We start from the raw sequence: 56,674 nt of genomic DNA, 5'->3' as shown, positions 1-56,674 counted from the left end.
ATCACCACCCGGCACCTCCTGCGCAACTCGCTCATCCCCGTCGTCACCTACCTGGGCACCGACGTGGGGAACCTCATGGCGGGCGCCCTGGTCACCGAGCGGATCTTCAACATCCAGGGCGTCGGCTTCCAGCTCTACCAGGGGGTGCTGCGGCAGAACTCGCCGACCGTCGTCGGCTTCGTGACGGTGCTCGTCCTGATCTTCCTCCTCGCCAACCTCATCGTGGACCTGCTGTACGCCGTGCTCGACCCGAGGATCCGCTATGCCTGAGCCGGACCACCGCGAGACGCCCGGCGCCCCCGACCCGCACACCGCCATCGGCGGCGCGGGCGCCGAGATCGACCTGGCCACCGCCGAGGGCGAGACGCTCGGACACCGCCCCGCCGGGGCCGGTGCCGCCGAGGCGGGCCCGACGAGCGCCCTGGCCCGCAGCCTGTGGTCGGACGCCTGGCACGACCTGCGGCGGCGCCCGGTGTTCGTCGTCGCGGCCCTGCTGATCCTCTTCCTCGTCGTCATCTCGCTGTGGCCCTCCCTCATCGCCACCCGCGACCCGCTGGACTGCCGGCTGAGCCGTTCGCTCGGCGGCCCGGCACCCGGGTACTGGTTCGGCTTCGACACCCAGGGCTGCGACGTCTACACGCGCACCGTGTACGGGGCCCGCGCCTCGGTGACCGTCGGCGTCTGCGCCACCCTCGGCGTCGCCGTGCTCGGCGCCCTCTTCGGCGGGCTCGCCGGGTTCTTCGGCGGCGCGGCCGACACCCTGCTCTCCCGTGTCACGGACGTCTTCTTCGGCATCCCGCTCATCCTGGGCGCCCTGGTGTTCCTGGCCATGATCGACCTGGAGGGCATCTGGCCGGTCGTCGCCGTCATCACCGTGCTGGCCTGGCCGCAGATCGCGCGCATCGCCCGCGGGGCCGTCATCACCGCCAAGCAGAACGACTACGTGCACGCCGCGCAGGCGCTCGGCGCGGGACACCTGCGGGTGCTCCTGCGGCACATCACGCCCAACGCCGTCGCGCCCGTCATCGTCGTCGCCACCATCGCGCTGGGCACCTACATCGCGCTGGAGGCGACGCTGAGCTTCCTCGGCGTGGGCCTGCGGCCCCCGACCGTCTCCTGGGGCGTGGACATCTCCAACGCCTCCGAGGGGATGCAGTTCCGCAACGCCCCGCACATCCTGCTCTACCCCGCCGCCGCGCTCAGCGTGACCGTCCTGGCGTTCATCATGCTCGGCGACGCGGTGCGCGACGCCCTCGATCCCAAGCTGCGCTGAGGAGTTGACGCCAGGTGCCCGCTCTGCTGGACGTGCAGGACCTGTACGTGGAGTTCCACACCCGCGACGGTGTGGTGCGCGCGGTGAACGGCGTGTCCTACTCGGTGGAGGCCGGGCGGACGCTCGCGGTGCTCGGGGAGTCCGGCTCGGGCAAGTCGGTGACGGCGCAGGCCGTCATGGGCATCCTCGACTCCCCGCCGGGCCGCGTCGCCGGCGGGCGCATCCTCTTCCACGGCCAGGACCTGCTGGGCATGGACGCCGAAGCCCGGCGCCGCGTCCGCGGCGCACGGATGGCGATGATCTTCCAGGACGCGCTGTCCTCGCTCAACCCCGTGCTCAGCGTCGGCTTCCAGCTCGCCGAGATGTTCCGCGTGCACCGCGGCGCGTCCCGCGCGCAGGCGCGGGAGCGGGCCGTGGAGCTGATGGAGCGGGTGCGCATCCCGGCGGCGAAGGCGCGGGTGAACGACTACCCGCACCAGTTCTCCGGTGGTATGCGGCAGCGGATCATGATCGCCATGGCGCTGGCCCTGGAACCGGAGCTGATCATCGCGGACGAGCCGACGACGGCGCTGGACGTCACGGTGCAGGCGCAGGTCATGGACCTCCTCGCGGAGCTCCAGCGCGAGTACCGGATGGGGCTGGTCCTCATCACCCACGACCTGGGCGTGGTCGCCGACGTGGCCGACGAGATCGCGGTGATGTACGCGGGGCGGATCGTGGAGACGGCGCCGGTGCACGAGCTGTACAAGCGCCCGGCGCACCCCTACACCCGCGGCCTGCTCGACTCGATCCCGCGCCTGGACCGCAAGGGCGAGGAGCTGTACGCGATCAGGGGCCTGCCGCCCAACCTGCTGCACGTCCCGCCCGGCTGCCCCTTCCACCCGCGCTGCCCGCGGATGCGAAAGGTGTGCGCGCACGAGGACCCGCCGCTGTACGACGTCACCGAGGACGACGGCACCCCGCTGCCGGGGCGGGGGAGCGCCTGCCACTTCTGGAAGGAGACCCTGCATGGCTGACGCCGCACGCGGCGCCACCGCCGCTGCCGGGCCGCGGGACACGCCGGGGGAGACCGTCCTTGCGGTGCGTGACCTGGTCAAGCACTACCCGCTCACGCAGGGCGTCGTCCTGCGGAAGCAGATCGGGGCCGTGCGGGCCGTGGACGGCGTCTCCTTCGACCTCGCCGGGGGCGAGACGCTGGGCATCGTCGGTGAGTCCGGCTGCGGGAAGTCGACGGTGGCCAAGCTGCTGGTGAGCCTGGAGCGGCCGACGTCGGGGCAGATCCTGTACCGGGGCGAGGACATCAGCAAGCTGTCGGGGCGGGCACTGAAGGCGGTGCGGCGGAACATCCAGATGGTGTTCCAGGACCCCTACACCTCGCTCAACCCGCGGATGACGGTGGGCGACATCATCGGGGAGCCCTTCGAGATCCACCCGGAGGTCGCGCCCAAGGGCGACCGGCGCCGGAAGGTGCAGGAGCTGCTGGACGTCGTCGGGCTGAACCCGGAGTACATCAACCGGTACCCGCACCAGTTCTCCGGCGGGCAGCGCCAGCGCATCGGCATCGCCCGCGGCCTGGCCCTCAACCCCGAGGTGATCGTGGCCGACGAGCCGGTCTCGGCGCTGGACGTGTCCGTGCAGGCCCAGGTCATCAACCTGATGGAGCGGCTCCAGCGCGACTTCGGCCTGTCCTACATCTTCATCGCGCACGACCTGTCGGTGGTCCGGCACATCTCGGACCGGGTCGGCGTCATGTACCTCGGCAAAATCGTGGAGCTGGGGACGGACACCGAGATCTACGAGCACCCCACGCACCCCTACACGCAGGCCCTGCTGTCGGCGGTGCCCGTCCCCGACCCGGAGCTGAGCAACCGGCGCGAGCGGATCATCCTCACCGGTGACGTGCCGTCCCCGGCCGACCCGCCCTCGGGCTGCCGCTTCCGCACCCGCTGCTTCAAGGCGGAGGAGCGCTGCGCGCTGGAGGTGCCGCCGCTGGCGGTCCCGGCCGTGTACCGGTACGCGGAGGGCCCGGCGCACCACGACTCGGCGTGCTTCTTCGCGGAGGACCGTCCGGCCGTGACCAGCCACCCCGGCGAGCCCCCGCAGCACTGACCGGCCGGGGGGGCTTCCGCGAGGCGTCCGGGCCCGCGGTGGGCGGGGTCGTGGTTTGGCCGCGGGCCGGGGTGGGGTAGTGCGCGGGGTGACAGCGGCAGGCGGCCCCCTCCAGGGGGCGTGGGCAGGGGGGAGGCGCGGCGGTGGGCGGAGCACACGGCGTCGGCGCGAGGGTTCCGCGTGGCGTTCCCCACCGTGCGGCCGTGGCCGCGCGTGGTCCCGTCCGGTGCTCCCCGGGGCGTGCGCCCCCGTCTGCTCCCGTGCACCGAGCCGTGCCGACTCACCGGTCGTTATGATCAGTTGCGCAACGCAGGCACGTGGGTATGCAGTACGTGCTATCCCCTTGTCATAAACCGCAGTTGGCCCTGCGCAGGTCGACTGACGCATCATCAGGTCATCCGATTCGTTTCCCGACGCAGTCCTTGGAGGTGAACCGCCGTGGCACTCTCGATTTCGGCGGTGGTGCTGCTGGCGATCATCGTCTTCTTGTTGATCAAGAAGGCCGGACTGAAGGGCATGCACGCGTTCATCTGCGTGCTCCTGGGGTTCTACCTCGCCAGCTCGTCCGTCGCGCCCACCATCAGCGACTTCACCACCAGCGTGGCCGACATGCTGGGCGGCGTCAGCTTCTGACCCGGGGCGCGTAGGCTCGGCCGCATGACTGCGCCTGCTCCGCCCTCCGAGCGCCGCCTGCTGCTCGTCCACGCCCACCCGGACGACGAGTCGATCAACAACGGCGCCACCATGGCCCGGTACGCCGCCGAAGGTGCCCAGGTCACGCTGGTCACCTGCACCCTGGGCGAGGAGGGCGAGGTCATCCCGCCCGCCCTCGCCCACCTGGCGCCCGACCGGGAGGACGCGCTCGGCCCGCACCGCATCGGCGAGCTGCGCGCCGCCCTGCGCGAACTCGGGGTCACCGACCACCACTTCCTCGGCGGTCCCGGCTGGTACCGGGACAGCGGCATGACGGGCACACCGGCCAACGAGCGCCCCGAGTGCTTCTGGCAGGCCCCCGTGGACGAGGCGGCGGGCCTGCTCGCGGAGATCCTGCGGCAGGCCCGGCCGCAGGTCATGGTGACCTACGGACCCGACGGCGGCTACGGCCACCCCGACCACGTCCAGGCACACCGCGTGGCCATGCGCGCGGCCGGACTGGCCGCCGACCCGGCGTTCGACGACGGGCGCCCACCGCACCGCGTCGCCCGCATCTACTGGAACTGCGTACCCCGCTCGGCCGTCACCCCGCAGGCGTTCGCGGGCAACCCCTTCCCGCAGACGGCCACGGCCGCCGACGTCCCCGGCGTGGTGGACGACGCCGAGGTCGCCGTGCGCGTCGACGGCGGAGCCGCGGCCGCGGCCGCCAAGGCGGCGGCCATGCGGGCGCACGCCACCCAGATCACCGTGCGCGAGGGCTGGTTCGCGCTGTCCAACCACCTCGGGCAGCCGCTGCACACCGTCGAGTGCTACCGGCTGCCGGACGGCGAGCGGCCGCCGCCCGTCCCGGGGGACGACCTCTTCGCGGGGGTGACCGCGTGAACACCGCCCGGCTGGCGGCCCACACGGGCCTCGCCGTGCTCGGCGCCGCGGCCGGAGCGGCCGGCACCCTGGTGCACGCCGCCTGGGCGCCCGGCGGCGTGCTGCTGGCGCTCGCCGGGACCGCCGCCGTCTGCGTCGGCGGCGCCCTGGCGACGGGCACCCGGGCGGGCGCCGCCGTCCCGGCCGTCGCCTGGACGCTCAGCGTCCTCGTACTGCTCCTGTGGGCCCGCCCCGAGGGTGACTTCCTGTTCGGAACGGGCGTCAGCTCCTACGCGTACCTCTACGGCGGCATGATCCTGGCTGTGATCTGCGCCACCGTCGCACCGCCCGGACGGGCAGGTTTCGGCCGTCCCGGAGACCTCGCCGGACGCCCCCAGTAAAGTAGGCGGCGCCGGCGAGCCGTACTCGCAACACCATCGCGACGAGATGAGTGCGGCGTACCCAACCGGGAGATCCTGTTTTGAGCCGTGAAACTGACAGCTCGTATCCGAGGGGCAACGCACCGGACGAGCCGAAGACCGAAGCCACGCTGACCACCCGCATCCGGATCAACATCCCCGGCTCCCGGCCGATCCCGCCGGTGGTCATGCGCAAGCCGGTGGACGAGAGCGCCGAGGAGCCCGGGAACGCCCAGGGCACCGGTGACGCGTCCGGTGCCGTCCGGGACGGCACCGCGACCGCCCCGGACGGCACCGACGGCGGGTCCGGAGCCCGGGAGACCAGCTCCTGGTTCGCCCCGCGCAAGCCGCCGGCCCAGCCCGGCGACGAACCGCCGGAGCCCCACCCGGCGCAGGAGCCGGGCGGCCGCGACCTGCCGCCCGGCGAGCCCGGCGGTGCGCCGCGGGGCGCCGCCCCGAGCCTCCCCGGCCTCGACGGCCCCCCGGCGCAGCCGAGCGGGCCGACGACGGGTCCGGCGACCGGCGGAATGCCGCTGCTGCCCCCGCAGTTCCGCGACAACGGAGCCGCGCAGCAGCAGCCCGGACCGCCCGCCGGGCAGGGGCCGCCTGCGGCGGCGGCTCCGCCGCCCGGTGACGCGTACGACGGCACTCCGCACGGCGGTGGCGACGCGTACGAGCGCGGCCCGGCGGAGCCGTTCCCGCAGCGGGTCGGCGACACCGCGCCCGGCGGCATCCCCGTCGTGCCGCCCCGGGTGCCCGGAGGGCCGTCCCTGACGACGCCGCCCGGCACCGGCCCGTACGGGGACGAGGCCGCACCGCACGGCGGGCCCGGCCCCCACGGCGGCCCCGCGGAACCGCCCGTGCGGGACGACGGCGCCGGACCCGACGACTCCCCCGAACCGCCCGCGCCCGCACCCGCCGCTGCGCAGCGGAAGCCGAAGAAGGGCCGCTCCAAGCTGGTGCTGCTCGGCGTGGCCGTCTTCGGCGTGCTCGGCACCGCCTACGGCGCCGGGCTGCTGCTCAACCACGCCGACGTGCCCAACGGCACGACGGTGCTGGGTGTCGACATCGGCGGCACCTCCCAGGCGGAGGCGGTCAGCACGCTGGAGCGGCGGCTCGCCGACCGGACGAGCGCTCCGCTGACCCTCGACGTCGCCGGGACCGAGCACGAGCTCAAGCCCAGCGTCGCCGGGCTGTCCCTGGACGTGGAGAGCACGGTCGCGGGCGTCTCGGGCCGCGAGTACAACCCGGTCGCCGTGATCAGCTCGCTGGTCGGCGGCGAGCGGGCGGCCGAGCCGGTGTTCACCGTGGACGACGAGAAGCTGCGGGCCGCGCTGGACGACCTGACCGGCGGGGCCGGGGCCGAGCGGGACGGCATGGTGAAGTTCGAGAACGGGCAGGCCATCGCCGTACCGGGGCAGAGCCGGGAGGCCGTTGACCCGGCCGAGTCGGCCGCCGCCGTGGAGCGCGCCTACCGGCAGCGTGCCGAGACGGGCAACGACGCCGTCGTCCCGCTGCCCGTCTCGGAGCAGTCGCCGAAGGTGACCGAGCAGGAACTCCAGCGGGCGATCGAGGAGTTCGGGGAGCCCGCGATGTCCGGGCTGGTCACCGTGCGGGCGGGTGCCGCGGAGATCAGCTTCAGCCCGGAGCGTTCCCTGCCCAAGTTCCTCTCCATGCGGCCCGACGCGGACGGCACGCTCGTCGACCACTACGACCTGAAGGAGCTGGAGGCCCTCTACGGGGGGACGTTCGACGGCGTCACGGTCGCCCGTGCCGACGGCACCCGGACGCCCGTCACCCCGCAGGACGTGGTCGGTGCCCTGCGCCCCGCGCTGCTGGAGACGGACCCGGCGCAGCGCGTCGGCGTCATCGAGCTGGACCCGCAGTAACCCGCACCGCCGCGCGGACCCGGCTCAGTTCAGCCGGGCCCGCGCGGCGCGGGCCTCCCGGCGGGCGTCGTCCGCCACCCGGGGCTCCACGCCGGCCACCAGCTCGGCGTACTCCTCCAGCGCTCCCGCGCCCGCGAGGAAGTCGCCCCGCTCCACCAGCAGCCGGGCGCGCTCCTGCCGCAGGTGCGCGGAGTGGTGCGGCAGCAGCAGCGACAGTTCCACCGCCCACAGCCGCACGGGAGCGCGCTCGGGCCGGGCCGCCGCCCAGACACGGATGTTGTCCAGGACGCGCCGCACGATCGCCAGCGGATCGGCGGGCCGCATGACGGACGGCGCAGGTGGGCCGCCCGTGGCTCGGGCGACCAGGGCGTCCACCTCCTCCCCCGAGAGCACGGCGCCGCCCGCGAACGGATCGGCCAGCACCTGGTCCGGACCGCCCGGCTGCCCGAACCCGACGACGAAGTGGCCCGGCAGCGCCACGCCGTGCACCGGGGCCCCGGCCCGCCGGGCGACCTCCATCCACACCACCGACAGCAGGATCGGCAGCCCGCGCCGCCGCCGCAGCACCGCGCCGAGCAGTGAGGAGTCCAGCCGTTCGTAGTCGGCGGGGGCGCCGTGGAAGCCCTCCTGGTCGCCGAGGAGCCGGGAGAGCGCCCGCGCCCACTGCGCGGGGGTGCGGTGGGCGGCGTACGGCAGCGTGCCGGTGAGCCGGTCCAGCTCGACCTGCGCCCGGTCCACCACGTCGTCCGCTCCGCCGCCGCCCGGCCCGGCGTCCGCCGGCCCCGTCTCCGTCAGCTCCACCTCCGTCAGCTCCACCTCCGTCGGCTCCACGTCCGTCGGCCCGGTGCCGCGGGCCGTGGCCGCCCGGTTCCGCTCCCGCAGGGCGACGGCCTCGACCAGGAGGCACAGCAGCGCCAGGTCGGGCCGTTCCGCCCGGGCCGCCGCCGCGAACCGGGCGTACAGCGCGTCGGGCCGCCCGTCGTCGTGCGTGCGGCCGCCGGTGTCGTCGCTGGGCATCGTCGGTGGCTCCTCAGCGCTCGGGTGCGCGGTAGTGGTGGTAGCTGTGGTGGGGGGCGAAGCCCAGGCCGCCGTACAGCGCGCGGGCCGCGGTGTTGCCGGTCTCGACCTGGAGGTGGGCGGCCGAGGCGCCCTCGGCCAGCGCCCGGTCGGCGAGGGCCGCCATCACCGCGGTCGCCAGGCCGCCGCGCCGGTGTCCCGGGTCCACCTCGACCGCCGAGAAGCCCGCCCAGCGCCCGTCCACCACGCACCGTCCGATCGCGGCGGGCCCGTCCTGCGCGCCGCCGATCGCCGCGAACCACACCGAAGGCCCGCCGCCGAGCACGTGCAGCACCTCGGGCGCGGGCCGCCCGACGCGCTGGTAGCGGCGCAGCCACGCCGCGTCCGCCGTCCGGCTGAGCCGCACCGGCGGCACCGGGCCGCCGGGCGGCCGGGCGGCCAGGTCGGCCAGCGGCGCGAGTCCGGCCACCCACACCTCGGCGGACACCTCCCGCGTCCACCCCCGCTCGTCCAGTGCCGCCGCCAGCCGCTCGTCGGCGTCCTCGGCCCCGGTGGTCACCTGCACGTAGGCGGGCAGGGAGCGCCGCGCGTACCAGCGGCGGGCGTGGTCCAGGGCGGCGTCCAGCGGCAGGCCCGGTTCGCCCAGCGGCAGCACCGAGTTCGCCCGGCGGGTGAAACCGCCGGCCGCCCGCAGCGTCCAGCCGCCCAGCTCCTCGCGCTCCACCGGCGGCCAGGCCCGCGCGGCGGCCCGGGACAGCTCGCGGGCCCCGGCCGACGGCAGCCCCCGGCGCCGGGCGGGGGCGGCGGGGACGACCTTCCCGGCGACGAGCCGGTCCTCGGCGATGCGCGCCACGTCACCGTTGCGCCGGGTGACGCAGAGCACACCACCGGTCCACGACGTGAGAACCCCGACGGCATCGGTGAACGCGGGACCGGCCTCAGGGGAATCGGTCAAACTTCGCACGGAGACACGTTTCCCCACGTCGTCAGCGCCGATGCGCACTTCAAGACGTCCGCTCATGGTGAATTCCACTGCTCTGTCAGACCCTCTTGTTCGTCTCGTGCCCAAGAACGGCGATACTAGATGCGGGCATCGACGACGCCGCGCTCCCGCGCGAATGGCCCTACCGAGGAGGAACGACAGCGTGACCTACGTCATCGCGCAGCCTTGTGTCGACCTGAAGGACAAGGCATGCATCGAGGAGTGCCCCGTCGACTGCATCTACGAGGGCAAGCGGTCCTTGTACATTCACCCGGACGAATGCGTCGACTGCGGGGCCTGTGAACCGGTCTGCCCGGTGGAGGCGATCTTCTACGAGGACGACACCCCGGAGGAGTGGCAGGACTTCTACAAGGCCAACGTCGAGTTCTTCGACGAGCTGGGCTCGCCCGGCGGGGCCAGCAAGCTCGGCCTGATCGACCGGGACCACCCCGTCATCGCGGCGCTGCCGCCGCAGGAGCACGACGAGTGAGACGGCGGCGCCGGGAACGCCCACGGGCGGCCCGGTGCCACCCCGCGGTCCCGCACGGCACACGCCGTGCGGGACCGCGGTGTTTCACGGCGACGAACCAGGCGATCAGCACGGCCCGCGGCAGCGGGCGCAGAAAGCGAGACAGCACGTGTCCTCCCCGTCCCCCCTCTCCTCCCGCCTGCCGGACTTCCCCTGGGACCGGCTGGAGCCCTACAAGGCGACGGCCGCCGCGCACCCGGACGGCATCGTGGACCTGTCCGTCGGCACGCCCGTGGACCCGGTGCCCGGGGTGGTCCAGCGGGCCCTGGCCGACGCCGCCGACCGTCCCGGCTACCCGACGGTGTGGGGGACGCCCGCGCTGCGGGACGCGATCACCGGCTGGTGCGGGCGGCGGCTGGGGGCGCGCGGCCTGACGCACGGGAACGTGCTCCCCGTGGTCGGCTCCAAGGAGCTGGTCGCCTGGCTGCCCGTCCAGCTCGGACTGGGCCCGGGGGACCGGGTGGCCCACCCCCGGCTGGCCTACCCGACGTACGAGGTCGGCGCGCGGCTGGCCGGGGCCGAGCCCGTCGTCTACGACAGCCCGCTGGAGCTGGACCCGGCGGGGCTGCGGCTGCTGTGGCTGAACTCCCCGTCCAACCCCACCGGGCGGGTCCTGGGCGCCGCGGAGCTGCGCGAGACCGTCGCCTGGGCCCGGGAGCACGGCGTCCTGGTGTTCAGTGACGAGTGCTACCTGGAGCTGGGCTGGGACGCCGAGCCCGTCTCCGTACTGCACCCGGACGTCTGCGGGGGGAGCCACGAGGGAGTCGTCGCGGTGCACTCGCTGTCCAAGCGGTCCAACCTGGCCGGCTACCGGGCCGCGTTCCTCGCCGGGGACGCGTCGGTGCTGGGCGAGCTGCTCACGGTCCGCAAGCACGGCGGGATGATGGTTTCCGCCCCCGTGCAGGCCGCCACCATCGCGGCACTGGGGGACGACGCCCACGTGGCCGCGCAGCGGGAGCGGTACGCCGCCCGGCGTGCCGCGCTGCGCGCCGCGCTGGAGGAGCGCGGCTTCCGGATCGAGCACAGCGAGGCGTCGCTGTACCTGTGGGCCACCCGTGATGAGCCCTGCTGGGAGACGGTCGGCGACCTGGCGGCGCGCGGGGTGCTCGTCGCACCGGGCGACTTCTACGGGGCGGCCGGCGAGCGTTGCGTGCGGGTGGCGTTCACCGCCACCGACGAGCGGGTCGCCGAGGCGGTCCGGCGCCTGGCGGACTGACCGGCACCCGGCGCACGAGGGCCCCGGACACCCTGTGCGGTGTCCGGGGCCCTCGCCATGGGGAGGTGCGGGGCGCGGGGCGCCTGCCTGTCGCCAGGCCGGTCGTCAGCCCAGCGGCAGGCCGTTGAGGGAGCCGCCGGTGAGCGAGTCGGCGCCCAGCGGCACGGCGCTGGTCAGCGACTCGGTGGGCAGCCCGCCGTCGGTGACGGTGGTGGCGGCCTTGCCCAGCAGCTCGCCGGAGGCGCCGGTGGCGGTGCCGGTGGTGTCCTGGGCGAGGGGGAGGGCCGCCTTGCCGAGGGTGCCGACGGTCTCCCCGGCGGCCGGGACGCCCTGGCGCACGGCCTCGCCGCCGGCCTCGCCGGCCAGGGAGGTGACGCTGCGCGCCGCGCTGTCGAGACCCTCGCCGGCGTTCTCCGCGTCGAGGTTGTCCAGGTTGCTGACCCCACCGAGGTCGGGAGTGGCGGGCAGCTGGACGGCCTGGGCCGAGCCGGCGGCGGCGCCGATGACGGAGGCGGCGCCTGCGGCCGTCAGCAGGGCGCTCTGGGCGATCCGGCGCGTGAGGGACATGATGCTCCTTTGGCGGGGAGGTTGGTGTTCTGGACCCGGGGTGCTGCCCCGTGGACGCTGTGCCTATCGCCTCGGGGGGTGCGAAGGTTGCGGCCCCGCCAGGTAAAGGATTCGTAATGCGTCGCATGATATGGGTGCGGCAAAGCGGGCAATACCCGGCGGCGGTACGGGCGTTGGGCACCTCGCTGCCCAGTGGCCGCAAGGGATCCGGGGGCGCGCGGGGTCCGCAGCGCCCGCCCCCGCGGGCCGTCAGCCGCCGGTGGCCCGGTGTGCCCCTTCCGGGTGAAGCTGCCGGACGGTCACCGCGCGAGCGTCAGCCGCACGTCCGGCGAACCGGGGCCGTCCGCGTCCGTCCAGCCCGCCGCCGCGTCCTGCGCGTCCCACGTCCGGTCGCCGTAGGTGACGCGGGCGATGCCCAGCTCCGACGCGTTCACGACCGACCAGTGCGCCAGCTCCCAGCCGCGCCGGGTGGCGCCCTCGGCCCCGGCCCCGGCCTGCGGCCGCCCGGCCGGGACCGGGATCACCAGGGCGTCCGGCGCCGCCGCGCCCGGGCCCGCGGGCGCGGCGGCCCGGCCCGCGGTCACGTCCCCGGGCGGCAGCACCTCCGCGCCGAACTCGCGGACGAGCTTCTCCCGCACCCGGTCGGCGTCACCGGCCCGTGCGGTGGCCCCGGTGCAGTGGAGGGAGGCGGCGGCGCGGCCGGTGAGGGCGGCGGTCAGCTGACCGGCCTGCGGCTCGTGCTTCGCGTACGCCTGCGGGAAGCCGCTGCGCTGCACCCGCTGGGCGGCGACGGTCAGCGGCAGCCGCGTGTAGCCGGGCACCTCGACCAGGTGGTCGTAGAACTTCCCGGCCGCGTACACCGGGTCCATGATCTCCTCCACCGTGCCCCAGCCCTGCGAGGGACGCTGCTGGAACAGCCCGACCGAATCCCGGTCGCCGTGACCGATGTTGCGCAGGGCGGACTCCTGCATGGCGGTGGCCAGGGCTATGGTCACCGCCCGTTCCGGCAGCCCCCGGGCCGCCGCGACCGCCTCGATGGTGGCGGCGTTGCGGGCCATCTCCGGCTCCAGCTCGTACGGTTCCCGGTCGTCGGGCCCCTGCACCACGCAGCGCGGCGGCCCGTCCGTCGTCGTGTACTGGACCACCAGGTACCCGGCCAGTGCCAGCAGCACGGCGCCCGCGGCGACGGCCCGCAGCCATCGCACGCCCCGCCTCCCGCGCGCCTCACCCATGGCGTCAGCTTAGGCCGTGACCGCGGGGCGGGGGCCCGGCCGCCGCCGGTAGGCTCGGGCCATGGCGCCGAACACGCTCGACCTGCACCAGGATGCCGCCCGGCTCACCGCGCAACTCGTCGACATCCCCTCCGTCAGCGGTGACGAGGAGACGCTCGCCGACGCGGTGGAGGAGGCCCTGCGCGGCCTGCCGCACCTCACCGTGGACCGGTACGGCAACAACGTCGTCGCCCGCACGGCGCTGGGCCGGGCCGAACGCGTGGTGCTGGCCGGCCACCTCGACACCGTGCCGCTGGCCGGCAACCTCCCCTCCCGGCGGGACGCCGACGGCTTCCTGTGGGGCTGCGGCACCTCTGACATGAAGGCGGGCGTCGCGGTGCAGTTGCGCATCGCGGCCACCGTCCCCGAACCCAACCGCGACCTCACCTTCGTCTTCTACGACAACGAGGAGGTCGAGGCGAGCCGGAACGGCCTCGGCCACCTGGCCGCGGCCCGCCCCGCATGGCTGGCCGGGGACTTCGCCGTGCTCCTGGAGCCCTCCAGCGGGCAGGTCGAGGGCGGCTGCCAGGGCACGCTGCGGGTGCTGCTGCGCACCACCGGGACGCGCGCCCACTCCGCGCGGAGCTGGCTCGGCGAGAACGCCGTCCACCAGGCCGCCCCGATCCTGGCCCGGCTCGCCGCCTACGAGCCGCGCCGGGTCACCATCGACGGCCTGGAGTACCGGGAGGGCCTGAACGCCGTGCGCGTCGAGGGCGGCGTCGCGGGCAACGTCATCCCCGACGCCTGCACCGTCACCGTCAACTACCGCTACGCGCCCGACCTCACCGAGGAGCAGGCGCTCGCCCACGTCCGGGAGGTCTTCGCGGACTGCCCGGTCGACGAGCTGGTCGTGGACGACCACTCCGGCGGCGCCCTGCCGGGGCTGGGCCACCCGGCGGCGGCCGCGTTCGTCGCCGCCGTGGGCGGGACGCCGCGGCCGAAGTTCGGCTGGACGGACGTCTCCCGGTTCAGCGCGCTCGGCGTGCCCGCGGTCAACTACGGGCCCGGCGAACCGAACCTGGCGCACAAGGTCGACGAGCGGGTGGAGGAAGCGCTCATCGTGCACTGCGAGGAGCGGCTGCGCGCCTGGCTGGCCGGATGAGCCGGGAGCGGCCCCGCGCGTGCCCCGGAGCCCGGGCGACCGCTGCCGCGGCGGTGTCCGTACGCCCGGGATTCCGGTGCGCGACACCTCCACCTGCGTAGGCTGTGCCGACGTAACGCGGTGGAGGGAGCAGCACATGAGCAGCACGGCGCAGGAGAGGGGCCCGCAGCCCGGCCCGCAGGACGGGCCGCAGCCGGAGCGCGAGCCGCGCGAGCAGCACCTCGGCCCGGTCGTGCGCCGCCGCGGGCAGACGCTCGACGGGACGGCCGACCAGCGGCTGCTGGAGGCGCGCGGCCCCGGCGACTTCGTCCACCAGGACCCCTGGCGGGTGCTGCGCATCCAGTCCGAGTTCGTGGAGGGCTTCGGCGCGCTGGCCGAGATCGGGCCGGCCGTGAGCGTCTTCGGCTCGGCCAGGACGCACGAGGGCTCGCCCGAGTACGCGACGGGCATGGCGATCGGGCGGGCGCTGACCGAGGCCGGGTTCGCGGTGATCACCGGTGGCGGCCCCGGGGCGATGGAGGCGGCCAACCGGGGCGCGTCCGAGGCGGGCGGCACCTCGGTGGGGCTCGGCATCGAGCTGCCCTTCGAGCAGGGCCTGAACCAGTACGTCGACCTGGGCGTGAACTTCCGCTACTTCTTCGTGCGCAAGACCTGCTTCGTCAAGTACGCGCAGGGCTTCGTCGTCCTGCCCGGCGGTATGGGCACGCTGGACGAGCTGTTCGAGGCCATCACCCTGGTGCAGACGCGCAAGGTGACGCGCTTCCCGATCGTGCTCTACGGCTCGGCCTACTGGGAGGGCCTGCTCGGCTGGCTGCGCGACACGGTCGCCGCCGAGGGCAAGGTCTCACCCGGTGACCTGGACCTGATCCACCTCACCGACGACGTGGACGAGGCGGTCGCGCTCGTCACCAAGTGACGGCCCGCCCGCCCGCACAGCCCGCCCGGGCCCGCCCGCGCCCGCCCGCTCAGGCCAGCCCGCGCCGGGCGACGGCCGGGGGCCGGTGCCCGGCGATCGAGGCCACCATGTCCAGCACCTCCCGCGTCTCGGCCACCTCGTGCACCCGGTACACCCGGGCGCCGAGCCAGGCCGAGACGGCGGTGGTGGCCAGGGTGCCCAGCAGGCGCTCCTTCACCGGCCGGTCCAGCGTCTCCCCGACGAAGTCCTTGTTCGACAGCGAGACGAGCACGGGCCAGCCCGTCGCCGCCATCTCCGGGAGCCTGCGGGTCGCCTCCAGCGAGTGCCGGGTGGACTTGCCGAAGTCGTGCCCCGGGTCGATGAGCACCGACTCGCGCGGCACCCCGAGGGAGACGGCCCGCTCCGCGAGGCCCACGGTGGTGCGCAGGACGTCGGCCATCACGTCGTCGTACGCCACCCGGTGCGGACGGGTGCGCGGCTGCGCGCCGCCCGCGTGCGTGCACACCAGCCCCGCCCCGTACCGCGCCGCGACCTCCGCGAGGCGCGGGTCCACGCCGCCCCAGGCGTCGTTCAGCAGGTCCGCACCGGCCTCGCACACCGCTTCGCCGACCTCGTGCCGCCAGGTGTCCACACTGATGACGACGTCCGGGTGGCGCTCGCGGACCCGTGCCACGAACGAGGCCGTGCGGCGGATCTCCTCCGCCGTGCTGACCTCCTCGCCCGGCCCCGCCTTGACGCCGCCCACGTCCACGATCGCGGCGCCCTCGGCCACCGCCCGCTCCACGCGGGCGAGCGCCGGTGCGTCGCGGAAGGTGGCGCCTCGGTCGTAGAACGAGTCGGGGGTCCGGTTCACGATCGCCATGATCACCGGTTCGTGGCTCCCGAACTCCCGCCGTCCCAGCCGCAGCATCCGTCTCCCTCTCGCGCCGTCCCTCGGCCCGTCGCGCGCGCCCTGCCGCCGACCCTAGCCGTCGGCGGGACGTGGCACGATCAGTGCCGGACCGTATTGACCGCAAGGCCGGGGAGATCGCCGTGTTCTGGTTCCTGCTGCTCGCACTGCTGGTGGTGGTCGGCGCCCTCGTGCTGGCCGTGGTGGGGAGCGACGACGGCACCGGGCGCGCGCGCGGCGGGCTGAGCGACCCGGTGCCCGTCCAGGCGGCCGTGCCGCTGCCCCCGGAGCGGCCCGTGGGCCGTGCCGACGTGGCCGCGCTGCGCCTGCCCCTGGCCCTGCGGGGTTACCGGATGAGCGAGGTGGACGACGCCCTGGACCGGCTCGCCGCCGAGCTGGCCGAGCGGGACGCCCGCATCGCGGAGCTGGAGGCGGCGCTGGCCGGGGCGCAGGCCACCGCGCTGGGCCGCACGGACCTGCTGCCCGGGGCCGCGCACCACGGGCGGCCCGCGGCGGGGGCAGTGGAGGCGTCGGAGCCCGCCGGGCACCCGGAGGCGGCGGGCCAGTCCGGGCAGTCGGGCCAGCCGGACCAGGAGGAGGAGCAGCGGTGACGGACGCACCGGTGACGGACGCCGTGGCCGGGCCCGACGGCCTCCCGCGCTGCCCCTGGGGCGCCGGCCCGCCCGACTACACCGCCTACCACGACGCCGAGTGGGGCCGGGCCGTGCGCGGTGACGACGCGCTGTTCGAGCGGCTGTGCCTGGAGGCGTTCCAGTCCGGGCTGTCCTGGCTGACGATCCTGCGCCGCCGCGAGGGCTTCCGGGCGGCCTTCGCGGAATTCCGCATCGCGGAGGTCGCCCAGTTCGGCGCCGCCGACCGCGCCCGGCTGCTGGCGGACGCGGGCATCATCCGCAACCGGGCCAAGATCGACGCCGTGCTGGCCAACGCCCGGGTGCTCGACGCCTGGGGGCCGGGGGAGCTGGACGCCCTGGTGTGGTCCCACGCGCCCGGCCCGCGGCCCGCTCCGGCGCGCCTGGCCGACGTCCCGGCCAGCACCGCCGAGTCCGCGGCGCTGGCCGGCGCGCTCAAGCGCCGCGGACTGCGCTTCGTCGGCCCCATCACCGCCTACGCGCTGATGCAGGCGTGCGGCCTGGTCAACGACCACCTGGCCGACTGCGCCTACCGCTGACGCGCCCCGGCCCCCCCGGGACGGACGCGCCCCCGGCCCGCGCGGTCAGCGGCCGGTGAAGCGGGGCTGCTCCTTGCGCACGAACGCCTCCACCGCGATGCGGTGGTCCGCCGAGGCCCCCGCCGCGCGCTGGAGCGCGGCCTCCTTGTCGAGGGTCTGGGCCAGCGAGTGCGAGGCCCCGAAGGCGAGCGCCTCCTTCATCGCGGCGTAGGCGGCCGTCGGTCCCGCGGCCAGCTTCCGGGCCACGGCCCCGGCCTCGGCGGCCAGTTCCGCGGCCGGGACGACACGGTGGGCGAGCCCCAGCTCCAGCGCCTCGGCGGCCTTGACGGTGCGGGGGAACAGCAGGAGGTCGGCAGCGCGGGCCGGGCCGACCAGGCGCGGCAGCGTCCAGGCCATCCCGGAGTCGGTGGACAGGGCCACCCCGGCGAACGCGGTGCTGAAGGCCGCCGTGTCCGCGATCACCCGGTAGTCCGCGGCGAAGGCGAAGCCCGCTCCCGCCCCGGCGGCGACGCCGTTCACGGCGGCCACCACCGGCTTGGGCATGCCCGCGATGGCCAGCGTGATGGGGTTGTAGTGCTCCTCGACGGTGCGCAGCGCGTCGCCGCCGCCCGCCTGGAGGATGCCGACGTGCTCCTTGAGGTCCTGGCCCACGCAGAAGGCGCGGCCCGTGGCCGTCAGCAGCACGGCGCGCACGGCGTCGTCGGCCGCCGCCTCCCGCAGGGCGTCCCGCAGCGTCTCCTTCAGCTCGGTGTCCAGCGCGTTCATCGCGTCGGGGCGGTTGAGGGTGAGGGTCGCGAGCCCCTCGGTCAGGTCGTAGCGCACGGTGTCGGCCATGCGCCCAGCATGGCGGAGATCACCGGGCACCGACATACGGACCCCGGTGTGACCTGCGTCAAACCGGCGGGGCACCGCCCGGCCGGAGGATTGCCGCCCGATCGCCGTATTGGGCGGTTTTGCGTGGTCAGCTCCTTGAGGATATGCCGACCGATGTTGGTCATCGGGTCACGGGATGCGGGATAATGGCCAGGAAGCAATCTGTTCGACGCCGGTGACACGTGCCTTTGCAGGGGGCCGTCGGCTGACGATGAGCTGGTTTCAGGAAGGGGAACGAGCATGGCGGCCATGAAGCCGCGGACGGGTGACGGCCCGCTCGAGGTGACCAAGGAGGGGCGGGGCATCATCATGCGCGTTCCGCTCGAAGGCGGTGGGCGGCTCGTGGTCGAGCTGACCCCCGACGAGGCGGTCGCTCTGGGCGAGGAGATCAAGAAGGTCTGCGACTGAAACTCCCCAGCCGGTACCGGTGAACCGCCGCCGCCCCCGCACGCGCGTCGCGCGCCTGCGGGGGCGGCGGCGTACCGGCTCCGCTCGGCCCCGGGCGGGCTCAGCCGCGCTTGACCGCGCACAGGAGACCGTCCCCGACCGGGAGCAGCGAGGACAGCAGCCCGTGGCTGTCCCGCACGGTGCGCAGCAGCTCGCGCAGCGCCAGCACCTCGCCCGGCTGCGCGCCCGAGTCCACGGTGCGGCCGTCGGCGAAGACCCCTTCGAAGCACACCAGCCCGCCGGGCCGCAGCAGGCGCAACGATTCACCGAGGTAGGAGGGGTACTCGGACCGGTCGCCGTCGCAGAAGACGAGGTCGTAGCCGCCGTCGGCGAGCCGCGGCAGCACGTCCAGCGCCTTGCCGGGGATGAACCGCGCCCGGTTCCCGGCGAATCCGGCGGCGCGGAACGCCTGCCGGGCGAACTGCTGGCACTCCGGCTCGGTGTCCACCGTCGTCAGCACCCCGTCGGGGCGCATGCCGTGCAGCAGGTGCAGTCCGGAGACGCCGGTGCCGGTGCCGATCTCGGCGACCGCCTTGGCGTCGGTGACGGCGGCCAGCAGCCGCAGCGCCGCCCCGGTGCCGTCGGAGACCGGCCGCAGCCCCGCGTCCCTGCCCCGGTCACGGGCCCAGGACAGGGCGGCGTGCACCGCGCTGTCGGGGTTCTCCCCGCCGTACGCATCGGCGAACGCCCAGCTCGTCAGCCGGTTGCCGGTAATCTCCCTCTCCTGTCCCCGTGGACCACGCAACCGTGACTGTATCCGCTGCCCCGGGAACCCGCTGATGGCACCGCGCGTTGAAGGGGGCAGGTGAGGCGGGGGCGATCGCGGGCAGGCGCACGGCGGGCCCCCGATCAGCGCGCCGCCGCCGCACCCGAGAACCGAAAAGCAGGTCAAAGATGCTTATCCGGAACTAACGGGCGAGGTGGCTATGGTAGGGGCTCCACTGGACACCACCAGAGCCACAAGGGGAGGTGCGGCTCCATGCGGTGACCGGGGGGTGCTGAGGTACTTCCGCAGGTCGTCCGCCGAGCCACCATCCGTGACCGACACCGCTGACCACCGCCGGGCCACCGACTCCGCATCCGCCGCCGTGCCCGCCGCGCGGGCCACCTTCGCCACTGATGCGGACAGCCAGGCGTGGACTCCCCCTTCCTGGGAGGAGATCGTCAGCACCCACAGCGCACGGGTCTACCGCCTCGCCTACCGGCTGACCGGCAACCAGCACGACGCCGAGGACCTCACCCAGGAGGTCTTCGTGCGCGTCTTCCGCTCGCTGTCCACCTACACGCCCGGCACCTTCGAGGGCTGGCTGCACCGCATCACCACGAACCTGTTCCTGGACATGGTCCGCCGCAAGCAGCGCATCCGGTTCGACGCCCTCGCCGACGACGCCGCCGAGCGGCTGCCCAGCCGCGAGCCGTCGCCGCAGCAGCACTTCAACGACACTCACTTCGACGCCGACGTGCAGCAGGCCCTGGACACCCTGGCGCCCGAGTTCCGCGCCGCCGTGGTGCTGTGCGACATCGAGGGCCTGTCCTACGAGGAGATCGCCGCGACGCTCGGTGTGAAGCTCGGCACCGTGCGCAGCCGCATCCACCGGGGCCGCTCCCACCTGCGCAAGGCGCTCCAGCACCGCTCGCCCACGCGGCGCGGCGCCCGCCGCGCGCCGGCCACCGTGCCGGCCGGGCTGCCGGGGGAGGGCGGTGGCGCATGAGCGGCACCACCGGGCCCGCCAGGGCCGAACACCACCTCGGCGACCGGCTCGCCGCCCTCGTCGACGGCGAACTCGGCCACGAGGAGCGCGAGCGGGTGCTCGCGCACCTGGCCACCTGCTGCGGCTGCAAGGACGAGGCCGAGGCGCAGCGGCGGATCAAGAACCTCTTCGCCGTGGCCGCACCCCCCCTGCCCTCGGACGGGCTGCTCGCCCGGCTCCAGGCACTGCCCGCCACCGTGGACGAGGGCGGCGGCCCGGCCGGTGACGACGCCGCGGAACCCCGCGCCGGCCGGCCGCCGCGCCCCGCGCTGTCCGTGCTGCCCGGCGGGGACGCGTCCGGCGGCCTGCTCACCCCGCAGCGCGGGTTCCGGGTGCACCGCACGCCCGAGCCGGAGCGGGTGGCGGCGGCCGCGTCCCGGGGCAGGCGGTTCGCGTTCGCCGCGGCGGGCGCCGTCTCGCTGGCGGCCGTCGCGCTCGGCGGTGCCCTCGGCACGGCCGCGACCACCGGCGGCTCCACGGCGAACGCGGGCGGCCCCGGCACGGCTCCGCTGCGGCCCACGGCCGGCGTCGAACGCCCCACGGACCGCCGCAACGAGCCGTCCGGCCCCGGTGTCGTCCCGCTGGGGCGGGGCACGGGTCTCAGCGCCGCGTCCAGCGGACCCACCGGCTCCGCCGCCGCAGCGCCCCGGCTGACGCCGGTGCTGCCCGGGGCCGCGGCGCCCTACGCCTCCTCCCCGCACCTGGGGCCGCTGCGCCCGGCGCGCGTCCCGGCCGCGCACGCGCCGGGGACGCCCCTGGCCCTGGCCCCGCCGCCGACGCTGCGGACGACCGCTGTGAAGCGGCCCTCCCCGGCACCCGGGACGACGCCGATGGCTGTTTCCCACCGCCCCTGAGCCGCGGCCACTGCGCGCTGTCCGGCGTACCTGGTTCAATGCAGGGCGTCGACGCAGGGCGCGGGCCGGGCCCGCGGCACGAGGGTGAGTGTGGGGCGAGATGACCATGGAGGACGCGGCGGAGGGCGCCGGGACGAAGCCGACGTGGTGGAGCCGTCCGCGCCCGGCCCCGGCGGCGGGCACCCCGCGCCCCGCCCCGCTGCACGGGGAGGACCCGTACGCCACGCCGCCCTACGGCGACCTCGGCCCGTGGTCCCCGGCGCCGCCCGTCCAGCGCCCCCGGCCCACCGCCCCGGTGCCCCCGCCCCCGGGCGCCCCTCCCGCAGCGGCGGCCCCGGCGCCGGCTCCTTCCGCACCGGCGCCGGGCAGCCCCGCACCGGCCGCTGCCGCGCGCGGCGGGGCGGGGTGGCGGGGGTACGACCCGTGGGCCGGGCCTCCGGCCCGCCCCGCGCCGGAGGCCCGCCCGGAGGCCGGGCGCCCCCGGCGGCGCCGCCTGGTGTCGGGGGCCGTCCTGCTGGCCCTGCTGGCGGGCGGCGCGGGCGGCGTCTTCGGGGCGTACCTCGAACGCACCGGCGGCCTGGGCACGGTGACGCTGCCGCAGGCCCCGCCGGAGTCCGCCGAGCGGCCCGCCGACAGCGTGGCGGGCATCGCCGCAGCCACCCTGCCCGGCGTGGTCACCCTGCACGTGCGCGGTGCGGGTTCCCAGGGCACGGGCACCGGCTTCGTGCTGGACGAGCGCGGCCACATCCTCACCAACCACCACGTGGTGAGCCCCGCGGAGGAGGGCGGCCGGATACAGGTCACCTTCAGCAGCGGTGAGACGGCCGGTGCCCGGCTGATCGGCGGGGACAGCGGCTACGACCTGGCCGTGGTCAAGGTGGACGGGGTCTCGGGCCTGCGGCCGCTGCCGCTGGGCGACTCCGACACGGTCCAGGTCGGTGACCCGGTCGTGGCCATCGGCGCGCCCTTCGACCTGGCGGGCACCGTCACTTCCGGCATCATCAGCGCCAAGGAGCGTCCCATCACGGCGGGCGGCGAGCGGGGCGCGAGCGACATCGCCTACGTGGACGCCCTCCAGACGGACGCCCCGATCAACCCGGGCAACTCCGGCGGCCCGCTGGTGGACGCCAGGGGCCGGGTCATCGGCGTGAACAGCGCGATCCGCTCGGTCGAGGGCACGCCGGGCGGCGACGCCCAGGGCGGCTCGATCGGTCTCGGTTTCGCCATACCGATCAACCAGGGCAAGCGCGTGGCCGAGGAGCTGATCAACACCGGCCGGGCCACCCACCCGGTGATCGGCGTCAGCGTGGACATGTCCTACACCGGGGAGGGCGCCCTGGTCGGCGTGCCGGACGGCGACCGTCCCGCCGTCGTGCCCGGTGGACCGGCCGACCAGGCGGGGATCGAGGACGGCGACGTCATCACCGCCGTGGACGACGCCCTGGTCCGCACCGGCGAGGAGCTGATCGTCAAGATCCGCAGCCACCGGCCGGGCGACGCGCTGGCGTTGACCGTCCGCAGAGCGGAGGAGGAGCTGACGGTCACTGTGACGTTGGGCACCGCGAGCGGGGGATGAGCGATCGTGGCTGCGGGCCGCTCCCGGGGAGGGGCCCCGGCCAGGTACCGTGACGTACTGGGCGAGTGAGCCCCACACGCAGGGGTCTGGGCGGTCCCGGACGGAGCTGGAGGAGCGGCACAGTGTTCATGGACATAGGGGCCCTCGAATTCGCGGTGCTGTTCATCCTGGCCGTACTGCTCTTCGGCCCCGAGAAGCTGCCCAAGCTGATCCAGGACGTGGCCGGGTTCATCCGCAAGGTGCGGCAGTTCTCGGACACCGCCAGGGACGACATCCGCAAGGAGCTGGGCCCCGACTACCAGGACTTCGAGTTCCAGGACCTGCACCCCAAGCGGTTCGCCCAGAAGCACCTGATGGGCAACGACGAGCTGGGCCTGAAGGAACTGCGCAACTCGCTCGACATCCGCGAGGACCTGCGCGAGTTCGACGTGCGCAAAGAGCTGGCCGAGGTCACCGACGCGGTGAACGGCAACGGCGCGCCGGGCCCCGTCCCGGCGGCGGGCGCGACCCCGGCGGGGGTCCCCTCGGCGGACGCCTCCCCCGCCGTGCCCGACCTGCTGCGCAAGAAGGACGCCTCCACCGGGGACGGTCCGCCGCCCTTCGACGCGGACGCCACCTGACCGGTCCTTTCACCTGGTCAACTGATCCCTGATCGGACCCGGCTTCCCCGGGTAGTTATCCTCCCTGTGTCCGGGAACGTGCCGCGCGTGAGCGCGGAACCGCTCCCGGGCCCGGGGCGGCCGGCACCGGCACCCCCGGCAGGACCGGCGAGGAGGCGTGGCGCAGATGGAGAGCACCAGACGGGTGGCACCGGCTCAGGCGTACGCACCGGCCCCGTCCGCCGCGCACCGCGGCGTCGAGGGGTACCTGATGGCAGCCTTCCCCTGGTACGGCCTGGACGAGGCGTTCAGCGGGCCGCGCTGGCTCATGCAGGTCGGCGCGGCGGCGGACGGCACGGTCGAGCACGGGGCCACCGGCCACGGCGAGGAGCCGTCGATGCGGACGGAGACGGAGCCCGACGAGCAGCGCTTCACCGTCGTGGTGACGGTGGCCAGCCGTCCGCCGCGGCAGAGCGCGGACGGCACCGGGATGCTGGAGGCGACGTCCGTCTCCTCGGCGGCCTGGCTGGCCGGTTCGGGGCTGCTGTCGCGCACCTGGCCCACCCACATGGAGCGGGCCCTGCGCCAGGAGTGGCTGGACCAGCAGACCGCCGTCGCCTGGGACCTGGCCGACCAGCTCGGCGACGGCGCTGCCGAGGGCTGGACGGCGCTGACCCTGCCGGTCGACGGCGTCCCGACGCCGTTCCACTACCGCGAGTCCGCCTACGGCTGGGTGCTCGCGGGCACGGCCCCGGAGGACGTCCACATCGGTGCCTACGGGCGCGGGATGAGCGCCTACGGGCTCGGCTTCTCCGTGGTGAAGGACATAACCGGCTACGCCGCCCCGGCCGCGGGCGGGCGCTGAGCCGCGCCCCGCCCGGGACGGCCGAGGGCGTCAGAACTTGTTGCGCGGCGTGAGCGCCAGCGACATGCCCTGGAGGCCGCGCTGCCGCCCGCCCAGCTTGCCCGCCACCGCACGGATGGCCGCGCCCGCGGGCGACTCGGGGTCGGTCAGCACGATGGGCTTGCCCTCGTCGCCGCCCTCGCGCAGCCGCACGTCGATCGGGATGGACCCGAGCACCGGCACGGTGGTGCCGGTGGTGCGCGACAGCCCCTCGGCGACCCGCTCGCCGCCGCCCGTGCCGAACACGTCCACCATCTCGTCGCAGTGCGGGCACGGCAGCCCGGACATGTTCTCCACGACGCCGACGATCTTCTGGTGCGTCTGCACCGCGATCGAACCGGCCCGCTCCGCCACCTCGGCGGCGGCCTGCTGCGGCGTGGTGACGACGAGGATCTCGGCGTTGGGGATGAGCTGCGCCACGGAGATGGCGATGTCACCGGTGCCCGGCGGCAGGTCGAGCAGCAGCACGTCCAGGTCGCCCCAGTAGACGTCCGCGAGGAACTGCTGGAGCGCGCGGTGCAGCATCGGCCCGCGCCACACCACCGGGGCGTTGCCCGGGGTGAACATGCCGATGGAGATGACCTTCACGCCGTGCGCCGACGGCGGCATGATCATGTCCTCGACCTGGGTCGGGCGGCCGTCGGTCCCCAGCATGCGCGGTACCGAGTGGCCGTAGATGTCGGCGTCCACGACGCCCACCTTCAGGCCGTCGGCGGCCATCGCCGCCGCGAGGTTCACGGTGACGGACGACTTGCCCACGCCGCCCTTGCCGGAGGCCACGCAGTACACGCGGGTCAGCGAGTTCGGCTGGGCGAACGGCACCTCCCGCTCCGCCTGGCCGCCGCGCAGGGTGCTGGCCAGCTCCCTGCGCTGCTCGTCGCTCATCACGTCCAGCTCGACGGACACGCCCGTGACGCCCTCGACGGCGCTCACGGCCTCGGTGACCCGGGAGGTGATCGTCTCCCGCATCGGACAGCCGGAGACGGTCAGGTACACGCCGACGGCGACCGAGCCGTCCGCGGCGACGTCGACCGACTTCACCATGCCCAGGTCGGTGATCGGGCGGTGGATCTCGGGGTCGTTCACCGTCGCGAGGGCGGCGCGCACCGCCTCCTCGGCGGGGGCGGGTCCGTACGTGTCGGTAGCCATACGACGATGGTACGGCGCCCGTCCCCGTAGCAGGACCGGCAGGGGGCGCCGCCGGAGGGCGGTAGGGTGCCGTTGCCACGCCCCGAGGCCCCGGAGGAACGCCGACGTGCCAGCCGCCACCCACCGCTTCCGCTTCGTCAGGACGGCTGCGACGGGCGCGGTCGGCGCGGGACTCGTGGCGGTCCTCACCGCCTGCGGCACCGAGGACCCGGATGCGGGCACCAACGGCGTGGGCAAGCTGCCGGCCGCGCAGGTCGAGGAGCGGGCGCTGCGCGCCGCCGACGCGGCCGGCGCCGTCCGGCTCACCGGCACCCTCGTCAGCGAGGGCCGCACCTACCGCCTGGACATGCGCCTCAAGGACAACGGCGGCATCGGCGAGGTCTCCGCCGCGGGCGGCGCGCGGTTCGAGCTGCTGCGCGTCGGGGAGGACCTCTACCTCAAGGCGGACGCCGCGTTCTGGACGCAGCAGGGCGACGAGGACGGGGAGCCGTCCGCCGCCGACCGCGAGGCGGCGGGCAAGCTGGACGGCAAGTACGTGAAGGTGCCGCCGGGCGACCCCGCCTACGCGCAGCTCAGCGGCTTCACCGAGAAGGACGTGCTGCTGGACGGCGTCCTGGCGCTGAGCGGGGAGCGGGCGAAGGGGGAGCGCGGCGAGGTGGACGGGGTGCGCACGGTACGGGTCACCGCGGGCGGCGGCGTGCTGGACGTCTCCCTGGACGGCAAACCGTTCCCGCTGCGCCTGGAGCGCGCCGGGGACACCGGCGTCCTGACGATGGCCGACTGGGGCAAGCAGTTCTCGCTGCGGGCCCCGCAGGAGGACCAGATCGTCGACTACGGCAAGGAGATCTCCACCCAGGGCGGGGAGGCACCCCCCGGGTAGGGAGGGCGTCCGCCGCCCGCGCGTCCGGTGCCCGGCGTCAGTCCCGTGCGGCCCGGCCCCGGCGGAACAGCAGCTTCGGCAGCCCGGCGGGGGCGGGGCGCCGCGTCGTGACCGGGGTCGGCAGCGGGGCCGCGGCCGCCCGGCCGTCCGGCATCGCCCCGGGACGCTGTCCGGCCGCCCCGGCCGGTGCCAGGCGCAGCAGCCGGCACTCGCGCGCCCAGCGCTCGGTGACCTGCTCGTAGTCGGGCGCGTTGAGCCGCTTGCCCCGCAGCTCCTCGGCCGCCGCCGCCCAGGCGGCGCCGCCCGGCTCCAGCTCGGTCACGTGCGCGGGCCAGGCCACCAGCCGCCCGCCCTTGTCCTTGCTGCGGGCGCTGACGGTGGCCGTGCCGCCGTCGCGCAGCCCGAGGCCCTCCAGCGGCTGTTCCAGGGGGCCGTCCCCCACGAGGCAGACGGCGCCGTCGTGCCAGACGTGCCACAGCGCGCGCGCCGGGCCCTGCGGCCCGCGCACCCACACGAGGGCGGACTTCTTCGCGGCCTCCTCGATGAGGGCCCGCTCGAACAGGGCGTCGGGGGCGGTCTCGGTCATGCGCCGACCCTACCGCGCCGCCGCACCACCGCGGCCGGGCGCACGCGGGCGCGGGGAAGCGGGCCGGACCGGGGGAGGGGTCAGTACCACCGCGGTTCCACGCGCCTTACGCTGGAGTCCGTCAGTCACCCGTCGGAAGGAGCGCCCGGTGCGCAGTGCGGAGCGAGGCCGTCCCCTGACCGCCTCCGCGGTGGGGGCCGGGCGCCGGCACGGCCACGGACCGGACCTGTTCCTGCTGGCCGTCGCCGTCTCGGGCATCTCGTTGTCCGCCCCGCTGATCGCGGCCACCGCCGCCCCGGCTCTGGCCATAGCGTTCTGGCGCAACGCCATGGCCGTCGGGGTGCTGGCCCCGGTCGCGCTGCTGCGGCACCGCGCGGAGCTGCGCGGCCTCAGCCGCCGTACCGTGCTGCTGTCCGGGGCCGCCGGGCTGCTGCTCGCCCTGCACTTCGCCCTGTGGCTGCCCAGCCTCCACATGACGTCCGTCGCCTCCTCCACGGCCCTGGTGACCACCACCCCGATCTGGACCACGGTCCTGCTGAGGCTGCGCGGCCACCGGCAGTCGGCCGGGGTGTGGACGGGCACGGCGGTGGCGTTCGCCGGCGTGCTGCTCCTGACCGGCGTGGACCTCTCGCTGTCCCCGCGCGCCCTGGCCGGGGACGCCCTGGCCCTGGCCGGCGGCATGGCGGCCGCGGGTTACGTGCTCCTGGGGGCCGAGGTGCGCCGGACGGCCACCACCACCGCGTACACCTTCGTCTGCTACGGCACGACGGCACTGGTGCTGCTGGTCGCCTGCCTGCTCAGCGGGAGTGACCTGGGCGGCGGCTACAGCGGGCAGACGTGGCTGAAACTGGCCGTGCTCACCGTGGCCGCACAGCTCCTGGGCCACTCGCTGCTCAACCGCGTCGTGCACGGACTCGGCCCGTCGGTGACCTCCACCGCCATCCTGCTGGAGACGCCGGGGGCCGCGCTGATCGCCGCGCTCTGGCTCGGCCAGACCCCGCCCGCCGTGGCCTACCCGGCGCTCGGCGTGATCCTCGCCGGGCTGCTGCTGGTGCTGCGCGCCCCGGGCGCCGCCCCGGCCGCGGGCGGACCCGAGGAGGCGGTGACGACGGCCGCGGGTGCGGGCGGCAGGAAGAGCGGCGAGGGGGGCACCGCGGCGCCGGGCGCTACAGCCAGCCGTTCCGCTTGAAGCCCCGGTGGATCGCGGCGCAGATGGAGACGATGACGACCATGACGGCCGGATAGCCGTACGTCCACTCGGTCTCCGGCATGTGGTCGAAGTTCATGCCGTAGACCCCGGCGATCATCGTCGGCACCGCGAAGATCGCCGCCCAGGCGGTGATCTTGCGCATGTCCTCGTTCTGCGCGACGGTCGCCTGCGCCAGGTTCGCCTGGAGGATGGAGTTGAGCAGGTCGTCGAAGGCGAGCACCTGCTCGTTCACCCGTGCCAGGTGGTCGGCGACGTCCCGGAAGTACGTCTGGATGTCGGGGTCGATGACCCGCATCGGCCGCTCGCTCAGCTGGAGCATCGGGCGCAGCAGCGGTGACACCGCCCGCTTGAACCCGAGCACCTCGCGCTTGAGCTGGTAGATCCGGCCCGCCTCACCGCCGCCGCGGGTCTCGGAGAAGACGTCGATCTCCACGTCGTCGATGTCGTCCTGCACCGCGTCGGCCACGGCCAGGTACCCGTCGACGGCCTGGTCGGCGATGGCGTGCAGGACGGCGGACGGCCCCTTGGCCAGCAGCTCCGGATCGTCCTCCAGCCGGTGCCGCAGCCCGCGCAGCGAGCCCTGCGCCCCGTGCCGGACGGTGATGATGTAGTCGGAGCCGGTGAAGCACATCACCTCGCCCGTCTCGACCACCTGGCTGCCCGCGGCGCGGTCGGCGCCGGCCCGGTAGTGGATGGTCTTGATGACCGTGAACAGGGAGTCGTCGTACCGCTCCAGCTTCGGCCGCTGGTGCGCGTGGACCGCGTCCTCCACGGCCAGCGGGTGCAGGCCGAAGTCGCGCGCGATGCCCGCGAACTCCTCCCCGGTCGGCTCGTGCAGCCCGATCCACACGAACGCGGCGGCCTCCCGGCCCTCCGGGCCGCGTACCCGTTCCAGGGCCTCGCCGGGCGCGAACCGCTCGTGGTCGCGGCGGCCGTCGCGGTACACGCCGCAGTCCACGACCGCGCTGGAGGCGGCCGTGCCGCCGGCGGGCTCGTAGGGCCCCGCCGTCAGGCCGCGGCGGAAGGGGCGCCGGGCGGGGCGTACGGCGGCCCGCAGATCACGGATCATCGACATGCTGGGCTCCCTCGCGGGCTGTCACGCGGAATGAGCCGTCAGCGGCGGACTGCTGTCGGGCACGGCGCGCCGGGCAAAGGGGCCGGTGGGGTCCGCCCGGGGCCGCGCGGGACGCGGGACACGAGGGGTACGCCGTCGGAGGGCTTCGCGCGGGGCGCCGTCAGCAGGGCCGCTGCCGGAGTGGGGACGGGCTGCTACTGCACGGTCGGCTGGGATCCATGTCCGCCCCCACCTCCTCCGGCCGGCCCCCGCGGGGGAAAGATTCGGTACCTGCCCTTGACAGTCGGTCAACCGTAGCACTCGACTCCCGGCTTCCCACCCTCCCGGGCCCGGAACAGCCGTCTTCTTTGCCCAACGGATACGCGGCCTAAACTCGCCACATGACTGACGTTCGTGAACGGGTCGAAGCCCGGCTGCGGAGCGCGCTCGGCGCCCCCGACGCCCGGGCCGCCGTGACCTTCCTCGGCACCGACCGGATCGAAGTCCTGCGCTTCGTGGACCCCGGCCCCGGCGCGGGGACGCCGCCCGGCGCGGACGGCCGTCCCGTGGTGCGCTACGCCACCCTCGGCATGTCCACCGCCCCCATGACCGACCCGGCCGCCGCCCTCGCCGACCCCGAGCGCGGCCCGCGCGCCGAACTGGTCCTGTCGGTCCGGCCCGGAGCGGCCGACACCGACCAGGTGCTGCGCCCCCTGGCCGTCCTGGCCGCCTCCCCGCAGGTCGAGGGCGTCGTCGTGGCGCCCGGCGCCTCCCTGGACGTCGGGGAGCCGCTGTGGCCCGGCGCGCCGTTCACCTCCGTGCTGGTGGCCGAACCGGGCGGCCTGGTCGAGGACCTGCAGCTGGACGCGCCGCGCGAGCCCGTCCGCTTCCTGCCGCTCCTGCCGATGACGCCCGCCGAGGCCGCCTGGAAGCGGGTGCACGGCGCGCAGGCGCTTGAGGAGCGCTGGCTCGCCCACGGAACCGACCTGCGCGACCCCTCCCGCACGGCGGTACCCCTGACCGGGTGATCGTCCTTGACGAAGCCCGCGCGGGGGAGCACCGTGGTGCGTCATGAGGGGCGAACCCAGTTGCCCGAAGTGCGGTGGCAGGGTGCGGGCACCCGGCCTCTTCGCCGATTCCTGGCAGTGCGACGCACACGGCACCGTGCACCCGCTCCAGCCGGTGGTGCCGCCCAGCGTCGAGGCGCTCGGCGTGGTGATGGGCCGTACCCAGGTGCCCGTGTGGATGCTGTGGCCGCTGCCCGTCGGCTGGCTGTTCACCGGGGTCGCGTGCGCCGGTGACGACCGCAGCGGCGGCCGGGCCACCGCCGTCGCCTGCTCCGGGCCGGGGCCGCTGGGCGGCCCGGGGGAGCTGCTGCTGATCGCCGAGGAGCTGGGGGTCGGGCTCGGCGCCCGGTACGCGGGCGTGGCCGGCCCGGATCCGGGCCCCGGCCTGGACGTCTCCGGGCCGCCGGTCGCCAAGGTGATGGCGGCGGGACGGCCCACCCCGCTGTGGCAGGTCACCGACGCCCCCGACGACCGCGCGGTGTTCGCCGGGGAGGCGTGCGGGCTGTGGCTGTGGGCGGTCGCCTGGCCCGGCGAGTCCGGCATGCTCCTCTACGACGAGCTGGTGCTCACCGACCTGCGCGACGCCGGAGCCGAGGTGGACCTCGTGCCGTGCGGCGCCCTGTCCCCCCGCATCCTGGGCTGAGGCGGCTCCCGGGGGCGCGGTTAGACTGGTCCGGTCCCCGTCCGCCGACTCGCTGGAGCGTGCCTGTGCGTATCGACCTGCACACCCACTCCACCGCGTCGGACGGCACCGACACCCCCGCCGAGCTGGTCCGCAACGCCGCGGCGGCCGGGCTCGACGTCGTCGCGCTCACCGACCACGACACCGTCGCCGGGCACGCGGAGGCGCTCGCGGCGCTGCCCGCCGGGCTCACCCTCGTCACCGGCGCCGAGCTGTCCTGCCGGCTCGACGGCGTCAGCCTGCACCTGCTGGCCTACCTCTTCGATCCCGAGGAACCGGAGCTGGCCCGCGAGCGCGAGCTGGTCCGCGACGACCGGGTGCCGCGCGCGCAGGCCATGGTGGCCCGGCTCCGCGAGCTGGGTGTGCCCATCACCTGGGAGCAGGTGGCCCGCATCGCCGGGGACGGCGCCGTCGGCCGCCCGCACCTGGCGACGGCCCTCGTGGAACTGGGCGTCGTGCCGGACGTCCCGGCGGCGTTCACCCCGCAGTGGCTGGCGAACGACGGGCGCGCCTACGTGGAGAAGCACGAACTGGACCCGTTCGACGCGGTCCGGCTCGTCAAGGGCGCCGGCGGCGTGGCCGTCTTCGCGCACCCCCAGGCCGTCAAGCGGGGCCGCTGCGTGCCCGAGAGCGCCATAGCGGAACTGGCCGCCGCCGGTCTCGACGGCATCGAGGCCGACCACATGGACCACGACCCAACCACCCGGACGCGGCTGCACGGACTCGCCGCCGACCTCGGCCTGCTGGCCACCGGCTCCAGCGACTACCACGGCAGCCGCAAGAGCTGCCGGCTGGGCGAGCACACCACGGCGCCCGACGTCTACGCCGAGATCGCCGCACGCGGCTCCGGCGCCCGGCCCGTCACGGGCTGACGCCCGGGCCCGTCCGGCTGCCCGTCCCCCTTCCCGCACCTCTCCCGCTAGGCACCACCGTGTTCGACGCCGCCGTCTTCGGCTCGCTCTTCGTCACCCTGTTCGTGATCATGGACCCGCCGGGCATCACGCCCATCTTCCTGGCGCTGACCTCCGGGCGCCCGGTCAAGACCCAGCGCCGCATGGCCTGGCAGGCGGCGCTCGTCGCCTTCGCCGTCATCACGGTCTTCGGCATCTTCGGCAAGCAGATCCTGGACTACCTGCACGTCTCGATGCCCGCGCTGATGATCGCGGGCGGCCTGCTGCTCCTCCTGGTCGCCCTCGACCTGCTCACCGGCAAGACGGACGAGCCCAAGCAGACCAAGGAGGTGAACGTCGCGCTGGTGCCGCTGGGCATGCCGCTGCTGGCCGGGCCGGGCGCGATCGTGTCGGTGATCCTCGCGGTGCAGCGGGCGGACGGCGTCTCCGGCCAGGTCTCGGTCTGGGCGGCGATCGCCGCGATGCACGTCGTCCTGTGGCTGACGATGCGCTACTCGCTGGGCATCGTCCGGCTCATCAAGGAGGGCGGCGTCGTCCTGGTGACCCGGCTGTCCGGCATGCTGCTGTCGGCCATCGCCGTGCAGCAGATCGCCAACGGCGTCACCCGGCTCGTCCAGGGCGGCTGACGGCGTCCGTGCCCGGCCGGCTGACGCCCCCGGGGCACGTCAGCCTGCGGACCAGAAGGCGGCGAGCGCGGCGGCCGTCCGGGCCGGGCGCTCCGCGTTCGGCGAGTGCTCGGCGCCCTCGATCACCGTGCGCCGGGCGCCCAGCCGACGCGCCATGTCGTCCATGAGCGGCACCGGCCAGGCGTAGTCGGCGGCCCCGGAGAGCACGTGCGCGCGCGGGCCGACGGCGGCCAGCTCGGCCACCCGGTCCGGTTCGCCGGTCAGGATGCGGCCCGTGGCCGTGAGCTGGGCGGGCACGGTGGCCATCCACCGCTCGCGCAGGAAGGCGGCGACCTCGGGCGGGGTGCGGGCGTCCGCCGCCTCGGGCGGGTCCAGGGCGCGCATCCGCTCCCACACCCCCGCCATGTCCCAGGCCGTCAGCGCCTCGGTCAGCATCCGCACCCGCTGCCGCTGGAGCGGGGAGACGGCGGCCGGGCCACTGCTCATGAGCGTGAGCGAGCAGAAGGCCGCCGCCCGGCGCAGCACCGCCGCACGGGCGATCAGGCCGCCGAGCGAGTGCCCGAGCAGGTGCACGGGCCCGCCGCCCAGCGCGTCGGCCTGGGCGAGCACGTCGCGGGCCAGCTCCGGGAGCGCGTAGGCGGCCTCGTCCGGCGGGCCCGGGGTCTCGTACTGGCCGCGGCCGTCCACGGCCACGACCCGGAACCCCGCGTCCGCCAGCGGGGCCAGCAGCCCGGCGAAGTCCTCCTTGCTGCCGGTGAACCCCGGCAGCAGCAGCGCCGTGCCCAGCCGGGCGTCGCCCGCCTCGTGCACGGCGAAGCCGCCCCGGGCGGTGTCGAGCCGGTAGGAGCGGGCACCGGGCGGCAGCCGGAGCGTCGGCGGTTTGCTCATGCGCCGACGCTACCGCCGCGTGCTCGGGCGCCTCAACGCCACCGGGGCGAGGGCTCCCTACGGGCCGCCGCCACGGTGACGCGGTCCCTCACGCCTCGCTCTGCGCGCTTGCGCCGCCGTTTCCGCCCCCGCTGCGGGTGCGGCGGCGACGGCGGCGCGGCTTGCGCGCGTCCGAGGCGTCCGCCGCGGTGGCGGCGGAGGCGGCGCCCGCGTCGGCGGAACCGCCCGCCCCGGCGTCGGCGGTGCCCGCACCGGCCGGAGCCGGACCGGCGTCCGCGCCCTCGGCGACGTGCACACCGCCCCGGGTGCGGCGGCGCTGGCGGGGAGCGCGGTTCCTGCGCGGGCGCTCCTGTGCGCTCTCCTCAGCGCCGCCCGCCTTGGCGCCGCGGCGCCGTCCGCCGGGCTCGCCCAGGTCCTCGACGTCCTCCGCCGCGAGACCGGCGCGGGTGCGCTCGGCCCGCGGCAGGACGCCCTTGGTGCCCTGGGGGATGCCCAGCAGTTCGTAGAGGTGCGGCGAGGTGGAGTACGTCTCCTCCGGGTCCCCCAGGCCCAGCTCCAGCGCCTTGTTGATCAGCTGCCAGCGCGGGATGTCGTCCCAGTCGACGAGCGTGATCGCCGTGCCGGAGGCGCCCGCGCGGCCGGTGCGGCCGATGCGGTGCAGGTAGGTCTTCTCGTCCTCGGGCGTCTGGTAGTTCACGACGTGCGTCACGCCCTCGACGTCGATGCCGCGGGCGGCGACGTCGGTGCAGACGAGCACGTCCACCTTGCCGTTGCGGAAGGCGCGCAGCGCCTGCTCGCGGGCGCCCTGGCCGAGGTCGCCGTGGACGGCGCCGGCCGCGAAGCCGCGCCGGGTGAGCTGCTCGGCGATGTCGGCGGCGGTCCGCTTCGTGCGGCAGAAGATCATCGCCAGGCCGCGGCCCTCGGCCTGGAGGATGCGGGAGACCATCTCGGGCTTGTCCATGGAGTGCGCCCGGAAGACGTGCTGCTTGGTGTTGGCCACCGTCGCGCCCGTGTCGTCCGGCGCGGTCGCGCGGATGTGCATGGGCTGCGACATGTACCGGCGGGCCAGCGAGATGACCTGGCCCGGCATGGTGGCGGAGAACAGCATGGTCTGCCGCTTGGCCGGGACCTGCTGGACGATCTTCTCGACGTCCGGCAGGAACCCGAGGTCGAGCATCTCGTCGGCCTCGTCCAGGACGAGCACGCGCACGTGCCCGAGGTCCAGCTTCTTCTGGCCCGCGAGGTCCAGGAGCCGGCCGGGGGTGCCGACGACGACGTCCACGCCCTTGCGCAGGGCCTCGACCTGCGGCTCGTAGGCACGGCCACCGTAGATGGACAGGACCCGTACGTTGCGGACCTTCCCGGCGGTGAGCAGGTCGTTCGTCACCTGCTGGCACAGCTCGCGGGTGGGGACCACCACGAGCGCCTGCGGGGCGTCGGTGAGCTGGCCGGGCTCGGCCCGGCCCCCCTCCACGTCCGCGGGGACGGTGACGGCGTCCAGGACGGGAAGCCCGAAGCCCAGCGTCTTGCCGGTGCCGGTCTTGGCCTGGCCGATGACGTCCCGGCCCGCGAGGGCCACGGGGAGCGTCATCTCCTGGATCGGGAAGGGAGTGGTGATGCCGACGGCCTCCAGGGCCTCGGCCGTCTCGGGGAGGATTCCGAGTTCGCGGAACGTCGTGGTGGACAGGATGCTTGCCTCTTCCATCTGACGCGACACAAGGCGGCGAGGCGGGTCGTACCGCGCCGGCGCCGATAAGACGTACGCCGCGCAGGACCACGAGCTCTCGCTCAAGCGCTCATACCGCGCGAGCGGTCCCTCACCATGAGGAGGGCGGTCTGGTCGGAGCCGATCGTGCTACCGACCGGGCATCCGCGGTCCGGGAACCTTGCCCCGGTGTGGGTCTGCGTGCGGTTCCGGCTGTCCGGCGCCGCACTGGGCGGCCCGTCGTACGACCGGCGGGCTCTATACCACTGTACCGCGAAACCGCGCAGGTGTACCGGGCCGATCTCCGCACCCGGACCGCGCGCCCCGGGCCCGGGCACCGCCCTGGGGGCTTCCGTAGCAGGTGGGGAGGGTTATTGTGCCCAGCATGGAGACGCCTGAGACCTCTGCCACCCCGCAGCCGTCCGACACCGCAGAACCTGCGACCGCCGGGGAGCCGGACGCCCCGCAGCCGTCCGGTGACGTCGCCGCGCAGGACTGGGAGCAGGCGTCCGCCGACCCCCAGTACCGGGCGGCCGTCGTCGACCTGCTCGGCGCCCTCGCCTACGGTGAGCTGGCCGCCTTCGAGCGCCTCGCGGAGGACGCCAAGCTGGCGCCGACCCTGGGCGACAAGGGGAGGCTGGCGGCCATGGCGGCGGCCGAGTTCCACCACTTCGACACGCTGCGGGACCGGCTCGCGCAGATCGGCGCCGACCCGGCGGAGGCCATGGGCCCCTTCGTGGCCTCGCTGGACGAGTTCCACCGGCAGACCGCGCCGTCGGACTGGCTGGAGGGCCTGATCAAGGCGTACGTGGGCGACTCGATCGCCTCCGACTTCTACCGCGAGGTCGCCGTCCGCCTGGACTCGGGCACCCGCGACCTCGTCCTCGGCGTCCTCGACGACACCGGGCACTCCAGCTTCGCGGTGGAGAGGGTCCGGGCGGCCATCGAGGCGGACCCGCGGGTGGGCGGCCGGCTGGCGCTGTGGGCCCGGCGGCTCATGGGCGAGGCGCTGTCGCAGGCGCAGCGGGTGGTCGCCGAGCGGGACGCGCTGTCCACGATGCTGGTGGGCGGGGTGGCCGCCGGGTTCGACCTCGCGGAGGTCGGCCGCATGTTCTCCCGCATCACCGAGGCACACACCAAGCGGATGGCGGCGCTCGGCCTCGCGGCCTGACACACGGGCGGCCCGACGCACCCGCCCGTCCGCGCGCACCCGCGCCCCGGCGTGCGGGTGCGCGCGGGGCCCGTGGTGCGCGTGGGCCGACGGGACGCCGCCCGTGCGCGGCTCAGCGGCCCGTCTGCGGCACCGGGGAACGCGGGCGGGTGCCGCGCCCGTCGACGAGCAGGGACACCAGCGCCACGGCGACGGCGACGGCCAGCGCGAGCGCGGCCGGCAGGTGCCCGGGGCCGAGCACGGCCCGGGTCACCAGGCCGCCCAGGGCGGCGGCGACGGTGCCGGTGGCCAGCACCAGCGGCGCGCTGCCGAACCGGCCGGGCAGCCAGCGCAGCGCGGCCAGGGCGACGACGAGACCGAGCAGGGCGGAACCGAGCGCTTCCCCGAGCATGGGCACCTCCCGAGCCGAGTGGCAGACCGGACTTTTCCGGTCCTACCCCGGCTTCCCGGGACGCCAAACGGCGGCCGGGAGGTCGTCCTCCCCGGCCGCCGTCGGGTACCGCTCGAATCCGTCGCCCGCGCTCGCGGGCGGGCGCTTCAGACGGCGCCGAAGCCCACCCGGCGTGCGGTCGGCTCGCCGATGTCCACGTACGCCAGCCGGTCGGAGGGCACCAGCACCTTGCGGCCGTGCTCGTCCTCCAGGCTCAGCAGACCGGCCTTGCCCGCGAGGGCGTCGGCGACGGTGCGCTCGATCTCTTCCGCGTCCTGCCGGCTCTCCAGGGTGATCTCGCGAGGCGTGTGCAGCACGCCGATCCTGACCTCCACGCTGTGTCCCTTCGTCCTTTCTGACGCTCCTGACACGGCCGCACCGACGGCCGACCGCGCACTCCCGACACCCTAGCCCGCGCGGAGTACCGCCGAGGGCCGGTCCGCCACGCCGGGAGCGAACACGGGCGGACCGCCGCGCGGCGCGTCCCGCCCGCGCTCAGTCGTGCAGGGGGAAGCCCGCGATGCCGCGCCAGGCCAGTGAGGAGATGAGGGTGGCGGCGGCGTCCCGGGGGATTGGCTGTCCCGAGCCCAGCCAGTACCGCGCGGTGATCTGCGCCATGCCGCACAGCGCGACGGCCAGCACCTTCGCCTGCTCCGCCGGCAGGCCGGTGTCGTCGGCGATGACCTCGGTGACCGCCTCGGCGCAGTCGAGGCTCACCTTGTCGACCCGTTCGCGCACGGCGGGTTCGTTGGTCAGGTCGGACTCGAAGACCAGACGGAAGGCCCCGCCCTCGTTCTCGACGAAGGCGAAGTACGCCTCCATGGTGGCGGCGACGCGGAGCTTGTTGTCGGTGGTGGAGCCCAGCGCCGCGCGCACCGCCTGGAGCAGCGCCTCGCAGTGCTGGTCGAGCAGCGCCATGTAGAGGTCGAGCTTGCCGGGGAAGTGCTGGTACAGCACCGGCTTGCTGACGCCGGCCCGGTCGGCGATGTCGTCCATGGCCGCCGCGTGGTACCCCTGGGCGACGAACACCTCCTGCGCGGCGCCCAGCAACTGGTTGCGCCGCGCGCGGCGCGGCAGGCGCGTACCCCGCGGCCGTGCCTCGGTCTGCTCGATGGCTGTCACGCCGCCTCCCTGGATCGTTCCGGACGCGAAGTGCGCCGCGTCCGTCATCGTACTTTTCGGTAACCGCCGTGCGCGCGCCGCGGCCGCAGGTTTTCGTCTTTCGGACGCCGTGGCGCCGGACCGGAGGGGGAATGAGATGCTATGTCCCCCCCCGGTCGCGGCGCGTCCGCAACGGCGCCGCCGGCGGACGGCGCGGCCCGCGGCCCGGCGCGCGGCGGTGCCGCGCGTCAGCGGTAGTCGTCCTCGTCCAGATCCACCACGCGGGCCTGCTCCGCGGCGTCCCCCGGGTCCACGGCGTCCAGGTCCTGCCCGGTCAGCGGGGCGTCCTCGGTCTCGACCAGCTCCGCGCGCTGCTCGGCGGCGTCGGCCTCGGGGGTCTCCGCGTCGGCTGCGGGGGGCGGTACGTGCTGCGTCCTGTCGTTCACGGCGTCCTCGATGGTTGTGGGATCAGTGGGCTCTGCGGGCACAACGCCACCCTCTACCCCGTCCGCCGTCCCTCACACGAGCCTATGGGCGCGGGGCGGGAAGCGCGAGACCGCCGGGAGGCGGCCACCCTCAAACGACCGCGTGATCGAGTCGTAACATGCCTTGCATGGCTTCCACCGACCCGCCCGACGTACGCACCGACGCGCCGCGCCGCGGGCCGTCGGCGGACGGTGCCCGCCGGGGCGCGCCGCGCACCGTCCCGCTGCCCGGACTGACCCTCGCCGTCCGCTCGCTGCCGGGCGGCCCCGGCGTGCCGTCCTCCCGCGGCACCCCGCCCGCCCTGTACGTGCACGGCCTCGGCGGCTCCTCGCTGAACTGGCTCGCCCTCATGGCCGAGCTGGGCGGCGACGTGGACGGCGAGGCCGTCGACCTGCCCGGATTCGGCTACTCCCCGCCGCCGCAGGACGGCGACTACTCGGTCTCCGGGCACGCCAGGGCCGTCGTCCGCTACCTGGACGCGGCCGGACGCGGGCCCGTCCACCTGTTCGGCAACTCGCTGGGCGGCGCCGTCGCCACCCGGGTCGCCGCCCAGCGGCCCGACCTCGTCCGCAGCCTCACCCTCGTCTCGCCCGCGCTGCCGGAGCTGCGGCCGCAGCGCACGGCGCTGCCCACCGCGCTGCTGGCCCTGCCCGGCGTCGTCCACGGCTACCGCAGGCTCACCCGCGACTGGACGGCCGAGCGCCGCACCCGCGCGGTGCTGTCCCTGTGCTACGGCGACCCCTCGAAGGTCCCGGAGGAGCACCTCGCGGAGGCCGTCGCCGAGTACGAGCGCCGCCTGGCGCTCCCGCACTTCTGGGACAGCCTCGCCCGCTCGGCGCGCGGGGTCGTGGACGCCTACACCGTGGGCGGCCAGCACGGGCTGTGGCGGCAGGCCCAGCGGGTGCTGGCGCCGACGCTCCTGGTGTACGGCGGACGCGACAAACTGGTGTCCGCCCGCATGGCCCGCAAGGCCGGCCGCGCCTTCCGCGACTCCCGTGTGCTGACCCTGCCGGACGCGGGGCACGTGGCGATGATGGAGTACCCGCGGGAGGTGGCCGCCGCCGTCCGGCGCCTGCTCGCCGAGGCGGACGGCGCCCCGCCCCCGCCCGGAGCGCGCCCGGCCGAGCCCGGCAGCGGGAGCTGAGCGCCGCGTGGGACGTCACAGCCGACCCCGCCGCGCCCCGCGTGCCACCGCGACCGGGGACGGGGCCGCCCGTCCGGCCGCGCCGCCGCCCATAGCCGACGCTCGTGCGGCGGCCGACGCGCGTCCGGCGACGCCGCGCGGACCCGCTCCCGCCGGGGGCGCCGAGGAGGACGCCGCCAGCCGGCCGCGGGACCGCGCGCCCGCCCGGCCCACCGTGCCCGGCCCGCGCGAGCACCCGGACGCCTACGACGTGCCCCGAGGCCACGATCCGGCCCGCGACCACGGCCCGGCCGGTGCCCCGGCGGTCCGTCCGCCCGGCAGCCCGGAGGGGCCGGAGGGGCCCGACCCGGAGTTCGTGCGGGCCTTCGACGCGTTCCCGGCCGCCGCCGGACCGGCGGCACCGGCCGCGGCCCCCGGCGCCCCGCCGTCGCGGCGGGACCCCGGGCCCGAGTCCGGGCCCGAGTCCGGGCCCGAGTCCGGGCCCGAGTCCGGGCCCGAGTCCGGGCCGGAGCCCGGGCCCGCGCCCGTCCCGGCCGGTCCGGGGCGGCCCGCGGGGCGGGCCCGCATGGTCACCGGTCTGGCCGCGGCGGCCGTCACCGCCGCCCTCACCGTGGTGGTCGCCGGGCAGACACCCCCCGCGGAGTCCGGCGGGCCGAAGGCGCCCGGCGCGCAGGAGCGCGAGACGGCCGACCCGTCCTCGCGCTCCGAGCGGGGGCCCGAGCCCGCGGGTTCGCAGGAGCCGCCGCCGAAGGCGGCGCCGGAGACCTACGAGGAGAAACTGGCCGCCGAGATACCCGTGGCCGCCGATCTGGCGGGCCCCGGCTCCTTCACCGCCGTGACCGGACAGGACCGCGGCACGGGCGCGGGGAACCGGCTGACGTACCGGGTGGACGTCGAGAGGGACGTCGGGCTGGACGCGGCGATGTTCGCCCGCGCGGTGCACACCACGCTCAACGACGAGCGGAGCTGGAGCCACGACGGAGCCCGCACGTTCGAGCGCGTGGACTCGGGGCCGGTGGACTTCGTCATCACCCTGGCGAGCCCCGGCACGACGGCCGAGTGGTGCGCCAAGTCCGGACTGGACACGACCGTGGACAACGTCTCCTGCGACTCGGCGTTCACCGAACGGATCATGATCAACGCCTACCGGTGGGGGCACGGCTCGCCGACGTTCGGCCCGGACCGCATCCGCGAGTACCGGGAGATGCTGATCAACCACGAGGTGGGCCACCGGCTCGGCTTCGGACACGTGGGCTGCCTGAAGGACGGCGCCCTGGCTCCGGTGATGATGCAGCAGACGAAGACGCTGACGTCGGGCGACGCCACCTGCCGTCCCAACGCCTGGCCCTTCCCGGAGGGTTAGCGGCAGCTCGCCCGCCGGCGGCGCCGCCACGCCTCCGGCACCGGTGGCCTGGACGCCCGGGCGAACGTAGGACCAACGGAAAAGTCACGGTTGTTCACCCGTTCCGGTGGTGCGACGGACAACCGTCCATCGCCCCCCCGCATCCCGCGCATACCGTCTTCCCGCAACGACCGGGCCCGGGAGGAAAGTCGGGGGTGACCTCATGCGCATCGCACTCATGACCGAGGGTGCTCGTTCCCTCGCGCGCGGTGATGCGGTGGCCCGGTGCGACCGGCCCGGGCGCGGGACGAGGGGCCACGCGGTCGAGGCGTACGCGCGCAGTCGCAGCCGTCGGCGGCATGAGGGCGCGCGGGCCGTCGGCGGGCGCGGGGGCGGTGGCGCGCACGGGCGCGGTGCGCCGGGCACCCCGCCGCCACGGACTCCGCCCTCTGCGCCGGGTCCGGTCAGGCGGACCGTTTCTCCAGCGGCCTCCACGGCCCCCACCGCCTCCCCTGCCCCGCCCCCGGACCCGGCGGACCGCCCGCGGCGCCCCGCTCCGCGCCACCCCGGGCGCCGGGCCCGGCCCGGCGCCACCGCGCGGACGCCGACCGCTCGCCGTCGCACCGGACCGGCTGCCCCCGCACGGCCGCTGCCCGGACCTCACCTGCCTCCCGGCCGACGCGACCACGGACGCCGGGCCTCACGTCACGACCAGCGAGGAGCACTACCGATGACCGCTCAGCACACCACTGGCGACTCCCGCCGACCGGGGGAGGAGGCACGATGAGGGTGCTGCTGCTCGGGGCGGGCGGCTTCCTGGGCCGCTACGTCGCCGACCGCCTGCTGGCCGATCCGGCCGTCCAGCTCACCGCGCTCGGCCGCCAGGACGACTCCGACGTCCGGTTCGACCTGTCCTCGGGCAGCCCCGGCGCGCTGACCCGGTTCCTCGACGCGGTGCACCCCGGCGTCGTCGTCAACTGCGCGGGCGCCATCCGGGGCGGCGCACGCGACCTGCTCCGGCACAACACCGTGGCCACGGCCACCGTCTGCGAGGCGCTGCGGCGCAGCGGCTGCACCGCCCGGCTGGTGCACGTCGGCTGCGCCTCCGAGTACGGGCCCTCCCAGCCGGGCTCCTCCACGGCGGAGGACGCCGTCCCCCGGCCCGGCGGCCCGTACGGGGTGAGCAAGCTGGGCGCCACCGAACTGGTGCTCGGTTCCGGGCTGGACGCGATCGTGCTGCGGGTGTTCTCCCCGGCGGGGCCCGGCACCCCGGCCGGGTCGCCGCTCGGGCGGATCGCGGAGGCCATGCGGCGCGCCATGCAGCAGGGTGACCACGAGCTGAAGCTGAGCGGGCTCGGCGTCCAGCGCGACTTCGTGGACGTGCGGGACGTGGCCCGCGCAGTGCACGCCGCGTCGCTGTCGGCCGCCCAGGGCATCGTCAACATCGGGACCGGCCGGGCGGTGCGGCTGCGCGACGCGGCCGGGGTGCTCGCCCGGGTCGCGGGCTACGCCGGGGCGGTGCTGGAGCTGGACGAGCCGCACCTGGGCGCGGGGCCGCCGCAGCCGGCGTACCCGGACGGCTGCGGGGTGTGGCAGCAGGCCGACGTGCGCACCGCCCGCGACCGGCTCGGCTGGCGTCCGCGCATCGGCCTGGAGGAGTCGCTGGCCGACATCTGGATGGAGGCGGCCTGCCGCATCTGACCCCGGCAAGCGCCCCGGCCGCGGCCCGCCGCCGGGGCGCTGCCCGGACACTGGGACGGTTCCGTCTCGCGGAACGGACCGGGTGTCTCGGAATGAGATCGCCCGTGGCAGTGTTACGGGAAGAACAACCGTTCCGACCACCCTTGCTGAGGTCTCCGTGTCGCTGCCACCGCTGGTCGAGCCGGCTTCCGAGCTCACCGTCGACGAGGTCCGCAGGTACTCCCGCCACCTGATCATCCCGGACGTCGGGATGGACGGGCAGAAGCGGCTGAAGAACGCGAAGGTGCTCTGCGTCGGCGCGGGCGGCCTCGGCTCCCCGGCGCTGATGTACCTGGCGGCGGCCGGTGTGGGCACCCTCGGCATCGTGGAGTTCGACGAGGTCGACGAGTCGAACCTCCAGCGCCAGATCATCCACAGCCAGGCCGACATCGGCCGCTCCAAGGCCGAGTCCGCGCGGGACACCGTGCTGGGCATCAACCCGTACGTGCAGGTCAACCTGCACAAGGAGCGGCTCGACTCGTCGAACGTCATGGAGATGTTCGCGCAGTACGACCTCATCGTGGACGGCACGGACAACTTCGCCACCCGCTACCTGGTCAACGACGCGTGCGTGCTGCTGAACAAGCCGTACGTGTGGGGCTCCATCTACCGCTTCGACGGTCAGGCGTCGGTCTTCTGGAGTGAGCACGGTCCCTGCTACCGCTGCCTGTACCCCGAGCCGCCGCCGCCGGGCATGGTGCCCTCCTGCGCCGAGGGCGGCGTGCTGGGCGTGCTGTGCGCCTCCATCGGGTCGATCCAGGTCAACGAGGCCATCAAGCTGCTCGCCGGTATCGGCGACCCGCTGGTCGGCCGCCTGATGATCTACGACGCCCTGGAGATGACCTACCGCCAGGTCAAGGTCCGCAAGGACCCGGAGTGCGCGGTGTGCGGCAAGAACCCGACGGTCACCGAGCTGATCGACTACGAGGCGTTCTGCGGTGTCGTCTCCGAGGAGGCCCAGGAGGCCGCCGCGGGGTCCACGATCACGCCGACCCAGCTCAAGGAGTGGATCGACGGCGGCGAGAGCATCGACATCATCGACGTCCGCGAGCCGAACGAGTACGAGATCGTCTCCATCCCCGGCGCCCGGCTGATCCCGAAGAACGAGTTCCTGATGGGCGGCGCCCTCCAGGAACTCCCGCAGGACAAGAAGATCGTCTTGCACTGCAAGACGGGTGTCCGCTCCGCGGAAGTCCTCGCCGTCCTCAAGAGCGCGGGCTTCTCCGACGCCGTCCACGTCGGCGGCGGCGTCATCGGCTGGGTCCACCAGATCGAACCGGAGAAGCCGGTCTACTGAGCGGCACCGGAAGCGCAGCCGCGTGCGGAACGGGTCCGGGCGCGTCCCCGCCCGCTCCGTACGCGGCACCGGGTCAGGCCGGGCACTCCGTGCCGTCCTGCGGCACGGAGCCGCGCAGCAGGTAGGCGTTCACCCGGTTCTGCACGCACGCGTCGCCGCTGTTGTACGCGCCGTGCCCCTCGCCCCGGTACGTCAGCTCCACGCCCACGTCCCCGCCGAGCGCCCGCGCCATCCGCGCCGCGCCCTCGTACGGCGTGGCCGGGTCGCCGGTGGTGCCGATGACGAGGACCGGCGGCGCGTCCGGCGCGCTGACCACCGGGTGTTCCGCCGCGCCCTCCACCGGCCAGCCGGTGCACGACAGCAGGCCCCACGCCGACGTCTCACCGAAGACAGGTGACGCCTCCCGGAAGCGGGGAAGCCGCTCGCGGACGTCCTCGACCGTGTAGCGCGGCTCGGCGTCCGCGCAGGTGATCGCGGTGAGCGCGGCCTGGCTGTTGTCGTAGCTCCCGTCGTCGCGGCGTCCGTTGAGCAGGTCGCTCAGCCGCAGCAGCAGCGTCCCGTCTCCGTCGTTGACGGCGTTCTCCAGCCCGTCGGTGAGGAGGTCCCAGAAGTCGGGCGAGTACAGGGACAGCGCGATCCCGGCGGCGGCCAGCGTGGCGTTCAGCTCGCGGCCCCCGGGGTCGGCCGTGGGCATCGGCTCCCGGTCGAGGCGCTCCAGCAGGTCCACGATCCGCTGCTCGCCCTGGGCCGGGGTCGGCCCGACGGGGCAGTCGCCGTCCTGGTCGCACGCCTTGAGGTAGTTGGTCAGGGCGAGCTGGAACCCCTTGGTCTGGTTGAGGCTGGACTCGGCCGGGTCCAGCGTCGGGTCCACCACGGCGTCGAACACCGCCCGGCCGACCTTCTCCGGGTACAGGTGCGCGTAGACGCCGCCCAGCTCCGTGCCGTAGGAGATGCCGAAGTAGTACAGCCGGCCGTCGCCGAGCACCTGCCGCAGCAGGTCCATGTCCCGGGCGGTGTCGGCGGTGGTCAGGTGCGGCAGCAGCTTCCCCGACCGCTCCTCGCACGCGCGGGCGTAGGCGCGCTGGTCGGCGAGGTACTCCTCGGCCTCCGCGCCGGTGGAGGGCACGGTGGCCTCCTGGAGGTAGGCGTCCAGCCGTTCGTCCGGCAGGCAGCGCACCGCGGAGCTGCGGGCGACCCCGCGCGGGTCGAAGCTGACGAGGTCGTAGCGCTTGTGCAGCTCCGCGTACTCGGCGCCGGACAGGGGCAGCGTCGTCACGCCGGAGCCACCGGGACCGCCGAAGTTGAAGACCAGCGAGCCGATGCGCTCCGGCCCCTCCGCCTTGGTGGGGGCCCGCACCAGCGCGATGTCGAGGGTCTCGCCGTCCGGCTCGCCGTAGTCGAGCGGCGCCTTCATCGTGGCGCACTGCCAGCCGGTGCCGTCGGGCATCGGCTCCGGCGGGACGGCCGGAGGGCCGCCGCCGTACTCGGGCGAGGGCGGGCAGGCGGACCAGCTCAGCTCCTGCCCGGTCAGCGTGCCGGGCAGGTCGGGCGGGTCGGGAGGCCGCACCGGCGCCCGTTCCGCCGCCCGCGCGACCCGGCCGCCGTCCGGTGCGGTGGCGGTGCCGCCGGCGCACCCGGTGGCGCCCGCGGCGAGCAGGACGGCGGCGGCCAGGGCCGCGCCCCGGCGGCTGGCGTGGGACATGGCGGCTCCCTGGGGTCGGGTGACTGCCATCGTCGGTGCGCCCGGCCGTCCGCTGCCCGGTGTACGGACCCGTCCGGGTGACGCTCCGGGGCGCGCCGCCCGCCCGCCCGCGCCGTCGCGCCCTCAGAGCGCCTTGCGCTGGGTGAGCCGGGTGAACGCCACCCAGCCGGGCAGGACGGGCAGCCAGAACGTCAGCGCCCGGTACAGCAGCACCGCGGAGGTCGCCGTGGTGAAGTCCATCCGCCCGATGGTGGTCAGCCCCAGGACGAGGGCGCCTTCCACGGCCCCGATGCCGCCGGGGGTCGGGGCGGCCGAGCCGAGCGCGTTGCCCGCCATGAACACGACGGCGACCATGGTGAAGCTGACCTCGGCGCCGAACGCCCGGATGCAGGCGTCCAGGCAGGCGACGAACGACAGCGTGATCAGCAGCATGCCGCCGATGCCGCTGGCCAGCTTCGTCGGCCGCTGCACCACGTCCAGCATCCGCGGCACCACCCCGGCGAACAGCGCCCGCACCCGGGTGACGACGAACCGCCGCAGCGGCGGGATGGCGGAGACGATGAGCACCAGTACCGCCGCCGTCAGCAGCCCCGCGATCACCGTGCGGGACGGCGGGATGGACGGGGCCTGCTCCTTGCCGGTGATGTACCCGAAGCTCAGCAGCAGGGTCACGTGCACACCCAGCGTGAACAGCTGGGACGCGCCGACGCTCGCCACCGCGTGCCCCGGACGCACCCCCGCGCGCTGGAGGAAGCGGGTGTTCAGCGCGACGCCGCCGATCGCGGCCGGGGCGACCAGCTTCACGAACGACCCGGCCACCTGCGCGGTCACCGTCCGCCAGAACGGCACCCGCTCGGGCACGAAACCCAGCAGCGCCAGGGCGGCGGCCACGTAGCTGGCCGTCGAGCAGGCCGCGGCGAACGCCACCCAGCCCCAGTGCGCCTCGGTGACCAGATCGACGAGGTTGACGTGGACGAGGGACGACAGCAGGAAGTAGGCGGCCAGCGCGCCCGCGATGACGGTGACGAGGGTGCGCGGCCGGATGCGTTCCAGCCGCACCGGCGCCACCGGGGCCTGCGGCCTGATCCGCAGCACCTCCTGGCGGATCTGGGACAGCAGGTCCTCCTCGCGCGTCTCCTCCAGCGCGTCGTCGATCGCCTTGCGCTCCGCCCGCTCCGAGGTCGCGCCCCCCCGGCCGCGCGGCGGGCTGCCGTCCGCCGCGTCCCCGGCGCGCTGGGCCTGCGCCTCGCGCTGCTCCCGGTGCGCCTGCGCCGTCTCCAGGACGCGCTCCCGCTCCCGCTCGGCCCGCTCCTTCGCCCGCTGGCGCAGGGTGTGCCGGGTGCCGCGGCTCAGGGCGATCGGCTGGAGGAGCGGCAGGCTGTCGGCGACGGCGTCGGGGCCGAGCACACCGACCGCCGCCCGTACCGCACGCTCGGCGCCGGCCCGCAGCCCGAAGGTCGTCAGCAACTGCGCCACGTCCGTGCGCAGGCTCATGTCCCCGGCCGCGATCTCGCCACCGCGCAGGTCGGTGAGGAAGACGGCACCCGCACCGTCCACCAGCAGCGCCTCCCCGCCCAGCCTGCGGTGGGCGATCCGGCGTGACTGGAGCGCGCGCACCTGCTCCCAGGCCGCCCGCATCAGGTCGTCGCTGACCTCCTCGTCCGGCACGGCGTCCAGCGGACGGCCGCCGATGTGCTCGTAGACGAGCATCACCGCGTCCGGGCCCAGCTCGGAGGTGGCGATGAGCTTGGGCGCGTTGGCCCCGGCGGCGATGGCGGCGTACGCGAGCAGCGCCTCCTGCTCCAGCGCCTGCCGCAGCGACTGGAGGTTGCGGCGCTGGGTGATGCCGCGCAGCGCCAGGCGCCGCCAGGCGCGGTAGAAGTAGCCGTGCGCCTGCTGCTCCCGGTCGACGATCGTGACGTCCAGCGGGGGGCCGTTCTCCAGGGCGACGAGGTAGCGGCGCCCCCGGTCGCTGTCCGCGAAGCCGTCCTCGGCGCGCTGGGCGCTCACCGGCGTGAACCCGACGCGGCGCAGTCCCGCCAGCAGGTTCTGGCCGGTCGGCCGGACGTTGGGCGAGCCGACCGCGTACAGGGTGCCGTAGGCGATGGCCCAGCCGATGAGCACCGTCAGGACGATGGCCAGCGACGTGGTGTAGCCGCTGACGAGCACGGACAGCGCGTCGGCGAGCAGGACCACCCACAGCAGCACCCGCCAGCGCGGCCTGCGCGCCATCCCGACGGCCGTCATGTAGGCGATGACCGGGCCGAGGTAGTTGTGCACCGGGTCGGTCAGGCCGCCGCCGGGCGCCGACTTGGTGAACGCGTCCTGGATGGGCGGCGGCGCGGCCTCGGCGATCCACAGCGCGACGGCGAGCGAGACGCCGTGGGCGAGGACGGCGGCCAGCACGCCGTCGGCGATGCGCAGCCCGTCCCGCTTGATGAGCCGCTCGATGGCGAAGGCGACGGGCACGATCAGCACCGCGATGCTGGAGACGACGCCCAGGACGCTGATGACCAGCGGCGGGGCCTGATCGGCCCCCTTGTCGATGTCCTGCTCGATGCCCGCGGTCGTGGCGTGGGCGAAGTAGGCGATGGCCAGGACGACGGCGACGCCCAGGCAGCCCAGCAGGAGCCGCAGCAGGTCCGAGGGGCGGTGCACCCGCGCCGCGAGCAGCGGCTCGTCGCCGTCGAGCCGCTCGGGCGGTTCGGCGGAGGCGGCGGGGCGGGCGGACCTGCCGGGGAGGTGTTCGGCGAGCCCGGCCAGGCCCGGCAGGTTCGGGAACCCCGTCCCGCGTCTGCCGCCCGGGCGTTCGGACCCGGCGGCGCCCGGGGCGGCGGCGGGCTTTGCGGCGGCGGGCTCCGCACCGGTGGCCGGGCGGGCGTCCCCGGCCGGGCGTGCGGCACCGTCCGGGTGGCCCTCACTCGGCTCCGAGGCTCCGCCCGGCGGCTTGTCCGACTGCTCTTCTTCGTCCCGTATCACGCGTCACCGCCCGCACGATGGTGGCACGGGAGGGAACCCGGTGGTCGCATCAGGGTGCATTTGGGGGCAGACCTGTGATCTTCACGACCCCGTGCCACCGCCGGCCGGGGCCGTCTGTGACGTGGTGCACCATGGCGCCCATGGACGGAGCAGCCGAGGAGCCGGACCGCCTTCCGGAGTACGCCGAGCGGGTCCTGGAGGTGGCCGGGTCGATCCCGCCGGGCCGGGTGCTGACCTACGGGGACATCGCCCGGTGGCTCCGGGAGGAGCGGGAGGAACAGGAGGGGCGCGAGGCGGCCCCGGACGCTCCGTCTTCCGGGGCCCGTCCGGGCGGCGGCGGGCCGCGCCAGGTGGGCCGGGTCATGGCGCTGTACGGCGGCGCGGTGCCCTGGTGGCGCGTGGTGCGGGCCGACGGGGTGCCGCTGCCCGGCCAGGAGCGGCGCGCCCTCGCCCGCTACCGCGCCGAGGGGACCCCGCTGCGCGTCCCGGCGGGCGTCGGGGCGCGGCCCCGGGTGGACCTCCGGCGCGCCCGCTGGGACGGGGCCCCGCCGGACTGACGGGCCGCGCGGACGGGCGCCGGGCGCCCGGCGCGGGCGGCGCCGGGCGTGGCGGCCCGGGCGGGTGAGGCTGTTCACAGTCACCAGCTTCCGTCATGGCTCGCCGTCCCCTGCGGCGAGCGGGCCGTGCGGAGTGCCCGGGGGACCGGCTGCGTCCCGGCAGGCCCTTCGCGTACCGTCGGCATCTCCCCGAACAGATTCCAGGACCGGCGATCCACGTGAGTTCCTCCAAGAAGTCCGCTACGTACCGTCTGGTGCGCACCCCGCCGGGCCGGGCGCCTCTCCCTGCCTTGGACGCAGGCCAGCGCGCCGTGGTTGACCACGAGGGCGGGCCGCTGCTGGTGCTGGCCGGGCCGGGCACGGGCAAGACGACCACGCTGGCGGCGTCCGTCGCCGAACGGGTGCGGCGGGGCACCGACCCCGGGCGCGTCCTGGTCCTGACCTTCAGCCGCAAGGCCGCCGTCGAGCTGCGGGACCGGCTGGCCGCCCACCACACCGGCTCCGCCACGCGGGCGGCGCCGCTGGTGAGCACGTTCCACTCCTACTGCTACGCCCTGGTGCGCGCCCACCAGGACGCCGAGCTGTTCGCCGACCCGCTGCGGCTGCTGTCCGGCCCCGAGCAGGACCTCTACATCAGGGAGCTGCTGGCCGGGCAGGCCGCGGGCGTCTCCGGCATCCGCTGGCCCGACGACCTGCGCGCCTGCCTGACGACCAGGGGCTTCGCCGACGAGGTCCGCGCGGTGCTCGCCCGCAGCCGCGAGCTGGGGCTCGGCCCCCGGGAGCTGGCCGACTTCGCCCGGCGCACCGGCCGCCCCGACTGGCGGTCGGCGGCGGCCTTCCTCGCCGAGTACCTGGACGTGCTCGACCTCCAGGGCCTCCTGGACTACGCCGAGCTGGTGCACCGGGCGGTGCTGCTCGCCGAGGACACCGGGCCGAACGGCGCCGCCGGGTTCCTCGCGGGCGCCTACGACGCCGTGTACGTCGACGAGTACCAGGACACCGACCCCGCGCAGGTCCGGCTCGTACGGGCGCTGGCCGGCCCCCCGGGAAGCCCCCGCACGCTGGTGGCCTTCGGCGACCCCGACCAGTCCATCTACGCCTTCCGGGGCGCCGACGTGGGCGGCATCCTCGGCTTCCCCGCCGACTTCCCCGGCGCCCGCACCGCCCACCTGAACACCAACCGGCGCTCGGGCGCGGACCTGCTGGCCGCCACCCGGCTCCTCGCCCGGCGGATGCCGCTGCCGAGACTGGGCGCCGACGCCGTCCGTGCCCACCGCGAGCAGTCGGCCGCACGGCCGGGCGGCCGGGTGGAGGCGTACACCTACACCTCGCCGGGCGCCGAGACGGCGGGCGTCGCCGACCTGCTGCGCCGCGCTCACCTGGAGGACGGTGTGCCGTGGCGGGAGATGGCCGTGCTCGTCCGCTCGGGCGGCTCCCTGCCGGTGCTGCGCCGGGCGCTGACCTCCGCCGGGGTGCCGGTGGACGTCTCGGGCGACGACCTGGCGCTGCGCCACGAACCGGCGGTGGCCCCCCTGCTCACCGCCCTGCGCGCGGTGGCGGGCACGGACGGCGCGCGGGGCGCGCGCCCGGCGGGGGACGGCGGCGCGGACCCGGGCGGTGCCGGTGACGGGACGGACGACGGCGCGGGTGACGCGTCCGGCGGCTCCGGGGACGCCGCCGCGCCCGCCGCGGCGGCGTGGCTGGACACCGAGACCGCGCTCACCCTGCTCGCCTCCCCGCTCGGCGGCATGGACGCGGCGGACCTGCGCCGCCTCGGCCGCGCCCTGCGCGAGGAGGAACGGGCCGCGGGGCGCGCCGTGCCGAGGCCCTCCGACGAGCTGCTCGCCGAAGCGCTGGCCGAACCGCAGCGGCTGGTCGCCCACGACCCGGGCTACGCCAAGGGCGCCCAGCGGCTCGGCCTGCTGCTGCGCAAGGCCCGCGAACGGCTCGCCGGGGGCGGCACCGCCGAGGAGGCCCTGTGGGAGCTGTGGGACGGCACGCCCTGGCCGCAGCGGCTGGAGCGGGCCGCCCGCCGGGGCGGGGCCGCGGGGCGCAACGCCGACCGGGACCTGGACGCGGTGTGCGCCCTGTTCGAGGCCGCCGCCCGCGCCGAGGAACGCACCGGGGGCCGGGGCGCCCGGAACTTCCTGGCCGAACTGGAGGCCCAGGACATCGCCGCCGACACGCTCGCCGCCCGTGCCGCACGGCCCGACGCCGTCCGCCTGATGACGGCGCACCGCAGCAAGGGCCTGGAGTGGGGGCTCGTCGTCGTGGCCGGGGTCCAGGAGGGCGTGTGGCCGAACCTGCGCCGTCGCGGTTCCCTGCTGGAGGCCGACCGGATCGGCCCGGACGGGCTCGCCGAGCCGCTGCCCACCGGAGCGCTGCTCGCCGAGGAACGGCGCCTGTTCTACGTCGCCGCCACCCGGGCGCGGGACCGACTGGTGGTGACGGCGGTGAAGGCCGCCGCCGAGGACGGCGACCAGCCCTCCCGGTTCCTGGCCGAGCTGGGCACCCCGCCCCGCGACGTGGCCGGGCGACCGGCCCGGCCGCTGTCCGTGGCCGGGCTCGTCGCCGAACTGCGCGCCACGACCGTCGACCCCGCCGCGAGCCCCGCCCTGCGCGACGCGGCGGCCCGGCGGCTGGCCGCGCTCGCCGCGCTGCGCGACGACGAGGGCGGCGCCCTGGTCCCGGCCGCCCACCCCGGCCGCTGGTGGGGCCTGGCCGAGCCGACCCGCTCCGCCGTCCCGCTGCGCGACCCGGAGCAGCCCGTCGCCCTGTCCGGCAGCGCGCTGGGGCGGCTCACCGACGTCTGCTCGCTCCAGTGGTTCCTGGGCAGCGAGGTCAAGGCGGACGCCCCGGCCAGCGCGGCGCAGGGCTTCGGCAACGTGCTGCACGTCCTGGCCGACGAGGTGGCCTCCGGCACCACCCCCGCCGACCTGGGAGTGCTGCTGGAGCGGCTGGACACCGTGTGGGACGCGCTCGCCTTCGAGGCGCCCTGGCAGTCCCGGCAGGAGAAGGACAACGCCCGCGCCGCGCTCGAACGCTTCCTGCACTGGCACGTCCTCGAACGCGACGGGCGGGAGCCCGTGGCCACCGAGCACGGCTTCGACGTCACGCTGACCGCCGGCGACGTGCGGGTCCGGGTGCGGGGCAGCGTGGACCGGGTCGAACGGGACGCCGAGGGCCGCTTCTACGTCGTCGACTTCAAGACCGGCCGCGCCAAGCCGACCGCCGCCGAGGTCGAACGGCACCCGCAGCTCGCCGTCTACCAGCTCGCGCTGCGCGAGGGCGACCCCGCGGCCGAGGTGGCCGGCGCCGAACTCGTGCACCTGCGGCTCGGCGCGGCCCGGCAGGCGGGCGGCGAGACGCTGCCCGCCGTGCAGCGCCAGGAACCGGTGACCGCCGGCCCGGAGGGCGACTGGGTCGGCCCGCTCCTCGCGGACGCCGCCGGCCGGGTCCTCGACGAACGCTTCACCCCCTCGCCCGGACAGCACTGCGCGCACTGCGCGTTCCGCTCCGCCTGCGCCGCCCGCCCCGAAGGCCGCCACGTCATCGAGTGAGACCCCGCTCCGGTGACGTCCCCGTTCCGCCGGTGCCGGGGGCCGGGGCGCCGAGCGGAGCGGGGTGTCGGTGGGAGGCGTTAGCGTCTTCTGTCGTGACCGCGCGCCTCACCGACCCCGGACAACTGCGCGAGCTGCTGGGCATCCCGTTCACCGCCGAGCAGCTCGCGTGCGCCGCCGCGCCCGCGGCCCCCCAGGTCATCGTCGCCGGGGCGGGCTCGGGCAAGACGACGGTGATGGCCGCGCGGGTGGTGTGGCTGGTCGGCACCGGGCAGGTCGCCCCGGACAGGGTGCTCGGGCTCACCTTCACCAACAAGGCCGCCGGCGAGCTGGCCGACCGGGTGCGCCGCGCCCTGGTGCGCGCCGGAGTGCTCGATCCGGACGAGGCACCGCCGGGGGACGGCCACGGCGCCGAACCCGGCGAACCGGACATCTCCACGTACCACGCCTTCGCCGGGCGGCTGCTGAGCGAACACGGACTGCGGCTGGGCCTGGAACCCTCCGCCCGGCTGCTCGCCGACGCCACCCGCTACCAGCTCGCCGCCTCCGTGCTGCGCGCGGCGCCGGGCCCGTTCCACGCCCTGACCAAGAGCGTCAGCGCCCTGGTGGAGGACGTCCTCGCGCTCGACGGGGAACTGTCCGAGCACCTGGTGGAGCCCGCACGCCTGCGCGCCCACGACACCGGGCTGGCCGCCCACCTGGAGAGCGGCGCCGTCCGGCTCTCCAACGCCGCCCTGCGCCGGATACCGCAGACGGCGCACGGCCGGCTGGAGCTGCTCGGGCTGGTCGAGGCGTACCGGGCCCGCAAGCGCGAGCGGGATCTGCTCGACTTCGGGGACCAGATCGCCCTGGCCGCCCGGCTGGCCCGCGACGTGCCGGAGGTGGGCCGGGCGCTGCGCGAGGACTACGCCGTCGTCCTGCTCGACGAGTACCAGGACACCTCCGTCGCCCAGCGCGTCCTGCTGGCCGGACTCTTCGGCAACGGCACGGGGCACCCGGTGACGGCCGTGGGCGACCCCTGCCAGGCCATCTACGGCTGGCGCGGCGCCTCCGTCGCCAACCTGGACGACTTCCCCCGCCACTTCCCCCGCGCGGACGGCCGCCCCGCCGACCGGTACGCGCTCAGCGAGAACCGGCGCAGCGGCGGCCGGCTGCTCACCCTCGCCAACACCCTCGCCGCCCCGCTGCGCGCCCGGCACGCGGGAGTCCAGGCACTGCGCCCCGCGCCCGGCGCCGAACAGAGCGGCCGGGTGCGGTGCGCCCTGCTGGACACCCACGCCGCCGAACTGGACTGGCTCGCCGACTCGCTGGCCCACCTCGTGCGCACCGGCACCCCGCCCGGGGAGATCGCCGTACTGTGCCGGGGCGCGGCCGACTTCGCCGAGATCCACGGCGCGCTGGTGGCGCGGGACCTGCCGGTGGAGGTCGTCGGCCTCTCCGGGCTGCTCCACCTGCCGGAGATCGCCGACCTCGTCGCCACCTGCGAAGTGCTCCAGGACCCGACGGCCAACGCGGCGCTGATCAGGCTGCTCACCGGCCCGCGCTGGCGCATCGGCCACCGCGACCTGGCGCTGCTGGGCCGCCGCGCCCGGCTCCTGGCCGACGCCGGCGCGGGCCGCGGCGAGGACGCCGACGCCCGGCTGGCCGCAGCCGTCGAGGGCACCGACCCGGCGGAGGTCGTCTCGCTGGCCGACGCGCTGGACACGTTCCTGGAATCCGGCGGCCACGAGGACGCGCTGCCGTTCTCCGCCACCGCCCGCGTCCGCTTCGCCCGGCTGGCCGCCGAGATCCGCGAACTGCGCCGCACCCTGGCCGACCCGCTGATGGACGTGCTGCACCGCGTGCTCGCCGTCACCGGGCTGGAGGTGGAGCTGGCCGCGTCCCCGCAGGCGCTGGCCGCCCGCCGCCGCGAGACGCTCGGCCGCTTCCTCGACCTCGCCGCGGGTTTCGCCTCCCTCGACGGCGAGGCGTCGCTGCTCGCCTTCCTCGGCTTCCTGCGCACCGCCGTGCAGTACGAGAAGGGGCTCGACAGCTCGCTGCCCGGGGGCGAGAACACCGTCAAGGTGCTCACCGCGCACAAGTCGAAGGGCCTGGAGTGGGACGTCGTCGCCGTGCCGGGACTGGTCAGGGGGCAGTTCCCCAGTACCCGCGGCCAGGAGTCCTGGCTCACGCAGCCGAAGGTGCTCCCGCACCCGCTGCGCGGCGACGCGGCGACCCTGCCGCGGCTGGAGGCGTGGACGGCGGCGGCCCGCACCGCGTACGACACCGCGCTGAAGGAGCACCAGGCCACCGAGGAGCTGCGGCTGGGCTACGTCACCTTCACCCGGCCGCGCAGCCTGCTCCTGGCCTCCGGGCACTGGTGGGGGCCCAGCCAGAAGAAGCGGCGCGGCCCCTCGCCGTTCCTGGAGGAGCTGCGGGCGCACGTGGAGGACGATCCCGCGCACGGCGAGGTCGAGGCGTGGGAGCCCGAGCCGGAGGAGCGGGCGGAGAACCCGGCGCTGAGCGCGCGGCGCGAGGAACGGACGTGGCCGCTGCCGCTGGACGAGGCCGCGCTCGCCCGGCGCCGCACGGCAGCCGACACGGTGCTGGCCCACCTGGAGCACGCCGGCGAGCCCACCGCGGGCGCCCTGGCCCCCGCCGTCCCCGCCCAGTCCGGGCCGCGTGAGGCGCCCGCCGGTGACGGGGCGCCCGGGGACGAACCGCCCGCCACCCCGGCCCCGGCCCCGGACGACGGGCTCAGTCCCGAGGAGGCCCGGCTCGCCGCCTCCTGGGACCGCGACCTGACCGCTCTCACCGGAGAGCTGCGCCGCGCCCGCCGCACCGTCCGCGAGGTCGAGCTGCCCGCCACGCTCACGGCCTCGCAGCTGATGCGCCTGGCCAGGGACCCGGAGCAGTTCGCGAAGGACCTGGCCCGGCCCATGCCGCGTCCGCCCCGGCCCGCCGCCGCCCGCCGGGGCACCCGCTTCCACGCCTGGGTGGAGTCCCGGTTCGAGGAGCTGACCCTGCCGTTCCTCGGCCCCGACGAGCTGCCCGGCGCGGACGGTGACGACCCGCTGACCGGCGCGGCCGGCATCGCCGACGAACACGACCTCGCCGCGCTCAAGGAGGCGTTCGACCGCACGCCCTACGCCCACCGCACCCCGTACCGCGTCGAGGAGCCGTTCCAGATCGAACTGGCCGGACGCACGGTGCGGGGCCGCATCGACGCCGTCTACCAGGACGCGGACGGCTTCGAGATCATCGACTGGAAGACGGGGCGCGGCCAGGACGCCGACCCTCTCCAGCTCGCCGTCTACCGCCTGGCCTGGGCCGAGCGGCACGGGCTCGACCCGGACGCCGTGCGCGCCGGGTTCCTGCACGTCCGCAGCGGCCGGGTGCTGCGTCCCGCCGGGCTGCCGGGCCGGGCGGAGCTGGAGCGGCTCCTGCTCACCGGCCCGGACGAGGAGGCGGCGCAGGGGAGCGCCGCGCGGCCCGCGGGCCGTCCCCGATAGGCTCGTGGGCATGAGTTCCACCCCGGACAGCGCCGTCCGCGAGTACGTCGAGCAGCAGAGCGCCGCCTTCCTGCGGGACCTCACCGCCTGGCTGCGCATCCCCTCGGTCTCCGCCGATCCCGAACGGGCCGCCGACGTGCGGGAGAGCGCCGAGTGGCTGGCCGGCCGGCTGCGGGAGACGGGCTTCCCGGTCGTGGAGGTGTGGGAGACGCCCGGTCTGCCAGCCGTCTTCGCCGAGTGGCCCGCCGTCGACCCGGACGCACCGACGGTCCTGGTCTACGGGCACCACGACGTGCAGCCCGCCGCCCGCGCCGACGGCTGGGCCAGCGAGCCGTTCGAACCCGTCGAGCGGGACGGGCGGCTCTACGCCAGGGGCGCCGCCGACGACAAGGGCCAGGTGTTCCTGCACACGCTCGGCGTGCGCGCCCACCTCGCCGCCACCGGCCGCACCGCACCGGCCGTCCACCTCAAGCTCATCGTGGAGGGCGAGGAGGAGTCCGGCTCGCCCCACTTCCCCGCCCTGCTGCGCGAGCACGCCGACCGCCTCGCCTGCGACGCCGTGGTCGTCTCCGACACCGGCATGTGGGACGAGGACACCCCCACCGTCTGCACCGGCATGCGCGGCCTCACCGACTGCCAGATCGACCTGTTCGGACCCGACCAGGACATCCACTCCGGTTCCTTCGGCGGTGCCGTCCCCAACCCCGCCACCGAGGCCGCCCGGCTGGCCGCCGCCCTGCACGACGAGGACCGCCGCGTCGCCGTCCCCGGCTTCTACGACGGCGTGGCCGAGCTGGCCGCGCACGAGCGCGCCCTGCTGGCCGAGCTGCCCTTCGACGAGAAGCGCTGGCTGCGCACCGCGCACAGCCACGCCGCACTCGGCGAGGCGGGGTACACGGTGCTCGAACGCGTCTGGGCCCGACCCACCGCCGAGGTCAACGGCATATCGGGTGGCTACCAGGGGCCCGGCGGCAAGACGATCGTCCCCGCCCGCGCCCAGCTGAAGCTCTCCTTCCGGCTCGTCGCCGG

The 56,674-nt window shown here is 75.6% G+C and carries 53 protein-coding genes (2 of these 53 cut by a window edge); 35 read left to right on the top strand and 18 right to left on the bottom strand.

Annotated elements, in window-relative coordinates:
• From V1J52_RS05975 to V1J52_RS05940, 8 genes are all read left to right on the top strand, one after another.
• Positions 1–270: the 3' portion of an ABC transporter permease gene (locus tag V1J52_RS05975; protein ID WP_330138529.1), read on the top strand. Its footprint begins 654 nt before the window's first position; 270 of the gene's 924 nt are visible here — the last part of the coding sequence; the start codon falls outside the window, past its left edge; the stop codon is at positions 268–270.
• Positions 263–1,273: an ABC transporter permease gene (locus V1J52_RS05970; protein ID WP_330138528.1), complete on the top strand. Its 1,011-nt coding sequence runs from the start codon at positions 263–265 to the stop codon at positions 1,271–1,273. Before V1J52_RS05975 ends, V1J52_RS05970 begins: the two co-directional genes overlap by 8 nt.
• A 14-nt stretch (positions 1,274–1,287) precedes the next feature.
• Complete coding sequence (locus V1J52_RS05965) at positions 1,288–2,289, top strand: ABC transporter ATP-binding protein (protein WP_330138527.1); 1,002 nt, start codon at positions 1,288–1,290, stop codon at positions 2,287–2,289.
• Positions 2,282–3,382 carry an ABC transporter ATP-binding protein gene (locus V1J52_RS05960; protein WP_330138526.1) on the top strand — a complete coding sequence of 367 codons (1,101 nt, stop codon included), beginning with the start codon at positions 2,282–2,284 and terminating at the stop codon, positions 3,380–3,382. The genes V1J52_RS05965 and V1J52_RS05960 overlap by 8 nt, the downstream gene beginning before the upstream one ends.
• A gap of 438 nt (positions 3,383–3,820) precedes the next feature.
• Positions 3,821–4,015, top strand: a complete 195-nt coding sequence (locus tag V1J52_RS05955; protein ID WP_330138525.1) for a hypothetical protein — start codon at positions 3,821–3,823, stop codon at positions 4,013–4,015.
• A 24-nt stretch (positions 4,016–4,039) separates the two neighbouring features.
• The gene (gene mshB / locus V1J52_RS05950; protein WP_330138524.1) at positions 4,040–4,918 is read left to right on the top strand and encodes an N-acetyl-1-D-myo-inositol-2-amino-2-deoxy-alpha-D-glucopyranoside deacetylase; all 879 of its coding nucleotides are present in this window, start codon (positions 4,040–4,042) and stop codon (positions 4,916–4,918) included.
• Positions 4,915–5,298: a DUF6113 family protein gene (locus V1J52_RS05945; RefSeq protein ID WP_330138523.1), complete on the top strand. Its 384-nt coding sequence runs from the start codon at positions 4,915–4,917 to the stop codon at positions 5,296–5,298. The genes mshB and V1J52_RS05945 overlap by 4 nt, the downstream gene beginning before the upstream one ends.
• A gap of 80 nt (positions 5,299–5,378) precedes the next feature.
• Positions 5,379–7,205, top strand: coding sequence for a peptidoglycan binding domain-containing protein (locus V1J52_RS05940; RefSeq protein WP_330138522.1), 1,827 nt, complete (start codon positions 5,379–5,381; stop codon positions 7,203–7,205).
• 24 nt (positions 7,206–7,229) lie between these two features.
• Here V1J52_RS05940 and V1J52_RS05935 read toward each other — a convergent pair whose 3' ends face one another.
• Both V1J52_RS05935 and V1J52_RS05930 read right to left on the bottom strand, forming a co-directional pair.
• Positions 7,230–8,222: a transglutaminase family protein gene (locus tag V1J52_RS05935; protein WP_330138521.1), complete on the bottom strand. Its 993-nt coding sequence runs from the start codon at positions 8,220–8,222 to the stop codon at positions 7,230–7,232.
• 13 nt (positions 8,223–8,235) lie between these two features.
• Entirely contained in the window at positions 8,236–9,255 is a 1,020-nt protein-coding gene (locus V1J52_RS05930; protein WP_330138520.1) for a GNAT family N-acetyltransferase, read from the bottom strand.
• Between the two features lie 112 nt (positions 9,256–9,367).
• On the opposite strand from V1J52_RS05930, the gene fdxA reads away from it, so the two are divergent.
• On the top strand, positions 9,368–9,694 hold the full coding sequence (gene fdxA, locus V1J52_RS05925; RefSeq protein WP_211042065.1) for a ferredoxin: 327 nt from the start codon (positions 9,368–9,370) through the stop codon (positions 9,692–9,694).
• 148 nt (positions 9,695–9,842) lie between these two features.
• Positions 9,843–10,949, top strand: coding sequence for a succinyldiaminopimelate transaminase (dapC, locus tag V1J52_RS05920; RefSeq protein WP_330138519.1), 1,107 nt, complete (start codon positions 9,843–9,845; stop codon positions 10,947–10,949).
• A 105-nt stretch (positions 10,950–11,054) separates the two neighbouring features.
• On the opposite strand, the gene V1J52_RS05915 is transcribed toward dapC, so the two are convergent.
• Both V1J52_RS05915 and V1J52_RS05910 read right to left on the bottom strand, forming a co-directional pair.
• On the bottom strand, positions 11,055–11,516 hold the full coding sequence (locus V1J52_RS05915) for an ATP-binding protein (RefSeq protein ID WP_330138518.1): 462 nt from the start codon (positions 11,514–11,516) through the stop codon (positions 11,055–11,057).
• 299 nt (positions 11,517–11,815) lie between these two features.
• Complete coding sequence (locus tag V1J52_RS05910; protein ID WP_330138517.1) at positions 11,816–12,748, bottom strand: VldE C-terminal domain-containing protein; 933 nt, start codon at positions 12,746–12,748, stop codon at positions 11,816–11,818.
• A gap of 61 nt (positions 12,749–12,809) precedes the next feature.
• On the opposite strand from V1J52_RS05910, the gene dapE reads away from it, so the two are divergent.
• Complete coding sequence (dapE, locus tag V1J52_RS05905) at positions 12,810–13,889, top strand: succinyl-diaminopimelate desuccinylase (protein ID WP_330138516.1); 1,080 nt, start codon at positions 12,810–12,812, stop codon at positions 13,887–13,889.
• A gap of 136 nt (positions 13,890–14,025) precedes the next feature.
• On the top strand, positions 14,026–14,805 hold the full coding sequence (locus tag V1J52_RS05900; protein WP_330138515.1) for an LOG family protein: 780 nt from the start codon (positions 14,026–14,028) through the stop codon (positions 14,803–14,805).
• Between the two features lie 49 nt (positions 14,806–14,854).
• On the opposite strand, the gene folP is transcribed toward V1J52_RS05900, so the two are convergent.
• Positions 14,855–15,715: a dihydropteroate synthase gene (folP, locus tag V1J52_RS05895; protein WP_330138514.1), complete on the bottom strand. Its 861-nt coding sequence runs from the start codon at positions 15,713–15,715 to the stop codon at positions 14,855–14,857.
• Positions 15,716–15,798: 83 nt separating this feature from the next.
• Here folP and V1J52_RS05890 point away from each other — a divergent pair, with 83 nt between their 5' ends.
• Entirely contained in the window at positions 15,799–16,305 is a 507-nt protein-coding gene (locus V1J52_RS05890) for a DivIVA domain-containing protein (protein ID WP_443075725.1), read from the top strand.
• Positions 16,302–16,883: a DNA-3-methyladenine glycosylase I gene (locus V1J52_RS05885; RefSeq protein WP_443075724.1), complete on the top strand. Its 582-nt coding sequence runs from the start codon at positions 16,302–16,304 to the stop codon at positions 16,881–16,883. The genes V1J52_RS05890 and V1J52_RS05885 overlap by 4 nt, the downstream gene beginning before the upstream one ends.
• Positions 16,884–16,928: 45 nt before the next feature.
• Here V1J52_RS05885 and V1J52_RS05880 read toward each other — a convergent pair whose 3' ends face one another.
• Entirely contained in the window at positions 16,929–17,717 is a 789-nt protein-coding gene (locus V1J52_RS05880) for an enoyl-CoA hydratase-related protein (RefSeq protein ID WP_330138513.1), read from the bottom strand.
• Positions 17,718–17,996: 279 nt separating this feature from the next.
• On the opposite strand from V1J52_RS05880, the gene V1J52_RS05875 reads away from it, so the two are divergent.
• Positions 17,997–18,164 carry a DUF3117 domain-containing protein gene (locus V1J52_RS05875; RefSeq protein ID WP_219047977.1) on the top strand — a complete coding sequence of 56 codons (168 nt, stop codon included), beginning with the start codon at positions 17,997–17,999 and terminating at the stop codon, positions 18,162–18,164.
• Positions 18,165–18,264: 100 nt separating this feature from the next.
• Here the strand turns inward: V1J52_RS05875 and V1J52_RS05870 are convergent, their stop codons facing one another.
• A complete protein-coding gene (locus V1J52_RS05870; protein ID WP_330138512.1) occupies positions 18,265–18,948 on the bottom strand; it encodes an O-methyltransferase in 684 nt (227 codons plus the stop codon).
• A gap of 181 nt (positions 18,949–19,129) precedes the next feature.
• Between V1J52_RS05870 and sigE the strand changes: the two genes are divergently transcribed.
• The 5 genes from sigE to V1J52_RS05845 all read left to right on the top strand — a co-directional run bounded on the left by sigE (position 19,130) and on the right by V1J52_RS05845 (position 23,848).
• Positions 19,130–19,915 carry an RNA polymerase sigma factor SigE gene (sigE, locus tag V1J52_RS05865; RefSeq protein WP_330138511.1) on the top strand — a complete coding sequence of 262 codons (786 nt, stop codon included), beginning with the start codon at positions 19,130–19,132 and terminating at the stop codon, positions 19,913–19,915.
• Positions 19,912–20,808, top strand: coding sequence for an anti-sigma factor family protein (locus V1J52_RS05860; protein WP_330138510.1), 897 nt, complete (start codon positions 19,912–19,914; stop codon positions 20,806–20,808). The genes sigE and V1J52_RS05860 overlap by 4 nt, the downstream gene beginning before the upstream one ends.
• A 100-nt stretch (positions 20,809–20,908) precedes the next feature.
• Complete coding sequence (locus tag V1J52_RS05855) at positions 20,909–22,384, top strand: S1C family serine protease (RefSeq protein WP_443075723.1); 1,476 nt, start codon at positions 20,909–20,911, stop codon at positions 22,382–22,384.
• A gap of 122 nt (positions 22,385–22,506) precedes the next feature.
• Complete coding sequence (locus V1J52_RS05850; RefSeq protein ID WP_330138509.1) at positions 22,507–23,004, top strand: sec-independent translocase; 498 nt, start codon at positions 22,507–22,509, stop codon at positions 23,002–23,004.
• A gap of 166 nt (positions 23,005–23,170) precedes the next feature.
• Positions 23,171–23,848 carry a hypothetical protein gene (locus V1J52_RS05845; RefSeq protein WP_330138508.1) on the top strand — a complete coding sequence of 226 codons (678 nt, stop codon included), beginning with the start codon at positions 23,171–23,173 and terminating at the stop codon, positions 23,846–23,848.
• Positions 23,849–23,878: 30 nt separating this feature from the next.
• Here the strand turns inward: V1J52_RS05845 and V1J52_RS05840 are convergent, their stop codons facing one another.
• Positions 23,879–25,036: an Mrp/NBP35 family ATP-binding protein gene (locus V1J52_RS05840; RefSeq protein WP_330138507.1), complete on the bottom strand. Its 1,158-nt coding sequence runs from the start codon at positions 25,034–25,036 to the stop codon at positions 23,879–23,881.
• 106 nt (positions 25,037–25,142) lie between these two features.
• Here V1J52_RS05840 and V1J52_RS05835 point away from each other — a divergent pair, with 106 nt between their 5' ends.
• Positions 25,143–25,916: a hypothetical protein gene (locus tag V1J52_RS05835; RefSeq protein ID WP_330138506.1), complete on the top strand. Its 774-nt coding sequence runs from the start codon at positions 25,143–25,145 to the stop codon at positions 25,914–25,916.
• Positions 25,917–25,953: 37 nt separating this feature from the next.
• Here the strand turns inward: V1J52_RS05835 and V1J52_RS05830 are convergent, their stop codons facing one another.
• Positions 25,954–26,502, bottom strand: coding sequence for a hypothetical protein (locus V1J52_RS05830; protein ID WP_330138505.1), 549 nt, complete (start codon positions 26,500–26,502; stop codon positions 25,954–25,956).
• A gap of 175 nt (positions 26,503–26,677) precedes the next feature.
• Between V1J52_RS05830 and V1J52_RS05825 the strand changes: the two genes are divergently transcribed.
• A complete protein-coding gene (locus V1J52_RS05825; protein WP_330138844.1) occupies positions 26,678–27,691 on the top strand; it encodes a DMT family transporter in 1,014 nt (337 codons plus the stop codon).
• Here the strand turns inward: V1J52_RS05825 and V1J52_RS05820 are convergent.
• A complete protein-coding gene (locus V1J52_RS05820; protein ID WP_330138504.1) occupies positions 27,669–28,787 on the bottom strand; it encodes a magnesium and cobalt transport protein CorA in 1,119 nt (372 codons plus the stop codon). The two genes, V1J52_RS05825 and V1J52_RS05820, sit on opposite strands and share 23 nt — an antisense overlap.
• Before the next feature lie 380 nt (positions 28,788–29,167).
• Here V1J52_RS05820 and V1J52_RS05815 point away from each other — a divergent pair, with 380 nt between their 5' ends.
• From V1J52_RS05815 to V1J52_RS05800, 4 genes are all read left to right on the top strand, one after another.
• Entirely contained in the window at positions 29,168–29,794 is a 627-nt protein-coding gene (locus tag V1J52_RS05815) for a suppressor of fused domain protein (RefSeq protein ID WP_330138503.1), read from the top strand.
• Positions 29,795–29,837: 43 nt separating this feature from the next.
• Positions 29,838–30,476 carry a DUF6758 family protein gene (locus V1J52_RS05810; RefSeq protein WP_330138502.1) on the top strand — a complete coding sequence of 213 codons (639 nt, stop codon included), beginning with the start codon at positions 29,838–29,840 and terminating at the stop codon, positions 30,474–30,476.
• 65 nt (positions 30,477–30,541) lie between these two features.
• Positions 30,542–31,387, top strand: coding sequence for a PHP domain-containing protein (locus tag V1J52_RS05805; protein WP_330138501.1), 846 nt, complete (start codon positions 30,542–30,544; stop codon positions 31,385–31,387).
• Between the two features lie 59 nt (positions 31,388–31,446).
• Entirely contained in the window at positions 31,447–32,052 is a 606-nt protein-coding gene (locus tag V1J52_RS05800; protein WP_330138500.1) for a MarC family protein, read from the top strand.
• A 39-nt stretch (positions 32,053–32,091) separates the two neighbouring features.
• Here V1J52_RS05800 and V1J52_RS05795 read toward each other — a convergent pair whose 3' ends face one another.
• Both V1J52_RS05795 and V1J52_RS05790 read right to left on the bottom strand, forming a co-directional pair.
• Complete coding sequence (locus V1J52_RS05795) at positions 32,092–32,940, bottom strand: alpha/beta fold hydrolase (protein WP_330138499.1); 849 nt, start codon at positions 32,938–32,940, stop codon at positions 32,092–32,094.
• A gap of 88 nt (positions 32,941–33,028) precedes the next feature.
• On the bottom strand, positions 33,029–34,645 hold the full coding sequence (locus V1J52_RS05790) for a DEAD/DEAH box helicase (RefSeq protein WP_330138498.1): 1,617 nt from the start codon (positions 34,643–34,645) through the stop codon (positions 33,029–33,031).
• 385 nt (positions 34,646–35,030) lie between these two features.
• Between V1J52_RS05790 and V1J52_RS05785 the strand changes: the two genes are divergently transcribed.
• A complete protein-coding gene (locus tag V1J52_RS05785) occupies positions 35,031–35,816 on the top strand; it encodes a ferritin-like fold-containing protein (protein ID WP_330138497.1) in 786 nt (261 codons plus the stop codon).
• A gap of 112 nt (positions 35,817–35,928) precedes the next feature.
• On the opposite strand, the gene V1J52_RS05780 is transcribed toward V1J52_RS05785, so the two are convergent.
• From V1J52_RS05780 to V1J52_RS05765, 4 genes are all read right to left on the bottom strand, one after another.
• Complete coding sequence (locus V1J52_RS05780) at positions 35,929–36,207, bottom strand: hypothetical protein (RefSeq protein WP_330138496.1); 279 nt, start codon at positions 36,205–36,207, stop codon at positions 35,929–35,931.
• A 146-nt stretch (positions 36,208–36,353) separates the two neighbouring features.
• On the bottom strand, positions 36,354–36,581 hold the full coding sequence (locus tag V1J52_RS05775; RefSeq protein ID WP_330138495.1) for a DUF3107 domain-containing protein: 228 nt from the start codon (positions 36,579–36,581) through the stop codon (positions 36,354–36,356).
• Positions 36,582–36,741: 160 nt separating this feature from the next.
• The gene (locus V1J52_RS05770; protein WP_330138494.1) at positions 36,742–37,368 is read right to left on the bottom strand and encodes a TetR/AcrR family transcriptional regulator; all 627 of its coding nucleotides are present in this window, start codon (positions 37,366–37,368) and stop codon (positions 36,742–36,744) included.
• 227 nt (positions 37,369–37,595) lie between these two features.
• Positions 37,596–37,835 carry a hypothetical protein gene (locus V1J52_RS05765; RefSeq protein ID WP_330138493.1) on the bottom strand — a complete coding sequence of 80 codons (240 nt, stop codon included), beginning with the start codon at positions 37,833–37,835 and terminating at the stop codon, positions 37,596–37,598.
• 125 nt (positions 37,836–37,960) lie between these two features.
• Between V1J52_RS05765 and V1J52_RS05760 the strand changes: the two genes are divergently transcribed.
• From V1J52_RS05760 to moeZ, 4 genes are all read left to right on the top strand, one after another.
• Entirely contained in the window at positions 37,961–38,977 is a 1,017-nt protein-coding gene (locus V1J52_RS05760) for an alpha/beta fold hydrolase (RefSeq protein ID WP_330138492.1), read from the top strand.
• A 7-nt stretch (positions 38,978–38,984) separates the two neighbouring features.
• Positions 38,985–40,340 carry a DUF3152 domain-containing protein gene (locus V1J52_RS05755; RefSeq protein ID WP_330138491.1) on the top strand — a complete coding sequence of 452 codons (1,356 nt, stop codon included), beginning with the start codon at positions 38,985–38,987 and terminating at the stop codon, positions 40,338–40,340.
• 762 nt (positions 40,341–41,102) lie between these two features.
• Positions 41,103–42,020, top strand: a complete 918-nt coding sequence (locus tag V1J52_RS05750) for an NAD-dependent epimerase/dehydratase family protein (RefSeq protein ID WP_330138490.1) — start codon at positions 41,103–41,105, stop codon at positions 42,018–42,020.
• Between the two features lie 157 nt (positions 42,021–42,177).
• The gene (gene moeZ, locus V1J52_RS05745) at positions 42,178–43,356 is read left to right on the top strand and encodes an adenylyltransferase/sulfurtransferase MoeZ (RefSeq protein ID WP_330138489.1); all 1,179 of its coding nucleotides are present in this window, start codon (positions 42,178–42,180) and stop codon (positions 43,354–43,356) included.
• Between the two features lie 73 nt (positions 43,357–43,429).
• On the opposite strand, the gene V1J52_RS05740 is transcribed toward moeZ, so the two are convergent.
• Positions 43,430–45,058, bottom strand: coding sequence for an alpha/beta hydrolase (locus V1J52_RS05740; protein WP_330138488.1), 1,629 nt, complete (start codon positions 45,056–45,058; stop codon positions 43,430–43,432).
• Between the two features lie 123 nt (positions 45,059–45,181).
• Complete coding sequence (locus V1J52_RS05735; protein WP_443075722.1) at positions 45,182–48,037, bottom strand: lysylphosphatidylglycerol synthase domain-containing protein; 2,856 nt, start codon at positions 48,035–48,037, stop codon at positions 45,182–45,184.
• Positions 48,038–48,168: 131 nt separating this feature from the next.
• On the opposite strand from V1J52_RS05735, the gene V1J52_RS05730 reads away from it, so the two are divergent.
• The 4 genes from V1J52_RS05730 to V1J52_RS05715 form a co-directional block, all read left to right on the top strand.
• Positions 48,169–48,594 carry an MGMT family protein gene (locus tag V1J52_RS05730; protein WP_330138486.1) on the top strand — a complete coding sequence of 142 codons (426 nt, stop codon included), beginning with the start codon at positions 48,169–48,171 and terminating at the stop codon, positions 48,592–48,594.
• Between the two features lie 218 nt (positions 48,595–48,812).
• Positions 48,813–52,154, top strand: coding sequence for an ATP-dependent helicase (locus V1J52_RS05725; RefSeq protein ID WP_443075721.1), 3,342 nt, complete (start codon positions 48,813–48,815; stop codon positions 52,152–52,154).
• A gap of 95 nt (positions 52,155–52,249) precedes the next feature.
• Positions 52,250–55,645, top strand: a complete 3,396-nt coding sequence (locus tag V1J52_RS05720) for an ATP-dependent DNA helicase (protein ID WP_330138485.1) — start codon at positions 52,250–52,252, stop codon at positions 55,643–55,645.
• A 10-nt stretch (positions 55,646–55,655) separates the two neighbouring features.
• Positions 55,656–56,674 carry the 5' portion of a dipeptidase gene (locus V1J52_RS05715; protein WP_330138484.1) on the top strand. The gene runs 391 nt beyond the window's last position, so 1,019 of the gene's 1,410 nt are visible here — the first part of the coding sequence; the start codon lies at positions 55,656–55,658; the stop codon falls past the right edge of the window.

Source organism: Streptomyces solitudinis, from assembly GCF_036323765.1.
Lineage (GTDB): Bacteria > Actinomycetota > Actinomycetes > Streptomycetales > Streptomycetaceae > Streptomyces.
Note: the sequence above shows the minus strand (reverse complement) of the source record. Positions and strands in the feature narration are given on the sequence as shown.

Coding starts and splice junctions, on each gene's coding strand:
- V1J52_RS05845 (WP_330138508.1), top strand. CDS start 23,171: ATGGAGAGCACCAGACGGGTGGCACCGGCTCAGGCGTACGCACCGGCC.
- V1J52_RS05970 (WP_330138528.1), top strand. CDS start 263: ATGCCTGAGCCGGACCACCGCGAGACGCCCGGCGCCCCCGACCCGCAC.
- V1J52_RS05760 (WP_330138492.1), top strand. CDS start 37,961: ATGGCTTCCACCGACCCGCCCGACGTACGCACCGACGCGCCGCGCCGC.
- V1J52_RS05810 (WP_330138502.1), top strand. CDS start 29,838: ATGAGGGGCGAACCCAGTTGCCCGAAGTGCGGTGGCAGGGTGCGGGCA.
- V1J52_RS05795 (WP_330138499.1), bottom strand. CDS start 32,940: ATGAGCAAACCGCCGACGCTCCGGCTGCCGCCCGGTGCCCGCTCCTAC.
- mshB (WP_330138524.1), top strand. CDS start 4,040: ATGACTGCGCCTGCTCCGCCCTCCGAGCGCCGCCTGCTGCTCGTCCAC.
- V1J52_RS05780 (WP_330138496.1), bottom strand. CDS start 36,207: ATGCTCGGGGAAGCGCTCGGTTCCGCCCTGCTCGGTCTCGTCGTCGCC.
- sigE (WP_330138511.1), top strand. CDS start 19,130: ATGGTAGGGGCTCCACTGGACACCACCAGAGCCACAAGGGGAGGTGCG.
- V1J52_RS05875 (WP_219047977.1), top strand. CDS start 17,997: ATGGCGGCCATGAAGCCGCGGACGGGTGACGGCCCGCTCGAGGTGACC.
- dapE (WP_330138516.1), top strand. CDS start 12,810: ATGGCGCCGAACACGCTCGACCTGCACCAGGATGCCGCCCGGCTCACC.
- V1J52_RS05820 (WP_330138504.1), bottom strand. CDS start 28,787: ATGTCGATGATCCGTGATCTGCGGGCCGCCGTACGCCCCGCCCGGCGC.
- V1J52_RS05785 (WP_330138497.1), top strand. CDS start 35,031: ATGGAGACGCCTGAGACCTCTGCCACCCCGCAGCCGTCCGACACCGCA.
- V1J52_RS05740 (WP_330138488.1), bottom strand. CDS start 45,058: ATGTCCCACGCCAGCCGCCGGGGCGCGGCCCTGGCCGCCGCCGTCCTG.
- V1J52_RS05855 (WP_443075723.1), top strand. CDS start 20,909: ATGACCATGGAGGACGCGGCGGAGGGCGCCGGGACGAAGCCGACGTGG.
- V1J52_RS05840 (WP_330138507.1), bottom strand. CDS start 25,036: ATGGCTACCGACACGTACGGACCCGCCCCCGCCGAGGAGGCGGTGCGC.
- V1J52_RS05880 (WP_330138513.1), bottom strand. CDS start 17,717: ATGGCCGACACCGTGCGCTACGACCTGACCGAGGGGCTCGCGACCCTC.
- V1J52_RS05860 (WP_330138510.1), top strand. CDS start 19,912: ATGAGCGGCACCACCGGGCCCGCCAGGGCCGAACACCACCTCGGCGAC.
- V1J52_RS05790 (WP_330138498.1), bottom strand. CDS start 34,645: ATGGAAGAGGCAAGCATCCTGTCCACCACGACGTTCCGCGAACTCGGA.
- V1J52_RS05900 (WP_330138515.1), top strand. CDS start 14,026: ATGAGCAGCACGGCGCAGGAGAGGGGCCCGCAGCCCGGCCCGCAGGAC.
- V1J52_RS05935 (WP_330138521.1), bottom strand. CDS start 8,222: ATGCCCAGCGACGACACCGGCGGCCGCACGCACGACGACGGGCGGCCC.
- V1J52_RS05915 (WP_330138518.1), bottom strand. CDS start 11,516: ATGTCCCTCACGCGCCGGATCGCCCAGAGCGCCCTGCTGACGGCCGCA.
- V1J52_RS05960 (WP_330138526.1), top strand. CDS start 2,282: ATGGCTGACGCCGCACGCGGCGCCACCGCCGCTGCCGGGCCGCGGGAC.
- V1J52_RS05910 (WP_330138517.1), bottom strand. CDS start 12,748: ATGGGTGAGGCGCGCGGGAGGCGGGGCGTGCGATGGCTGCGGGCCGTC.
- V1J52_RS05730 (WP_330138486.1), top strand. CDS start 48,169: ATGGCGCCCATGGACGGAGCAGCCGAGGAGCCGGACCGCCTTCCGGAG.
- V1J52_RS05750 (WP_330138490.1), top strand. CDS start 41,103: ATGAGGGTGCTGCTGCTCGGGGCGGGCGGCTTCCTGGGCCGCTACGTC.
- V1J52_RS05830 (WP_330138505.1), bottom strand. CDS start 26,502: ATGACCGAGACCGCCCCCGACGCCCTGTTCGAGCGGGCCCTCATCGAG.
- V1J52_RS05815 (WP_330138503.1), top strand. CDS start 29,168: ATGACTGACGTTCGTGAACGGGTCGAAGCCCGGCTGCGGAGCGCGCTC.
- folP (WP_330138514.1), bottom strand. CDS start 15,715: ATGCTGCGGCTGGGACGGCGGGAGTTCGGGAGCCACGAACCGGTGATC.